This window comes from Photobacterium piscicola (assembly GCF_046058925.1).
Classification (GTDB): domain Bacteria; phylum Pseudomonadota; class Gammaproteobacteria; order Enterobacterales; family Vibrionaceae; genus Photobacterium; species Photobacterium piscicola.
Genome location: NZ_CP175534.1, coordinates 1,441,790 through 1,499,460, shown reverse-complemented (window position 1 = coordinate 1,499,460; position 57,671 = coordinate 1,441,790). Strand labels below are relative to the sequence as shown.

General features: G+C 38.2%; 47 protein-coding genes and 4 tRNA genes (2 of these 51 running past the window's edge). 24 read left to right on the top strand and 27 right to left on the bottom strand.

Annotation, left to right across the window (positions count from 1 at the left end; all coding sequences use genetic code 11):
• On the bottom strand, positions 1 to 4,188 hold the start of the coding sequence (locus ACJZU6_RS07260) for a retention module-containing protein (protein ID WP_408900884.1). The gene continues 12,951 nt to the left of window position 1, outside the view; only the first 4,188 of its 17,139 coding nucleotides appear in the window; its start codon is at positions 4,186 to 4,188; the stop codon falls past the left edge of the window.
• A gap of 392 nt (positions 4,189 to 4,580) precedes the next feature.
• Between ACJZU6_RS07260 and ACJZU6_RS07255 the strand changes: the two genes are divergently transcribed.
• The 7 genes from ACJZU6_RS07255 to ACJZU6_RS07225 all read left to right on the top strand — a co-directional run bounded on the left by ACJZU6_RS07255 (position 4,581) and on the right by ACJZU6_RS07225 (position 13,209).
• Entirely contained in the window at positions 4,581 to 5,975 is a 1,395-nt protein-coding gene (locus ACJZU6_RS07255) for an HlyD family type I secretion periplasmic adaptor subunit (protein WP_408900883.1), read from the top strand.
• Positions 5,976 to 5,979: 4 nt separating this feature from the next.
• Complete coding sequence (locus ACJZU6_RS07250; protein ID WP_408900882.1) at positions 5,980 to 7,290, top strand: TolC family outer membrane protein; 1,311 nt, start codon at positions 5,980 to 5,982, stop codon at positions 7,288 to 7,290.
• A gap of 11 nt (positions 7,291 to 7,301) precedes the next feature.
• Positions 7,302 to 7,892: an OmpA family protein gene (locus ACJZU6_RS07245; protein ID WP_408900881.1), complete on the top strand. Its 591-nt coding sequence runs from the start codon at positions 7,302 to 7,304 to the stop codon at positions 7,890 to 7,892.
• Between the two features lie 44 nt (positions 7,893 to 7,936).
• A complete protein-coding gene (locus tag ACJZU6_RS07240) occupies positions 7,937 to 8,560 on the top strand; it encodes a transglutaminase-like cysteine peptidase (RefSeq protein WP_107275725.1) in 624 nt (207 codons plus the stop codon).
• Positions 8,561 to 8,573: 13 nt separating this feature from the next.
• Positions 8,574 to 10,502, top strand: coding sequence for an EAL domain-containing protein (locus ACJZU6_RS07235; RefSeq protein ID WP_408900880.1), 1,929 nt, complete (start codon positions 8,574 to 8,576; stop codon positions 10,500 to 10,502).
• A 1-nt stretch (position 10,503) separates the two neighbouring features.
• On the top strand, positions 10,504 to 12,627 hold the full coding sequence (locus ACJZU6_RS07230; RefSeq protein ID WP_408900879.1) for a type I secretion system permease/ATPase: 2,124 nt from the start codon (positions 10,504 to 10,506) through the stop codon (positions 12,625 to 12,627).
• A gap of 102 nt (positions 12,628 to 12,729) precedes the next feature.
• Positions 12,730 to 13,209, top strand: a complete 480-nt coding sequence (locus ACJZU6_RS07225; protein ID WP_080157787.1) for an NYN domain-containing protein — start codon at positions 12,730 to 12,732, stop codon at positions 13,207 to 13,209.
• A 50-nt stretch (positions 13,210 to 13,259) separates the two neighbouring features.
• On the opposite strand, the gene ACJZU6_RS07220 is transcribed toward ACJZU6_RS07225, so the two are convergent.
• The gene (locus ACJZU6_RS07220) at positions 13,260 to 13,946 is read right to left on the bottom strand and encodes a cation transporter (protein ID WP_080157788.1); all 687 of its coding nucleotides are present in this window, start codon (positions 13,944 to 13,946) and stop codon (positions 13,260 to 13,262) included.
• 169 nt (positions 13,947 to 14,115) lie between these two features.
• Between ACJZU6_RS07220 and ACJZU6_RS07215 the strand changes: the two genes are divergently transcribed.
• Together ACJZU6_RS07215 and aqpZ are read left to right on the top strand one after the other, a co-directional pair.
• The gene (locus ACJZU6_RS07215; protein ID WP_080157789.1) at positions 14,116 to 15,000 is read left to right on the top strand and encodes a LysR family transcriptional regulator; all 885 of its coding nucleotides are present in this window, start codon (positions 14,116 to 14,118) and stop codon (positions 14,998 to 15,000) included.
• Between the two features lie 487 nt (positions 15,001 to 15,487).
• Positions 15,488 to 16,192, top strand: coding sequence for an aquaporin Z (aqpZ, locus tag ACJZU6_RS07210; protein ID WP_199190742.1), 705 nt, complete (start codon positions 15,488 to 15,490; stop codon positions 16,190 to 16,192).
• 89 nt (positions 16,193 to 16,281) lie between these two features.
• On the opposite strand, the gene ACJZU6_RS07205 is transcribed toward aqpZ, so the two are convergent.
• Positions 16,282 to 19,341 (bottom strand): FAD-binding and (Fe-S)-binding domain-containing protein, encoded by a 3,060-nt coding sequence (locus ACJZU6_RS07205; protein WP_408900878.1) that lies wholly within the window; start codon positions 19,339 to 19,341, stop codon positions 16,282 to 16,284.
• A 241-nt stretch (positions 19,342 to 19,582) separates the two neighbouring features.
• The gene (locus ACJZU6_RS07200) at positions 19,583 to 21,031 is read right to left on the bottom strand and encodes an NAD-dependent succinate-semialdehyde dehydrogenase (protein WP_408900877.1); all 1,449 of its coding nucleotides are present in this window, start codon (positions 21,029 to 21,031) and stop codon (positions 19,583 to 19,585) included.
• A gap of 282 nt (positions 21,032 to 21,313) precedes the next feature.
• Here ACJZU6_RS07200 and ACJZU6_RS07195 point away from each other — a divergent pair, with 282 nt between their 5' ends.
• A complete protein-coding gene (locus tag ACJZU6_RS07195; protein ID WP_080157793.1) occupies positions 21,314 to 22,153 on the top strand; it encodes a pirin family protein in 840 nt (279 codons plus the stop codon).
• Between the two features lie 181 nt (positions 22,154 to 22,334).
• Entirely contained in the window at positions 22,335 to 23,639 is a 1,305-nt protein-coding gene (locus ACJZU6_RS07190; protein WP_408900876.1) for a diguanylate cyclase domain-containing protein, read from the top strand.
• Positions 23,640 to 23,691: 52 nt separating this feature from the next.
• Here the strand turns inward: ACJZU6_RS07190 and ACJZU6_RS07185 are convergent, their stop codons facing one another.
• Positions 23,692 to 24,165, bottom strand: coding sequence for a DUF2947 domain-containing protein (locus ACJZU6_RS07185; protein WP_080157795.1), 474 nt, complete (start codon positions 24,163 to 24,165; stop codon positions 23,692 to 23,694).
• A gap of 151 nt (positions 24,166 to 24,316) precedes the next feature.
• Positions 24,317 to 24,535: a hypothetical protein gene (locus ACJZU6_RS07180; RefSeq protein ID WP_080157796.1), complete on the bottom strand. Its 219-nt coding sequence runs from the start codon at positions 24,533 to 24,535 to the stop codon at positions 24,317 to 24,319.
• 375 nt (positions 24,536 to 24,910) lie between these two features.
• Between ACJZU6_RS07180 and ACJZU6_RS07175 the strand changes: the two genes are divergently transcribed.
• Positions 24,911 to 25,741, top strand: coding sequence for a DUF3108 domain-containing protein (locus ACJZU6_RS07175; protein WP_080157797.1), 831 nt, complete (start codon positions 24,911 to 24,913; stop codon positions 25,739 to 25,741).
• Positions 25,742 to 25,793: 52 nt separating this feature from the next.
• On the opposite strand, the gene ACJZU6_RS07170 is transcribed toward ACJZU6_RS07175, so the two are convergent.
• The 5 genes from ACJZU6_RS07170 to ACJZU6_RS07150 are packed head-to-tail and all read right to left on the bottom strand — an operon-like array spanning position 25,794 to position 29,059.
• Positions 25,794 to 26,045, bottom strand: coding sequence for a hypothetical protein (locus tag ACJZU6_RS07170; RefSeq protein ID WP_080157798.1), 252 nt, complete (start codon positions 26,043 to 26,045; stop codon positions 25,794 to 25,796).
• A gap of 16 nt (positions 26,046 to 26,061) precedes the next feature.
• On the bottom strand, positions 26,062 to 26,637 hold the full coding sequence (locus ACJZU6_RS07165; RefSeq protein ID WP_080157799.1) for a gamma-glutamylcyclotransferase family protein: 576 nt from the start codon (positions 26,635 to 26,637) through the stop codon (positions 26,062 to 26,064).
• A gap of 36 nt (positions 26,638 to 26,673) precedes the next feature.
• Positions 26,674 to 27,612 carry a biotin-dependent carboxyltransferase family protein gene (locus ACJZU6_RS07160; protein ID WP_408900875.1) on the bottom strand — a complete coding sequence of 313 codons (939 nt, stop codon included), beginning with the start codon at positions 27,610 to 27,612 and terminating at the stop codon, positions 26,674 to 26,676.
• Entirely contained in the window at positions 27,594 to 28,289 is a 696-nt protein-coding gene (locus ACJZU6_RS07155) for an allophanate hydrolase subunit 1 (RefSeq protein WP_080157801.1), read from the bottom strand. Before ACJZU6_RS07155 ends, ACJZU6_RS07160 begins: the two co-directional genes overlap by 19 nt.
• Before the next feature lie 26 nt (positions 28,290 to 28,315).
• A complete protein-coding gene (locus ACJZU6_RS07150; RefSeq protein WP_080157802.1) occupies positions 28,316 to 29,059 on the bottom strand; it encodes a 5-oxoprolinase subunit PxpA in 744 nt (247 codons plus the stop codon).
• A 156-nt stretch (positions 29,060 to 29,215) separates the two neighbouring features.
• Between ACJZU6_RS07150 and ACJZU6_RS07145 the strand changes: the two genes are divergently transcribed.
• Positions 29,216 to 29,395, top strand: coding sequence for a DUF3012 domain-containing protein (locus ACJZU6_RS07145; protein WP_080157803.1), 180 nt, complete (start codon positions 29,216 to 29,218; stop codon positions 29,393 to 29,395).
• 55 nt (positions 29,396 to 29,450) lie between these two features.
• Here ACJZU6_RS07145 and ACJZU6_RS07140 read toward each other — a convergent pair.
• From ACJZU6_RS07140 to ACJZU6_RS07120, 5 genes are all read right to left on the bottom strand, one after another.
• Positions 29,451 to 29,537: transfer RNA gene (locus ACJZU6_RS07140), tRNA-Leu, on the bottom strand.
• 108 nt (positions 29,538 to 29,645) lie between these two features.
• Positions 29,646 to 29,732, bottom strand: a tRNA-Leu gene (locus tag ACJZU6_RS07135).
• A gap of 173 nt (positions 29,733 to 29,905) precedes the next feature.
• Positions 29,906 to 29,981 (bottom strand) — tRNA-Gly (locus ACJZU6_RS07130).
• 11 nt (positions 29,982 to 29,992) lie between these two features.
• Positions 29,993 to 30,066, bottom strand: a tRNA-Cys gene (locus ACJZU6_RS07125).
• A gap of 160 nt (positions 30,067 to 30,226) precedes the next feature.
• Complete coding sequence (locus tag ACJZU6_RS07120; RefSeq protein ID WP_080157804.1) at positions 30,227 to 31,150, bottom strand: PfkB family carbohydrate kinase; 924 nt, start codon at positions 31,148 to 31,150, stop codon at positions 30,227 to 30,229.
• 465 nt (positions 31,151 to 31,615) lie between these two features.
• Here ACJZU6_RS07120 and ACJZU6_RS07115 point away from each other — a divergent pair, with 465 nt between their 5' ends.
• Together ACJZU6_RS07115 and ACJZU6_RS07110 are read left to right on the top strand one after the other, a co-directional pair.
• Positions 31,616 to 33,493, top strand: a complete 1,878-nt coding sequence (locus ACJZU6_RS07115) for a DUF294 nucleotidyltransferase-like domain-containing protein (RefSeq protein WP_080157805.1) — start codon at positions 31,616 to 31,618, stop codon at positions 33,491 to 33,493.
• A gap of 15 nt (positions 33,494 to 33,508) precedes the next feature.
• On the top strand, positions 33,509 to 34,258 hold the full coding sequence (locus ACJZU6_RS07110; RefSeq protein WP_080157806.1) for a 3'-5' exonuclease: 750 nt from the start codon (positions 33,509 to 33,511) through the stop codon (positions 34,256 to 34,258).
• A 109-nt stretch (positions 34,259 to 34,367) separates the two neighbouring features.
• On the opposite strand, the gene ACJZU6_RS07105 is transcribed toward ACJZU6_RS07110, so the two are convergent.
• The 3 genes from ACJZU6_RS07105 to ACJZU6_RS07095 all read right to left on the bottom strand — a co-directional run bounded on the left by ACJZU6_RS07105 (position 34,368) and on the right by ACJZU6_RS07095 (position 37,104).
• Positions 34,368 to 35,939 (bottom strand): BCCT family transporter, encoded by a 1,572-nt coding sequence (locus tag ACJZU6_RS07105; protein WP_080157807.1) that lies wholly within the window; start codon positions 35,937 to 35,939, stop codon positions 34,368 to 34,370.
• A gap of 567 nt (positions 35,940 to 36,506) precedes the next feature.
• Positions 36,507 to 36,713: a hypothetical protein gene (locus ACJZU6_RS07100; protein ID WP_080157808.1), complete on the bottom strand. Its 207-nt coding sequence runs from the start codon at positions 36,711 to 36,713 to the stop codon at positions 36,507 to 36,509.
• A gap of 73 nt (positions 36,714 to 36,786) precedes the next feature.
• Entirely contained in the window at positions 36,787 to 37,104 is a 318-nt protein-coding gene (locus tag ACJZU6_RS07095) for a glutaredoxin domain-containing protein (protein WP_080157809.1), read from the bottom strand.
• 371 nt (positions 37,105 to 37,475) lie between these two features.
• Between ACJZU6_RS07095 and amrA the strand changes: the two genes are divergently transcribed.
• Both amrA and ACJZU6_RS07085 read left to right on the top strand, forming a co-directional pair.
• A complete protein-coding gene (amrA, locus tag ACJZU6_RS07090) occupies positions 37,476 to 38,096 on the top strand; it encodes an AmmeMemoRadiSam system protein A (protein ID WP_080157810.1) in 621 nt (206 codons plus the stop codon).
• A gap of 157 nt (positions 38,097 to 38,253) precedes the next feature.
• Positions 38,254 to 38,709: a hypothetical protein gene (locus tag ACJZU6_RS07085; RefSeq protein ID WP_080157811.1), complete on the top strand. Its 456-nt coding sequence runs from the start codon at positions 38,254 to 38,256 to the stop codon at positions 38,707 to 38,709.
• A 41-nt stretch (positions 38,710 to 38,750) separates the two neighbouring features.
• Here ACJZU6_RS07085 and ACJZU6_RS07080 read toward each other — a convergent pair whose 3' ends face one another.
• Complete coding sequence (locus ACJZU6_RS07080) at positions 38,751 to 39,887, bottom strand: endonuclease/exonuclease/phosphatase family protein (RefSeq protein WP_306341424.1); 1,137 nt, start codon at positions 39,885 to 39,887, stop codon at positions 38,751 to 38,753.
• A gap of 103 nt (positions 39,888 to 39,990) precedes the next feature.
• Positions 39,991 to 40,482 (bottom strand): hypothetical protein, encoded by a 492-nt coding sequence (locus ACJZU6_RS07075; protein ID WP_080157812.1) that lies wholly within the window; start codon positions 40,480 to 40,482, stop codon positions 39,991 to 39,993.
• Positions 40,483 to 40,749: 267 nt separating this feature from the next.
• Here ACJZU6_RS07075 and mobB point away from each other — a divergent pair, with 267 nt between their 5' ends.
• Positions 40,750 to 41,274: a molybdopterin-guanine dinucleotide biosynthesis protein B gene (gene mobB / locus ACJZU6_RS07070; protein WP_408900874.1), complete on the top strand. Its 525-nt coding sequence runs from the start codon at positions 40,750 to 40,752 to the stop codon at positions 41,272 to 41,274.
• Positions 41,275 to 41,354: 80 nt separating this feature from the next.
• Here the strand turns inward: mobB and ACJZU6_RS07065 are convergent, their stop codons facing one another.
• On the bottom strand, positions 41,355 to 42,374 hold the full coding sequence (locus tag ACJZU6_RS07065) for an META domain-containing protein (RefSeq protein ID WP_408900873.1): 1,020 nt from the start codon (positions 42,372 to 42,374) through the stop codon (positions 41,355 to 41,357).
• A 232-nt stretch (positions 42,375 to 42,606) separates the two neighbouring features.
• Between ACJZU6_RS07065 and ACJZU6_RS07060 the strand changes: the two genes are divergently transcribed.
• A complete protein-coding gene (locus tag ACJZU6_RS07060) occupies positions 42,607 to 43,935 on the top strand; it encodes a rhodanese-like domain-containing protein (protein ID WP_107275738.1) in 1,329 nt (442 codons plus the stop codon).
• A gap of 66 nt (positions 43,936 to 44,001) precedes the next feature.
• Here the strand turns inward: ACJZU6_RS07060 and ACJZU6_RS07055 are convergent, their stop codons facing one another.
• The 3 genes from ACJZU6_RS07055 to ACJZU6_RS07045 all read right to left on the bottom strand — a co-directional run bounded on the left by ACJZU6_RS07055 (position 44,002) and on the right by ACJZU6_RS07045 (position 46,509).
• Positions 44,002 to 44,910, bottom strand: coding sequence for an aldo/keto reductase family oxidoreductase (locus ACJZU6_RS07055; RefSeq protein WP_080157816.1), 909 nt, complete (start codon positions 44,908 to 44,910; stop codon positions 44,002 to 44,004).
• 144 nt (positions 44,911 to 45,054) lie between these two features.
• Positions 45,055 to 45,981: a M15 family metallopeptidase gene (locus ACJZU6_RS07050; protein WP_408900872.1), complete on the bottom strand. Its 927-nt coding sequence runs from the start codon at positions 45,979 to 45,981 to the stop codon at positions 45,055 to 45,057.
• Between the two features lie 75 nt (positions 45,982 to 46,056).
• A complete protein-coding gene (locus tag ACJZU6_RS07045; protein WP_080157817.1) occupies positions 46,057 to 46,509 on the bottom strand; it encodes an RNA-binding S4 domain-containing protein in 453 nt (150 codons plus the stop codon).
• A gap of 408 nt (positions 46,510 to 46,917) precedes the next feature.
• Here ACJZU6_RS07045 and fusA point away from each other — a divergent pair, with 408 nt between their 5' ends.
• Together fusA and ACJZU6_RS07035 are read left to right on the top strand one after the other, a co-directional pair.
• Complete coding sequence (gene fusA / locus ACJZU6_RS07040) at positions 46,918 to 49,005, top strand: elongation factor G (protein WP_080157818.1); 2,088 nt, start codon at positions 46,918 to 46,920, stop codon at positions 49,003 to 49,005.
• A 189-nt stretch (positions 49,006 to 49,194) separates the two neighbouring features.
• Positions 49,195 to 49,650, top strand: a complete 456-nt coding sequence (locus ACJZU6_RS07035) for a GNAT family N-acetyltransferase (protein ID WP_408900871.1) — start codon at positions 49,195 to 49,197, stop codon at positions 49,648 to 49,650.
• A gap of 58 nt (positions 49,651 to 49,708) precedes the next feature.
• Here ACJZU6_RS07035 and torS read toward each other — a convergent pair whose 3' ends face one another.
• Positions 49,709 to 52,624, bottom strand: a complete 2,916-nt coding sequence (torS, locus tag ACJZU6_RS07030; RefSeq protein ID WP_408900870.1) for a TMAO reductase system sensor histidine kinase/response regulator TorS — start codon at positions 52,622 to 52,624, stop codon at positions 49,709 to 49,711.
• 148 nt (positions 52,625 to 52,772) lie between these two features.
• On the opposite strand from torS, the gene torT reads away from it, so the two are divergent.
• The 3 genes from torT (at position 52,773) to ACJZU6_RS07015 (ending at position 55,574) form a co-directional block, all read left to right on the top strand.
• Positions 52,773 to 53,843: a TMAO reductase system periplasmic protein TorT gene (torT, locus tag ACJZU6_RS07025; protein ID WP_408900869.1), complete on the top strand. Its 1,071-nt coding sequence runs from the start codon at positions 52,773 to 52,775 to the stop codon at positions 53,841 to 53,843.
• 158 nt (positions 53,844 to 54,001) lie between these two features.
• A complete protein-coding gene (locus tag ACJZU6_RS07020; RefSeq protein WP_408900868.1) occupies positions 54,002 to 54,460 on the top strand; it encodes a methylglyoxal synthase in 459 nt (152 codons plus the stop codon).
• A 133-nt stretch (positions 54,461 to 54,593) separates the two neighbouring features.
• Positions 54,594 to 55,574 (top strand): alcohol dehydrogenase catalytic domain-containing protein, encoded by a 981-nt coding sequence (locus ACJZU6_RS07015; protein WP_408900867.1) that lies wholly within the window; start codon positions 54,594 to 54,596, stop codon positions 55,572 to 55,574.
• 89 nt (positions 55,575 to 55,663) lie between these two features.
• Here the strand turns inward: ACJZU6_RS07015 and helD are convergent, their stop codons facing one another.
• Positions 55,664 to 57,671: the 3' portion of a DNA helicase IV gene (gene helD, locus ACJZU6_RS07010; protein WP_408900866.1), read on the bottom strand. It continues 74 nt past the right edge of the window; only the last 2,008 of its 2,082 coding nucleotides appear in the window; its start codon lies off the right edge, out of view; its stop codon occupies positions 55,664 to 55,666.

The following is a 57,671-nucleotide window of genomic DNA, read 5'->3' as shown; positions in this document are numbered from 1 at the left end:
GATTTCACCGTGCTCATTACCACCGGCGTCTACGCCATCGGTGATATCAATCACCACTTGACCGTTGGTGGTATCGCCATCGTTATCAGTCGCCATCACACCCAAGTTCAGATTAACAACATCACTCGCTGATTGATCTATCGGGCCTGTGACTTCAACGGTGTACGAACCATCCGTTGCGATAGTCACCACCATCACTGGCTTATTCTCACTATCAACAACAGTCAGAACATTACCTGAAACCGTAAATGTGGTCGCGGCACCATTACTGGTTAGGTTGGCTAAGTCCGGCTGGTCAGCATTGAGATCAATGTGATGAATAGCATCAGAGCCAACATCAAGAGGCACATCGCCATGAATGACTTGTCCTTGTTGAGTCGTTTCATCAATAGTGGTACCGCTATCGATACCAAATTCTGGGTTTGCACCGTCTTTAATCGTGATATCAACATTGGCTGGCTTTTGTAACCAGTCGCCATCAGTGTCTTGCGCCTGAATCGGTACATCAATGGTGATCTGATCATTAACGCTATCGACTAAACCATCCACACCACTGTCGGTGTGATTTAATGGTTTGTCTTGAGTGATGGTCACTTTTACATCGATATCGTGACCATTAGCCGCTTGTACCGCATCCAATGATACCGTCACAACCGGCTCACCTGCTTCAGTGCTACCAATTAATACGCCTGTTGCAACGTCATAATGGAAGCTGATCGCTTCATTATTGCCCGTGGTTAACTCTGATTCTAATTCGCTAATTAACGTGGTTAATTGTTTTGGATCGATGGTTACTTTACTTGGATCAAGACGGTCTGCACCCGCCTCAATCACAACCGTAGTGTTACCCGATACTGGATAGCCTTGTTCGCTGCCTTGTGGGGTTAAATCACCTTCAGTGATTGTGATTTCACCGTGCTCATTACCACCCGCGTCCGCGCCATCGGTGATGTCAATCACCACTTGACCGTTGGTGGTATCGCCATCGTTATCGGTGGCCGTCACACCCAAGTTCAGATTAACAACATCATTCGTTGATTGATCAATTGGGCCTGTGACTTCAACGGTGTACGAACCATCCGTTGCGATAGTCACCACCATTACTGGCTTATTATCACTATCAATAACCGTTAATACGTTGCCATTCACGCTGAAGCTCGTCGCCTCACCGTTACTGGTGATTATATTTAAACTCGGTTGGTCGGCATTGAAATCAATATGATGGATAGCATCAGAGCCCACATCAAGCGGCACGTCACCATGAATAACTTGCCCTTGTTGAGTCGTTTCATCAATTGTGGTGCCGCTATCGGTACCAAATTCTGGGTTAGCGCCGTCTTTAATCGTGATATCAACATTAGCAGGCTTTTGTAACCAGTCGCCATCAGTGTCTTGCGCCTGAATCGGCACATCAATGGTGATCTTATCGTTAATGCTATCAACTAAACCATCCACACCACTGTCGGTATGATTTAATGGTTTTTCTTGAGTGATAGTCACTTTTACATCTATATCGTGACCATTAGCCGCTTGTACCGCATCCAATGATACCGTCACAACCGGCTCACCTGCCGCCGTGCTACCGATTAATACGCCTGTTGCAGCGTCATAATGGAAGCTGATCGCTTCATTATTGCCCGTGGTTAACTCTGATTCTAATTCGCTAATTAACGTGGTTAATTGTTTTGGATCGATAGTGACCTTGGTGGGATCTAAACGGTCAGCCCCGGCTTCAATTACTACTGTTGTAGAGCCTGAAACAGGATAGCCTTGCTCACCCGTTTGAGGGGTTAAATCGCCTTCAGTAATGGTGATTTCACCGTGCTCATTACCCCCCGCGTCTGCGCCATCAGTAATATCAATCACCACTTGACCGTTGGTGGTATCGCCATCGTTATCAGTGGCCGTCACACCCAAGTTCAGATTAACAACATCACTCGCTGATTGATCAATCGGGCCTGTGACTTCAACGGTGTACGAACCATCCGTTGCGATAGTCACTACCATCACTGGCTTATTATCACTATCAACAACCGTTAATACGTTGCCATTCACGCTGAAGCTCGTCGCCTCACCATTACTAGTAATACCTTGAAGACTTGGTTGTTCGGCATTGAAATCAATGTGGTGAATAGCATCAGAGCCAACATCAAGTGGCACATCGCCATGAATGACTTGCCCTTGCTGAGTCGTTTCATCAATGGTGGTGCCGCTATCGGTACCAAATTCTGGGTTAGCGCCATCCTTGATAGTGATATCAACATTAGCAGGCTTTTGTAGCCAGTCACCATCAGTGTCTTGCGCCTGAATAGGTACATCAATGGTGATCTGATCGTTAATGCTATCAACTAAACCATCCACACCACTGTCGGTATGATTTAATGGTTTTTCTTGACTGATAGTCACTTTTACATCGATATCGTGACCATTAGCCGCTTGTACCGCATCCAATGATACCGTCACAACCGGCTCACCTGTGGCTGTGCTACCAATTAATACGCCTGTTGCAGCATCATAATGGAAGCTAATCGCTTCATTATTGCCCGTAGTTAACTCTGATTCTAATTCGCTAATTAACGTGGTTAATTGTTTTGGATCGATGGTTACTTTACTTGGATCAAGACGGTCTGCACCCGCTTCAATCACAACCGTAGTGTTACCTGAGACCGGATAGCCTTGTTCGCTGCCTTGTGGGGTTAAATCACCTTCAGTAATGGTGATTTCACCGTACTCATTACCACCCGCGTCTGCGCCATCAGTGATATTAATCACCACCTGACCGTTGGTAGTATCGCCATCGTTATCCGTCGCCGTCACGCCTAGGTTAATGTTGGCAATGTCAGCATCGTTTTGATCAATTGGGCCTGTGACTTCAACCGTGTATGAGCCATCTTTCGCAATCGTCACCACCATCACTGGCTTATTATCACTATCAACAACCGTTAATACGTTGCCATTCACGCTGAAGCTCGTCGCCTCACCGTTACTAGTGATTGTATTTAAACTTGGTTGGTAGACATTAAAATCCATATGGTGAATAGCATCAGAGCCAATATCAAGAGGCACATCGCCATGAATGACTTGCCCTTGTTGAGTCGTTTCATCAATGGTAGTGCCGCTATCGGTACCAAATTCGGGGTTGGCGCCATCCTTGATAGTAATATCAACATTAATAGGTTTATCAAGTAGATTTCCGTTTGAATCTGTACCCTGAATTGATACATCTACAGTAATTATATCGCCATCATGCGTGACCAATCCGTCATCATTACTTCCGATATGATCAATCGGCTGATTAATAGTTGTAGTAACCTTTACATTAACATCACGCCCATTTTCAGACACTGCACTCAAAGAAATTGACATGATAGTTTCGCCATTAAGCGAGCCAACAATTGAATTTGATTGAGTGTCATAAATAAAACTAACCGCTTCACCACCAGCCGTAATTTCATTATTAAGTTCAGAAAGTAGAGAATTAATAATAAGAGGGTCAAAAACAAAAGAAGCAGTATCAAGAGGAAGAGTTGCTGCTTCAACAGCAATAGATATTGAGGTCTGAACAGGGTACCCTTGTTCGCCTGCTAATGGAGACAAATCACCCTCCACAACAGTCATCGCACCAACTTCACCGCCATCAGCAGCTAAAATAGCATTTGGATCGATAGCTTGGATATTACGCTGAGGATCATACGCTGTATCAAAACCAGCTTTAGCTAATACAGCATCATTATCGTAATTGATTGTAATAAAACTGGAGGTTGCTGATGAACCATTTAATCCCACATTACCAGCGGCACTCTCGTTACCCGCAGCTGGTGCTTCAAACAATTCTGTCGGATCTTGCCCTGCTAAAATAGCATTTTGTAATGCTGTAATATCATCAACAGAAAATGATGCACCTTCTTTCGCCTCTCCATTAAAAGTTAGACTATTATCTAATTCAACGGTTTCAACACCCTTTGGCGTTAATACAGTACAAGTAGGACAAGGAAAGTTAACAACTTGTTCTATACCATCTTTAATTAAAATAAATTTGGCGTCACGATTAGTGACAATAACTTCATTGGCTTGAAGAGTATGTGAATCAACAATAGGGATAGGCTGTTGATTTGGCTGAAGAACAAAACCGTCTCCATCAACAAGTTTAAACTCTTCAACTTTATTATTATTATCATTTTTAGTCATGAAAACGCCCAACCTTTAGAATTCCTGATGGCATAACAATCAAACTGCATAATTTGAAATCAACATTAATATGTTTAAATTATCGTTAATTATTCATATAACTAAAGCAATCATACAGTTATTGTATACTTGGACATAAAAAACAACTTTACGTCAATACTTTGGCAGCTTATCATTAGTCTTAATTATAAACAAACAACACGTTAACATATAGATATTAGTTATATATATCGCTGAAATTATTTATACTTAAAGCGTTAAATACTACGGCAAATATATCTATCTTTATTTGCTGTAATTATAGCAATGTGGCCGTTCGCTGAGCCAAATCAACGCTGTTTTTAAGCTAATGTCATTTATCAGCCGTTCTTTCTAGGTATATAGGTTTTTATATGAGTAAAAAAGCCATCTCGATATCAACCAATGATCTCGATTTTATTGATGATAAATCAGCCGCATTACTACTAAATACTCCTAGAAATGCCAGAATAATTTTATGGGTAATGGTGTTATTCTTCTTTATTGCTATCTTTTGGGCTTCTTTGGCAAAGTTAGATAAGGTGACTACAGGCTCGGGTAAGGTTATTCCGTCATCACAACTACAGGTTGTACAAAATCTTGAAGGCGGAATTGTTAAACAAATTTTAGTTAAAGAAGGCCAAGCAGTAAAAAAAGGTCAAACTTTATTACTCATTGATGACACTCAGTTTAAATCTGATTTTGAAGAAAAAACACAGAGTCTTGCAGCAACGCATGCGGATTCATTACGTCTTAACGCCTTACTTGCCAGTGTTACCATCAATAAAAACACGAAGAATACCCAATGGAGAAAAAGTGTTAGTGTCACTAGATTACCTCCAGTTTTCAGTGCTGAGTTTAAGAAAAAACATACTCAATTAGTACAGCGACAACTTAACCAATTTTCAGGCAAATTAAATAATCTAGAAAACCAACTATCTGTTGCCTCACAACAAGCATCACAGAAAGAGCGAGAACTTACCGAAACGCGTTCTCGAGTCACTAATCTTCGAGATAGTTATAATATCGCCTTAAAAGAATACAACATCACTAAGCCATTAGCTGATGAAGGTGTAGTACCTCGCATTGAATTATTAAAGCTACAACGCTCCCTGAATGACACCAAACGAGATTTGAATTCAGCTAAACTACAAATCCCCGTGACCCAAGCCGCTATTCAAGAAGCTGGATTTAAATATATAGATATTGCTTTGCAATTCCGCTCAGAAATTCAAGCTAAACTGAATGAAACCAGTGATAAATTATCGAGTATGACAGAAACGCAAGTGGGTCTAAAAGATCGCGTGAAGCGTACCACCGTCATCTCTCCAGTTAATGGCACTATTCAAAAAATATACGTCAATACCGTTGGCGGCGTTATTCAACCGGGGATGCCATTAGTAGAAATTGTCCCCACAGAAGACACATTATTGATTGAAGCAAAAATAGCCCCACAAGACATTGGTTTTTTAAGACCAGGGCTACCAACAATCATAAAATTTAGTGCCTATGATTTTACTAATTATGGGGGGCTAAAAGGAACATTAGAAACAATCAGTGCCGATACGATCCAAGATAAAGAAGGCAATAGCTTTTATCAGGTAAAAATTCGCACTGATGCAAGCAGCCTTAAAGGTCCTAATGGCGAAACATTACCTATCATTCCGGGAATGACAGCATCAGCAGATATCATTACAGGCAAACGGTCAGTACTTGATTACCTATTGAAACCTGTCCTTAGAGCGAGTCAAACGGCGTTAAGAGAATAATTAAATGAAAAAAATATACCTTTTAAGAAATATTGCTTTATTAATCGGCGCTCAATGGTTGGCGGTGCCCGCAATGGCGCAGTCATTAGAACAGGCTATTGCCGAGACACTTTCAACCAACCCTGATATAAAAAGCGCTTACAATGAATTTCAAAGTAAGCATCAATTAATTAATGCCGCTAAAGGAGATTATTTGCCCTCAGTAGATCTAGAGGCAGGTATTGGACGCGACGATTACAAAGCTAAAAGTCCATCAGGGGAATACAATCCTCAAAGTGCTCAAATAAATATTCGCCAATTAATTTGGGATGGTTCTATTACGTATAACGATATTCAACGTAATAAAGCAGAAACAGAAGCTCAACGTTATCAACTATTATCCGATGCGCAAGATAAAGCACTTAAAGCAACAGAAGCTTACCTCAATGTTCTTCATGCTCAAGATGTCTTAACCTTGTCACAATCTAATCTCAAAGTGCATCAAAAAATGTACGTTGATATAAAAAAACGTGCAGATGCAGGGATTGGTTCGACGGCAGATTTGGCGCAAGTTGATGGCCGTTTAGCAAGTTCTAATACCAATTTATTAGCCGCAGAAAGTAATCTTCAAGATAAGATTACTGCTTTTGTGCGTATTGTTGGCGCCTATCCTGTCAATCTAGTAAAACCTGAAGTTGATAGTAACTATTTACCAACATCTTTAGATGATGCTCTTGCAAAAGCACAAAAAAGTAATCCTGTCGTATATATCGCATCAAATGATATTAATGCTGCCGAATATCAATATAAACAAGCACAAGGTACTTTTTACCCTTCATTTAGCATTGAAGCCTCACAAGAGTGGGGACAAGATCTTAATGGCTCAGCCGGTGATACCGATGAATTAAAAGCAATGCTAAAAATGCGTTATAACCTTTTTAACGGTGGGAGTGACGTCGCAAAATCACGCAGAGCAGCTTATCAAATCAATAAATCTAAAGATGTTCGAGATCGTGCTCACCGTATGTTAGAGGAAGGAACACGCCTTTCATGGAGTGCATTAACGCTATCAAAAAAACAAAAAATATTCTTACAAGAACATGTTGATGCCTCTGCCCGTACCGTTATTGCTTATGAAAAACAATTTAAGATTGGTCAACGTTCTTTATTAGATGTACTGAATACTGAAAACGAATTATTTGAAGCACGCAAAGCCTATTTAAGTGCCGAGTACGATGGTATTTTGGCAAAATACCGCGTGTTAAATGCAACAGGGTTAATTCTTAGTGAGATGCGAGTTGAAATACCTCAGTCTTGGGTACAATCAGCTAAATAAAGGAACAAAACATGAAATACACAATTATTGGGTTACTCGCACTATCATTATTTGGCTGCTCACTTTCAGTGCCTCACCCTCCCATTGCTAAGCAAACTAAAAATTTATTTGATAACGACAGTGATGGTGTTATTAACCAACGAGACCACTGCCCTAAAACGCCTATTGATGCAGTCGTCGATAATGATGGTTGCCCAAGCTATATTGATAGCTCAGAAGAAAATAAGATTCATGTCTTATTTGCAAATGACTCTTCAGAAATTCCTGAAAATTATATGCAAAACATCAATAAAATGAGCGAATTTTTGGTGAAATATCCCAAAACACATATCGAACTTAAAGGATATGCTAGCCCTGTGGGTAATGCTGATTACAATATTGCCTTATCAAAGCGTCGCGCAAGTGTTATCCGCCAAGCATTAATTAATCATGGTATTACATCATCGCGAATTAAAACGATCGGGTTTGGTGACAGTGATCCCGTTATGGCTTATGACATAGAAGAAAGCAACACCCTAAGTCGCCGTGTTGTAGCGCAAGTTGTTGGCTATCAAGAAAATGTTGTGAAAGAATGGACCGTCTATACCGTCCGTGAAAACTAAACAGATAACAACTATTGAAAAAAACAATATTATGGCTAGTTTGCATGTTATTAGCAGTAAATGTATCTGCTGCTAATAACATGTACCAAATAGAAAAAATAAAACAATTTTATGGTGAACGTGCGGGGAAACGTGCAATCGCTTGGCGTAAGCTTATCCAAAAATCACAGCATTTAACTGAGCGTCAAAAACTTAGTACTGTTAATGATTTTTTTAATCAATTTGTTTTTATTAGCGATCAAAAGCTATGGGGTAAAGATGATTATTGGGCAACGCCTTATGAATTTGTTGGCATTGGTGCTGGGGATTGTGAAGATTTTAGTATCGCGAAATACCAAGCACTACTTGAACTTGGCATTGATGATAATAAGCTTAGATTAGTGTATGTAAAAGCGCTTGAACTTAACCAATTTCACATGGTTGTGACTTATTATCCAACACCATCAGCTATACCACTAATTTTAGATAATCTCAAAGGGGATATTCTATCCGCCTCTCAGCGTAACGATCTATTACCAATATACAGTTTTAACGGTAGTAAGTTATGGCTAATGAAACAAAAAGGACAAGGAAAAATAGCAGGTAATGCTTCACGTCTAAGTCTTTGGAATGATTTACGTAACCGTTCACAAAATATAAAACTCAATCACCCACGAAACATTTTTTAATGAGTAAATAACAATGACTCTTTACCGACAACTTCTACTGTGGATGCTAGTTATATTATTTTCACTAACTAGTGCTGTGTTTGCGATTCAATTTAAGACTACAAAAAATTATTTAATAGAGCAACAATCAACAGAACTTAATAATGTTGTCAGCTCAATTGGATTTGCATTATCGCCATACATCAAAGCAAAAGATTTTGTTGCTGCAGAGTCCGTTATCAATGCAACTTTTGACTCTGGCTATTACAACCAAGTAAAACTAACGTTATTAGACTCTAACAAAGAGATTATTCGTCATTATCCGCAAATCACGAATAATGTTCCTTATTGGTTTCAATCTTTAGTGCATATTGAAAGCATATCTCAAACAAGAACCTTAACCAGTGGTTGGTTACAACTTGCCAACATTTCAGTTACTAGCAGCCCTATATCAGCCTATATCCAATTATGGAATGCAACTATTCAATTAGTGCTTGGATTTATAGCTTGCCTATTATTCGGTGCAATTGTGCTGGCATTCGTTCTCAATAAAGTACTAAAGCCTCTAAAACAAATTCAAAAAAGTGCACAAGAAATGGCACTTAACCATTTCACAGATCCGCTACCAGAACCTCACACTCGTGAATTAATTGATCTGGTTACCGCTTTTAATTCAATGAATGTTCAGTTGCAGCAGCATTTTGAACAACAAGCCCAAGAAGCCGATTCATTACGAGTTCGTGCCTATCAAGATCCTGTTTCTGGATTAGCTAACCGTAGCTATTTAATCACTAAACTTCAATCATGGTTACTTGGTAAGCCAAGTGGTGGCATCATTTTATTAAAGTCCGACACCATAGAAAATAGTTACCAACAATCAGGTTATGAGTCAGGTGATCTGCTCGTATTAAAACTTGCAGAACGCTTAAAAGAATTGTCAGCGGATGATGTTACGATCGCCCGTTTAAATCAATCTGAGTTTATCCTTATTGCCCCTAATGCTTCTGAAGATGACCTTATGGAAACGGGGCGATGCATGCTCTATATGACATCAGAACTAAACTCAGATCCTCTGGGTATTGTGCCGCTTCAAGCTGCCGTTGGTATTGTCGTTTGCTCTGCTACATTAACTATTACCGCATTACTTGCTCATGCTGACAACGCCCTAAATAAAGCACGCCAACAAGTTAAAGAGCCGATTGCGCTATTAGATAGTAATAAGAACAAAACAATACCAGCAATGGGTAAACAACAATGGAAAACATTAGTTGAAGAAGCGATTGCAAATAACCTACTTCATTTTACGTTCCAAAAAGCTGTTGATAGCAATAATAATGTCATTCATAAAGAGATGTTTGCTTACATTAAAAAAGGCCAGCACCGTTTTAATGCCGGGCAATTTTTATCTGCAATAGAAAAACTCAATGAAGGCACCAAATTTGATTGCTATGTCATTGATACTATTTTTAACCAATTAACCAAACAAACAAAATCAGTTCCTGTCGCCATTAATATAACTCAAAGTAGTATTAATGATACGGGCTTTATTCGTTGGCTTAACAGTAAACTTCAATCTAACCCTCAAATGAAAAAAAACATTTTATTTGAATTACCTGAAATTTGTTTTATTAAAAATATCGATAACACCAGTTTACTTTGTGAAATCATTCGCCAAAACGGGTTCCAATTTGGTATTGATAATTATGGTCACAATTTTAGCTCTCTAGGTTATCTGAATAAACTGCGACCTAGCTATGTAAAATTGGATTTTGCTTATACATCACAATTAGATGATCAAGTAAAAACCGATGTTTTAGAGTCAATAACACGTAGTGCCAATAACTTATCAATACTGACAATTGCTTCTCGTGTAGAAACGATTGAACAAAAAGAAAAGTTAACACAACTAAAGATCCAAGGTTTCCAAGGTTATATCACAGCTCAGTTAGTTAATGGGAAATAACATGAAAGATCCATTACTTCAATCACTTGTTTATATTAGTCGTTTCTACGGCCAAGCAAATTCACCAGATGCATTAATTGCAGATCTGCCTCTCACTGACGGATTACTTACTCCATTTTTATTACCTCGAGCAGCAGAAAAAGCCGGTCTTCAAGCCAAACAAACACGGCTAGATCTTACTCAACTATCACCATTACTCTTTCCTATCATTGCATTACTAAAAGGTGGAGATGCTTGTGTCATCCTCAGTATTGATAAAGAAAAAAGAGAAGCTGAAGTTGTATTGCCACAAAATGATGGCTCAGAACAATGGCTTAATATTGATGAATTAAATGCGCAATACAGTGGCCATTTATTCTTAATAAAAAAACGTTTTCGTTACGATGAACGCTCACCCGAGATTCTAAAAACACGTCAAGGCCATTGGTTTTGGAGCACCTTGTGGGAATCACGCAGTATTTATCGTGATGTCTTTATTGCCTCTATTTTAATTAACATGTTCGCCATTGCTGCACCATTATTTACTCGTTTGGTTTATGACAAAATCGTACCCAATCTTGCATTTGATTCTTTATGGGTGCTTGCTATTGGTATTACCATTATTTTTATTTTTGATTTCGTTTTAAAAATATTAAGAAGTTATTTTATTGATTTGGCAGGAAAAAAATCAGATCTTTTAATTTCAGCAAAAATATATAGCAAAGTAATGGGCATCCGTATGGAAGCAAAGCCAGCTTCCGTTGGTGCTTTTGCTCGTCATTTACAAGAATTTGAATCTATTCGTGAATTTTTCACCTCGGCGACGGTTTCATCATTAATCGATTTACCATTTGCACTACTGTTCTTATTTATAATCTATGTTATGGCTGGACCCCTAGCATTAGTTCCACTTATTGCAGTCTTAATCTTGGTTATCTATAGTTATCTTATTCAACGTCCATTACGACGTACAATTGAGGAAGGATCGCGTTTAGCTTCCCAAAAACACGCTAACTTAATTGAAAGTTTATCTGGTTTAGAAACCATCAAAATGTTTGGGGCACAAAGCCAGTTTCAATATCGATGGGAAGAAGCCGTTACCCATATTTCAAACTGGGGACTAAAATCTCGTCGTTTAACAGATTCAGTTCAAAATACCGCAGGATTTTTACAACAATTTGTATCAGTCGCAATGATTGTTGTTGGTGTGTATTTAATCGCTAACGGTGATCTAACCATGGGTGGATTAATAGCATCAACGATGCTAAGTGGTCGTGCTGTTGGTCCGATGGTACAACTCGCACTACTATCAACCCGTTATAATCAAGCTAAATCAGCCATGACCATTATTGAGCAATTAATGGCAATGCCACTAGAGCAAGAAGAAGGTAAACGCTATATTCATCGTCCAATTATTCGAGGAAAAATAGAATTTGATAACGTCACATTTAGTTATCCAAATGCAACCCAAGCGGCATTAAAAAATATCAGTTTCACAATCAACCCTGGTGAAAAAGTGGCCATTATCGGTCGTATTGGTTCAGGAAAAACCAGTCTTGAACGTATATTAATGGGACTATATCAACCTCAACAAGGATCTGTTCGCGTTGATGATACGGATATAAACCAATTACATCATATTGATATTCGACGTAATATTGGTTGTGTGCCACAAGATATTACTCTCTTTTTTGGTTCAATTCGCGATAACATTATACTTGGACGGCCATTAGCAACAGATAAAGAAATTTTACTTGCGGCAGAACGTGCAGGAGTAACCGCATTCACTCAGCATGATGCTGCGGGTTTAGAAAAACAAGTGGGTGAAGGTGGTCATGCCCTTTCCGGCGGCCAACGTCAAGCCATCGCTATAGCGCGTGCATTTCTTAGCCAGCCCCCAGTACTTATTATGGATGAACCAACAAGTAGTATGGATAATCGTTCAGAAATGTACATTAAACAGCAGTTACGTCAAATGAAGCAAGATGAGACATTAATCCTGATCACCCATAAGACAGGAATGCTGGATGTAGTGGATCGATTAATCGTTATGGAACATGGTCATATTGTTGCTGACGGACCGAAAGAACAGGTATTACAAACATTACGCAATGGCAATATTAATCAATCATCAGCCAATAAATAGTGAGAATAGTCATACATATGATTATTTAATTAATAATAGTTGTAATGTATAGCCAGTTTGTCCACCATAACAAACTGGTTATTTAAACTCTTTAGGATTCTCGTGGAAAAAGTTGCTATTTTTGTCGATGTCCAAAACATCTATTACACCGTTAAAGAAAAGTACCACTGTAATTTTGATTACAATGCTTTTTGGGCAGAAGTATCACAAGGCCGCGAAATTATTGCAGCTTATGCTTACGCTATTCATAAAGGTGATGAAAAACAGCGCCAATTCCAAAATATCCTACGGGGAATTGGTTTTGACGTTAAATTAAAGCCATTTATTCAACGCAGTGATGGCTCAGCGAAAGGTGACTGGGATGTTGGAATCACTATCGATGTGCTAGAACATGCTGCAGATGTTGATCGTATTATTTTATTATCTGGCGATGGTGATTTTGATTTATTGGTTGATAAAGTACAGACCAAATACAATACCATCGTAGAAATATATGGAGTGCCTGGTTTAACTGCAACCTCATTAATTAATACAGCACAACATTATCGAGAAATAGAAAATACTCTATTACTGGGACGTTAATATTATAAAAAAGGCCAACAATTATGTTGGCCTTTTTTATTCATCAAATTTTATTTAATATGCTGAGCATGAACAAGATCTGGATGACTATAAATATCCATGAGTTCACTGGTTGCTTGACGTACCATTTTCACAGGAACAATAATGAAATAAATAGACGCTAAAATCACCATTGTAGGATCTGCATAAACAGCTAAATGTGCATATTGAGTCATCATTAAAATTTTCGCGACCACAAAACCCATTAATACAGCAGCACTGATCACGGTATCCATGACCCACTGTTTAGCTTCGGCATCAGCTAATACTGATGAGATATTTTTACTTTTGATTTTGATATAACGATATGTGCCATAACAACCCACAACACTGATCATACCAAAAGCTAAAGCAACACCCGCATTAATATCACGACCACCAGCCAAAATAGCTTCAACAGCTGAATAGAAAGACCAAATACACATTAAAGCAATAACTGAGCCTTTAATCGCAATAACAGCTGGTGCTATCATTGCTACTTGCGAACTATCTTTATTTATTTCAGGTTTATGAAGATAATGCGCGGCACCCAGAGATAACATGGTTAACGCCAAGCTTACTAAAGAATATGCACCATCAAAAATAATCACTAAAGAACCAACAAGTGACCCAAGCACAATCCCTAAAATAGCAAAAGTAAACGATGACACGGTAGACAACAGGAGTAAACCGCGCTCTTGTTGCATTGAACTAGACATATAGACCTCAATCGACAAATTTTTCGTCGTTTTTTGTTTAATTGTGAAACTAATAAGATGATACAACCACTTCTATTAATACTATAATCACTGAGCGTCGAATTTATCGTCGCTAATAAGCGTTATTATACTTCCCTATATCACAACATTTATTACATTGGTGCCATCAATGAAAATAGCTCAGATTGAAATGTTTTTATCAACGATAAAAACAGGCTCAATTGCCGAAGCCGCTCGTCGACATGGAAAAAGTCGAACCACAGTCAGTGCAGCATTAAGTTCATTAGAAGATAGTTTAGGCGTTGAATTGTTAAACCGCAGTGGTAACCGCATTACTCCAACCGTTATTGGCGAAGCGACTGTTAATGATTTTGAACGTATTATCTTAATCGCTAGAGATATTCATACACGATGTGAACAATATAATGTAGGAGTAGAAGCCAGTATTCGTATTGCACGCGATGATTCATTACCAGAATCATTATGGCGTCAATTATTACGCCAAATACGCACTCAATTTCCACAAACAAGTGTGTCAATTTATAGTGCGCCAACACAAGAATTAGAAGAGATGGTGGCGCAAAATCTTGTTGATGTTGCTTATGGTTTATTACCTAATACACATCTTTTTTCACGACTACAACAAACAGATCTTGGCCAAATACGGATGATGTCTGTCGCTCACAAAGACCACCCTCTAAGCCAACTTCGAAAAGTAAATGATGCAGATCTCGAGCGTTACACTGAAATTGCTGTCGCTTATTTTGATGAAGAAAGCTTACGTATTGTAACCCCTAAGGCTGGGAAATATATCGCTTTATCTTTTTACGAACACTTACGTGATGCCGTACTTGATCAAACGGGTTGGTCATCTTTACCTGCAATTCTCATTAAGCAACACCTACGAGAAGGCACCCTTCAAGTGATTAAGTATAATAAAGCCATGAATTGGCAATCATATGGTGAAGTTGTTGAAAATGAGTCTCGACGCGGAACAGTTGTAAAATGGTTATCCGAACAATTAGAAAGCTATTTATTTGATGAAGGCGATTAATTTTGAATATTCACATTTATAGCAGCAGAATTAATCACATAAATACAACTTAAGCATAGATCTATAAAATACTCACATTTTAAGCGTAATATCTAAAATAATGGTAAATATACCTGACAAACAGCCATTTATTGCTAGACTTATTCCCATCTATAAATAAATTTTCAGAAAAAAACCAACACCTATGAGAATAAATTATCATTTAATAAAATAATTTATAGTTAAATCTTCAACTACAGGCTAGATTGCACAGCGTTTTTAATTCAATATGTGCGCCGCAAATAAGGTCGTCTAACACCAGTGTCATTAATGATACTAAATAACGATTAAAAACGACCTAGCATATATGTAATAACGTAACAATAGCAGTGACGGACTAAGTATAAGCATTCAGCCGTTACAAGAGTAAAGAAGAAAGTTATACCATTCGTTGTTTATCTTTTCTAACGTACCCTTAATCGTAATTTAAAAGGAAATAAGCTTTATGATGAGAAAATTAGTTGCTGAATTTATTGGCACCGGTTGGTTAGTACTCGGTGGCTGTGGTAGTGCAGTATTAGCTGCAGCATACCCTGATTTAGGTATTGGATTTTTAGGTGTTGCTCTAGCATTTGGTTTAACCGTCGTGACAATGGCATACGCAATTGGTCATATCTCAGGTTGTCACTTAAACCCTGCCGTTACTGTTGGTCTATGGGCTGGCGGTCGTTTCCCTTCTGGTGACGTTATTCCTTACATTGCATCACAAGTACTTGGTGGTATTGCTGGTGCTGGTGTGCTTTATATTATTGCAAGTGGTCAAGCTGGTTTTGATCTTGCCAATGGTTTTGCTTCTAACGGTTACGGTGCCCATTCTCCTGGCCATTACTCTTTACTATCAGCATTTGTTACTGAAGTAGTAATGACATTCATGTTCTTATTCGTAATTTTAGGTGCTACACATAAACTTGCTTCACCACAAATGGCTGGCCTTGCTATTGGTCTAGCACTAACACTGATTCACTTAATCAGTATTCCAGTAACAAATACTTCAGTTAACCCTGCTCGTAGTACTGGCCCTGCATTATTTGTTGGTGATTGGGCAACATCACAGCTATGGATGTTCTGGGTAGCTCCTCTTATTGGTGCGGCAATTGCGGGTGTTGTATACCGTTGGTTATGTCCTGACAACGAATACCGTTCAGTAAGCTAAGTTTTTCACACTAATATTGAAGATAAAAAAGCGAGCTCATCATTAGCTCGCTTTTTTTATTATTTATACGGTGCTCATCAGCGTCACATTTAGAGATCAACCAACTGTAACAACACTTGTACTGGATGTTTAAATTGAATATGTTCTAGTCGCTTAACTTGACTGCGGCATGAATAACCAGTCGCCATACAGCGAGTAGGATCATACTGATCAATCTTCTCTTTCCAACTTAAATTAAACACGCTCTTTGACGCTTCTAATTTATCGCTTTCATGACCGAATGTACCCGCCATTCCACAGCATCCCACTGGCACCGATTCCATGACACCACCAAAATGTGTGAAAATAGCCCCCCACTGCTTTTCCGCATTAGGTAGTTTAGTTTTTTCCGTACAATGGGCAAACAGGTACCAGGGCTTATCATTTAATGCTGGTCTTTGAGGTACTTGTTGTAATAATGGCAATAACCATTCATGTGCGGTTAAAACTGTAAATTTACCTCGGCCTTGCTGTAGCACTTCAGTGTATTCATCGCGATAACACAGCACTAAAGCAGGATCGACACCTACCATAGGTATATTTAATACCGTTAATTGATTTAAAAAATCAGCCGTTGATGTCGCCGTTTTTGCAAACGCTTTTAAGAACCCTTTTACGTGTTGTGCTTTTCCATTGGGTTTAAATGGCAATAAAATCGGCTTTTTACCCAACTTTTCAATTAAATGGATGAAATCACGTACAACTTGCGCATCATAAAAGCTAGTAAAAGGATCTTGAACTACCAGAACGTAATTTTCTCGCTCATGATCTGATAAAGCTTGTAACCATAACATGTCAAAACATAACACATGATGACCACTTAAACTTTCAGCTAAAGTTGGCACTGACAATAAAGGCATATCAACATAACCAATAGTCTTTAAGGTTAACTTTTTCGACCATTGTGGCCTGATCACACTGTTTACGATGACTGGTGCTTTCGCCATTAGTGGTAAAATATTTTCAACATATGCCACTAAATAATCTTTTACCGGACGTTGATAACGGCTGTAATAGATATTCATAAATCGTGAGCGAAAGCTTGGTACATCAACTTTAATCGGACATTGACTAGCACACGCTTTACACGCTAAACAACCATTCATCGCTTCCATGACTTCATGAGAAAAATCATAGCGATGACGATTAGAACCATAGGTATTTTTTAAACGATCAATAATCTGTTTGATTATTGGAGATGTGGTTAATAACTGTTGTTCTAGTTCATCAGCATTGATTCCCTGCTCAGCTAATTGCCTTAGCCATTCACGTACTAACCCCGCTCGTCCTTTAGGTGAATGGCGACGATCAGCTGAAATCTTCATTGAAGGACACATTGGTGAACTGGTGTCATAGTTAAAACACAAACCATTACCGTTACATTCCATAGCTTGTTTAAAACTATCTCGTGTTGTGACCGCTATTTGACGATCATAAAAACCCCGTTTCACACTATCAACTTTTACTAATTCACTGTCGTTACCAAGTGGTGTACAAATTTTACCTGGGTTCATACGATTATGGGGATCAAACGCCGCTTTAATTCGACGTAGCTCGGTAAATAATTCTTCACCAAAAAAAGCAGGACCATATTCAGAACGGAATCCTTTACCGTGTTCACCCCACATTAGACCACCATATTTAGCGACCAATGTAACCACCTGATCTGATACTTCTTTCATTAACAATTCTTGTTGAGGATCGCACATATCCAATGCAGGACGGACATGTAAGACGCCTGCATCAACATGACCAAACATGCCGTAATTAAGCCCTTTCTCATCCAATAACTGTCTAAACTCAGCAATAAAATCGGCTAAGTTTTCAGGCGGTACACAAGTATCCTCAGCAAATGCTATCGGCTTTTTAGTGCCTTTTGCAGCACCTAATAGACCCACGGCTTTTTTTCGCATGGTATACATTTTTTGAATACTGGCTAAATCATCACAAACTTGATAACCAATAACACCTGCTTGTTGATTTGCTATTAGTTGGTCAAGTCGCTGACACAATGCCGCAACGTGTTGCTGGTTCTCAACAATGTCATTGCTTGCATATTCCACCATGTTAATACCTAACATGGTTTTTCCTTCAACATCGGTTAATAAACTTTCAACAGTATTCCAAACAATATCTTGTTTCGCTAAATTCAAAACTTTGGAATCAATGGTTTCAACAGACAATGCAAGAGCATCTACCATCATAGAAGCATTACGTAATGCCGAATCAAAACTATCATATTTAATATTCACTAAAGTACGAGACTTTGGAATCGGTGTAATATTTAATTTTGCTTCTGCTATAAAAGCTAAAGATCCTTCAGCGCCACATAATAACCGTGCAATATCAAATTTTTGAAGTTGGTCATCATAAACATTTTTCAAATCATAGCCGGTAAGAAACCGATTAAGTTGTGGAAATTTATCAACTACTTGTTGGCGTTTATTTCGACAAATTTGAGCTGTTGTCTGAATCGCATGATCAACCAATGCAGAATTGTCCAATGCTTGTATTTGTTCATCATTCAATGGCTCAGTATTGAGTACAGAGCCATCAACTAATACCGCGGTCAATGCCAAGACATGATCAGACGTTTTGCCATATTTCAATGAGCCTTGACCAGAAGCATCAGTATTAATCATGCCTCCAATAGTGGCACGATTACTGGTTGAAAGATCGGGAGAGAAGAAATAGCCATGTGGCCGTAAAGCATCATTAAGTTGATCTTTAATGACACCACTTTGAACACGTACCCAACCTTCCGTAATATTAATCTCTAATATTTGATTTAAATAACGGGAAAGATCAACCACAATTCCTGATGTTAGTGATTGTCCATTTGTACCCGTGCCGCCACCGCGAGGAGAAAATGTAACACTCTGATAATCATCATGACAACCAACCTTCCCAATAAGAATAAGATCATCAATATTACGAGGTAATACCACAGCTTGAGGTAACTTCTGGTAGACACTATTATCAGTTGCAACCGCTAACCGACTAGCATAACTTTGTTCAATATCACCTTGAAAACCAGCATCGAATAATGCGGTTAAATACGATAGTACGCTATTATCAATACTACTTTGATAGGTTAATGCAGGTAACATATTTTTTACTCTCCCTTTTCCAGTGATTACGCATTCATGCGTTGCCATATCCAATAGCACTGGATTTACTCTTCATTATTAGTAACTTTAACAATACGTTAAATGTATATAGTTGCACTTTACTCTACCTAGAAACTAAACAAAACAATTTATAACGTGTATATTACTTATACTACGAGTTAATAAAATAAAGCCCTAATAATAGAGCTTTATTTTAATAGGACTTAATGTACAAAGATCCCTAAATGCCGCCCATCAACGTATATTTCATTTCAGTGTATTCTTCTAGCCCTTGGTGTGCGCCTTCACGTCCTAACCCAGACTCTTTAACGCCACCAAAAGGAGCTAATTCTGTAGAAATAAGGCCTTCATTCACACCAACCATGCCATATTCTAATGCTTCACTAACGTTAAATGCGCGCGATAGTGATTGTGTATAAATGTAAGCTGCCAAACCTGAATCAGTATTATTAGCACGCTCAATCACATCTTGATCGTCGTCAAAGCTAAAAATAGCCGCTAATGGTCCGAAAGTTTCTTCCGTCGCAACTAACATGTCATCTCGAACATCACGAATAATCGTCGGCGTAATAAAGCAATCACTTGATGCTTGTTGACTACCTAGCACTAAATGAGCACCTTTTAACATCGCATCATGAATATGACGTTCAACTTTTTCAACCGCCGCTCGATTAATCAATGGACCAATAGTCACACCATCATCAAGTCCATTACCGACCTTTAATAAAGCGACTTGTTGACGTAGCCGATCAATAAATTGATCGTAAATACTATGATGTACATAAATACGATTAGCACAGACACACGTTTGGCCTGCGTTACGAAATTTAGCAATCATCACACCTTCAATGGCGCGATCAATATCAGCATCATCAAAAATAATAAAGGGTGCATTACCGCCTAATTCTAATGACACTTTTTTCACACTTGCCGCAGCTTGCGCCATCAACAATTTACCAATCGCTGTAGAGCCAGTGAAGGAAATCTTCTTAACCTTCTTATTACCCGTAAGCTCTGCACCAATTTTAACCGCATCCCCAGTTACAACACTGAATAAGCCATCAGGAATACCAGCTTCTTGCGCTAATGCTGCAAATGCCAATGCTGTAAAGGGAGTATCAGGTGCAGGTTTCAATACCACGGCACAACCTGCGGCAAATGCAGGGCCACATTTACGCGTGATCATTGCCGCGGGGAAATTCCATGGGGTAATAGCAGCCACAACCCCAACAGGTTGGCGTGAAACCAAAATTCTTGCGTCAGCTTTATGGCTTGGAATTATTTCACCATTCATCCGCTTAGCTTCTTCGGCATACCATTCAACAAAGCTTGCCGCATAAGCTATTTCACCTTTAGCTTCATTCAGTGGTTTACCTTGCTCTAAGGTCAAAATAGTCGCTAATTCAACAGAATGATTGATAATAAGCTCATACCATTGACGTAATACGGTCGCTTTATATTTAGCCGTTGTTTTTGACCAACGTCGATATGCATTATCAGCACAATCTATTGCTACACGTGTTTCTTCAACTCCCATTAAAGGAACATTTCCAATAACCTCACCGGTAGCAGGATTAGTGATAACCGTGTGTTTTCCTGAATATGCGTTTACCCATTCGCCGTTAATAAACGCTTGTTGCTTAAACAAACCACCTAAAGATAATGTCATTACGATACCTTGCTTTATTTTTTCAATGCACGAATAGCCAGAAGAACCCCCGTTAAACTGTACATTGAAATAAATAACTGACTGATTACATTATTATATTACAACCTTACCAATATAACAGCTTAGGAAGCTATTCAGTAACATGTTATCGATAGAAATAAAATCGCAAAAATTAGGCTATTCATCTGCAAATAATTATTATCGCGACTACGCTTTAAATAACATAGATATTAAGAATGAACGATAGCTTTACTTTTATTTTAAAGTGGACATAAATATCTTATGCAGAAAAGTAGACAACTTACTCATATTCGTCATGGCATTAAAAAAGGCATTACTACTTCTTTCATCCATGAACAACATTTTCCTACCACAAATCCATTCGTTTTATGGGAACATTTCACGTCAAAATCCCCCACGAACCATGGTTTGAGTTTTCATGGCCACTCAGGAATAGAAGCTATTAGCTACCCCCTCACTGGCACTATTTTACATCATGATTCAACACAACAGCATCATATCGTGAAAAGTGGTGATATCCATATGATGACGAGCGGTCAAGGTATTATTCATAAATCAACCACATTACCTCAGCAATCAACAACAGAATCATTCCAGTTATGGATGGCATTACCAGCAGCAAATAATAATGAAATGTGCCAACCAAAAAGCCAACTATTTAAGAAACACCACCTTCCCTTAGTAGAAGATAATCATTCAACAACAAAAGTATTGGTTGGTGATTACCAGCAACACACCAGCCCAATTAAAAGTCATTGTGAGTTAATATTGCTCGATATTATTATGACATCTTACAGTACATGGTGCTTTACCCCGCCCCAAGATTATCACTCCTGCTTTATTTACTTAAAATCTGGTATTTCTTATAGTGCTAATAATAAATTAATGCCGTTTCAAATGGGATTTTTCGAATCATCATCAGCACCAATAATAATAACCACAACAGATCATAGTTCACGTTTTTTCATTGCTTGTGCCGTTCCATTAAAACAGCCATTAATAACAAATCAACATTCCGTTCACTCTTGTGAGAATAATATGAGTAAAAGTGAGGTAACAATTAAAAATTTAATGGAAACTATTAAAAATAAAAATGAATAGTTAACTATGATTATATATATATCAATAAAAAATACTTATAAGTTTAATATGCATGATTGCGCTCATACCATGATATTATTTAAAACTATTCCTATACTAAAAATAATGCATTAATGCGTAATAAATAACATGGCTAGTGTTGTAATTGCGCCATCATAATTAATGTCACAAGGTATTTTTTATGCTAACCTTCAAAAGGTTTTCTTCAAATTACTCAATATATATAAAAATAGCATTGCAGTTGCTCCTGTTCCTTGCTTCAATTTACATTATTTTTCAAGCACTTATTAAGATTGGCTTCTTTGATAAAGATACTTTGAATGTCATTCACAACCATCATGTAAAATTAAATATCTTACTAATCTGTACTCTTTTTTTTGTTTTTTTCTATATTTTAAACCGTATTAACAAATGGTTTATTAAACCATTACATCAATTAAAAAACACAACCAATAACCAATACAGTATATATAACAATGAAAATATTCATGAGAGTGATATTTTTAAATGTTATCAAGTAATGATTCGTAACGCTACCGAGAAAGATACTAATATAGATTTAGAGATCTCAACTCTGACCAAAGAAAAACAAACAGATATACATCAGCAACAATTAACATCAAGTATATTTAATAACAGCCAAGATGTAATTATCTTTCTTGATAGCAATGGTATCATTACTCGTGTTAACCCTATCTTCTGCCGCCTTATTGGTCTTAATTATGAAAATATCATTCACCAACCTTTGATTAATTTCATTCATACTCCAGCATATGAAAAAATTAAAGCATCCCTTTCTCATGGGCTTAATAACTCACATCAATGGCAGGGTGAATTTAATATTCAACACATGGTAAGCAAAAAGAACATTCCTTTATATGTAAAGGTAAATAAATTAATTGATATTAAAAACAATCATATACAATATTCAATTATCGCAACTGACCTTACAACCATAAAAGAAATTGATCGCTTAGTATATATCAATCACCATGACCCATTAACAGAGCTACCCAATAGAATAGCACTGACTAATCGTTTAAATGATGAACTAAAAAATCAACTTACTACCCATCATATATTCGCTGTCCTTTTTATTGATTTAGATAGTTTTAAAATCATTAATGATAATTATGGCCACCAAATAGGTGATAAAGTGTTAAAAATCACAGCCAATAAATTACGTAATGCTGTAAAAAAAAGTGATATGGTTGCGCGTCTTTCTGGTGATGAGTTTATCGCAATAATTAATCCCGCCACAAAACATACCGATGTCATCAACACATGCAAACGTATACTAAAAATACTTCAACAACCGATAATTATAAATCAACATCATTTAGCCATTAACGCAAGTATCGGATGTTATTATGTGCATCCAAATATGCAACAGACTATTGATGATATTTTATTCCAAGCAGATATTGCGATGTATCAAGCCAAAATGGCCGGCAAGGGATGCCTTGTAGAATGTAATTCGTTTTGATGAAAATGCCGTATCTGCCAGAACAGATACGGCATTTAAAATGAATATCAATTTATGGGCGTGTCGCTAATTGAAAAGTACCATTTGATTGGAACCAAATGGCTTGTTTTTGTTTGCGTCCAAGTAATAAAGGACCGTCATCAAAAAACAAAAAATTCTTCCAGTTGCGTTTAAATACACCCCATTTAGTTTCGATAATATTGTATTTTTCATAACAGAAAAAAATGGTTGTGTTATCTTCCCACTTTATATCAGCCAACAGCTCTGCTGGTAACTCAGGTTCATCACTGTCCCAAGCTTGCTGCCAGTCTATTGCATCCGACCAAATTTTTTTATCAAAGGCCCAATCACCTTTTTCAAAATGATCTGCATCAGGACTCTGACTACTCACGTGTTCACACCACAATTGCGCCGAACGAGCTTGAGTAAATGGTTTTATTTGTACTAAATCAGCTTCAGCCACAGGCATTGAAGCATGAGTGAAAATCCATTTACGCGCGTAACTATCAAATTCGGTATAATTCATTTGTCAGCCTAAAAAAATAAAGACGACGCAATGTACATCAGTGATGATATTTGTTCCAGTATCTCACCCATAATTTTTATATCTATTCTTTCTGATATAAAAAGGTACAACAAAAAATTGCACCCATTTATGGTATTAGAAATGTGTTTATTTACTTATTCTGTCCCCATAAATCACTGACCCAACCACCGATATGATCATCATAATGATTATCTGAAAAAGTCGGCGATGCTTTTATAGGGCCATCATGATGACATTCAAGAAGTTCAGATATATGCCTCGCCATCGGATCATCGGTGGACTGCATTTGCCTTTTTTGGGCAATTTCCTTAATAATCTGTAATCGATATGACGAGTTCATCTTTTTCATCTTTAACTCCTCTAAGTAAAATACACAAATAACAACCAAATAAAAATAGGCTTCTCCAAGGATTACGTCAAATAACCAATATCAAATCGTCATATCACTAGCGCAGAAAAGTTAACTTTAATTACTTAAAAAACAATACCTTAATATTAATCACATTATTTTTAAAAAGGCCCTCACCTGATAATTAATTTAACCATATGATTCTCATGAACTTTTAAATAAATATTTTTTTCTTAATTCTTAATTATTCATACGCTAATCTCATTATTACATCACAATTAGCTACGTTAATTTTATGACACATCTGTTAGACTATTAAACAGCTATAATTAACATCAAGTAACACGGTTATTTGTAATTATTCCAGGAGTATTCGTGCGTTTATTACCTATTATGACTTTTTCTTTAGTGGGCTTACTCAGTATCACTATTAATGCTAACGCAGACACATTGGCACCCTCTTCTACTATTAGCAGTGTGCCAATTCAAAAAAATAATACTCCAACAAATATAGAGAGTAATTTAGAGCAATCATTACCGAGAAAAAACAACCAATGCAACAAGACATTGAACTATAAGGTTTTTTTTGAAGGGCATGATATCGGCAATTATCAACGTAATTTGGTATGGAATGGTACTCAAGCAGATATTTATACAAAGAGTACTGTTAATGTATTAATCACTACAGCAAAATTAAACCAACATTCAAAGCTGCATTGGTCACCACCACGTCATAGTTTTGTGACAGATTCTTTTGAACGTAATATAAAAGGATTAATGACAGGCAACGTTTCTGCTACTTTTACTGATAACGGTGCAAAATCTACCGTGATTGAAGATGGTAAATCACATCAATTTAGTGAAAATTTATTACCAATTCTTGATGGCGATACGATTGGTGCGCAGATGCGATTAGATATTATGCAAGGTAAGAAGAGTTTTGACTTTATACTGCAAAATAGTGACGACACTAGCCATTACTACTTTAAGGTTATCGGAGAAGAAACAATCGCAACTAATTTTGGTGATATAAAAGCAATTAGAGTTGATCAAATAAAGAAAAAAGATCGTAAACTCTCATTGTGGTTTGCACCTTCAATTGACTATCAACTCGTACGAGCAACTTACAAACGTAAATTACTCGATCTAAAAGCAGTATTAGTCAGTAAAAAAATAATCTGTCCTAACCCTGTTCTAATAAAATAACACGACTATTACGGTATTAAACAGTTATGTAATCACTAGCTGTTTATTGCCGTTATTTTGCTACCGCTTTACTGCCAATAATTTTATAGGCTGGTGTGCCACGAACCAATGTTTCACGGCCAAATACCATCTGACATTCAGGACAAACACAGGCTTGCAGAGTAAAATCTTTACTTATTCTCTCTTTAAAACATTTTACTAATGCGCCCTTTCCACCTTTGCGATATTTAAATAATAACGTTTTACAACGGCCACATATTACATCAACCGTTTTAACCGGCCCTTTTTTATTGGGTTTTGCCATTATATTTATATTCTTATTACGATTGATGAGAACGTATTATTGCAAACTTCACCAATTGATCAATAATTAGCCTGTCCTGTTTAAAAACATGTGCTAGATTACCATATTTAGGTTGGTGGCGATCATTTTCATAAGCATGTTGCCACCCCTTTGTCGTTGATATAAATAACTCAGCAAACTGTGGTGAAATCATTAAACACCCAGCAAGCACTGTATCAACATAAGTTTGAATAATCGGTTTTTTAGGACAGGGTGTACAAAAATTATTATTTGTATACACCCAAACAGTACCTTCTCTTTTGAGTGATTGATCGTCGATAAATGTAATATCTTGCCATGCAATCTCTACTCGTTGATAACCATGCTCACGTTTATCAAACTCAACTAATGCCACAGCATCAATTTCAACTAACACACCGTTACATTGGCCTTGTTCTTGAACAACGACTAATGGCGAAATAGGGTAACTCCCTTCTATCTTACCCCAATATCGCTGTAATCCTTCAACTAACACTGGTATTGCAGCACCGGTGTTTCCCGTTCGTTGTCGTGAAAAGGTATTAATTAAACTACCATAACCAAAAATATACATAACACTCCATATTATAATGACGTTATTGATTAAGAGCTAAAACGGTAACGAAAAAAAATCACTAAAATCCATCCACTGCTGTTGATACCACATTAACGATTTATCATCCATAACTCTAAATTGAATCCCATCATTAGGCTTTACTTGAGCAAGACGGCATAAATCCATTCGCGCAATACATCCTAAAATAGGGTACCCCCCTAATGTTTGACGATCATTTAACAATATAATAGGTAATCCATTCGCTGGAATTTGAATCGCGCCAATAGCAATAGGCTGTGAAATCACTCCTGCGATTACACCCTCAATTTTTGTCCCTTGCAAATGACAGCCCATACGATCAGATGCCGGTGTTACTTGATATTGCTGTTGATAAAAAATATTTTTTTGCGAGAGTGAAAAGCATTCAGCTTGATAACCTTCAATAACATGCAATACAACCTCTGTACTGTAATCTGGAATATAGAGACAAGGTACCGTTGAATATGTCGGTAATAATGGTGCAGCATAAGCCTCAAGAATATCGTCTTTAGCCACAGATTGACCAAATTGTAATCCTCCTAAATGCTCTCGCATAACCGTTGATACACTGCCAAGTACTACCGGAACTTTAAAACCGCCACGAATAGCAAGATAAGTGCGTAACCCATATTTAGCCACACCAAATTGTAATCTTTGCCCTTTATGAAGTAGAAAACTTTGCCATGGTGAAATAGGCTGGCCATCAATCGTTGCTGCCATATCCGCTCCGGTTAATGCACACTGGCAATCTTCTAACGCTTCAAAACAAGCTAAACCAACCGTCAATTCTAATTGGGCGGCATTACTATCATTAGCTAATAAATAGTTTGCCCAACAAAATGCATGCAAATCCATTGCTCCACCTTGAGTAATACCTTGTTGAGCAACACCATAACGACCAAGATCTTGTATTAAGGATAATATGCCTGAATTTATTACGACCAAGCCGAGCATATTACACCTCCAAGATCCAAAAATTGCGAGCGCTCAATTGGATCAAATTTCACTTTATCGCCGATCTTAAAACAAGATTGTGGATAAGTGTCGGCTTCAAATACCGACTGTGGGCAATTACCAATAATTTGCCACCCACCAGGACTACATTGTGGATAAATAGCGGTTTGTTGATCAGCTATCCCCACACTACCAGCAGGAATACATTGCCGCGGTGTAGCATGACGAGAAATAGCGATCTTAGGTTCAACAAGAGATAAAAAAGCAAAGCCCGGTGTAAATCCTATCGCCCCAACATCATAAATTTGGCGACTATGTACTTCAATGACAGCCTCTATCGACAAATGTTTTAATGCCGCTAATACAGGTAAATCAGGACCAACTTCAATATCATAATACACCGATAAATGGTGAACCGTTGCAATAGAAGATCGCTGTTGATACTCATAATCTTGAGACCATATCAAAATAGTTTGTTGTAATTGTTCAAAATCACAGGTACCCAATTTATATTGCAACAACACCTTGGTATATGACGGAATAATCTCAATAATATAAGGAGCATATTGCTGCTGAATATAGACAATAAAATCAGCAATACATTGAGTGATTTCTGGTGCAATAACGGCGCTAAATTCAACCATTAGCGTCCCTTCTGAAATCGGGGTAATTTCCATATGTTTCCCCATTATATTAATGATAATTAATTGATTTTTATGAGTGCTGCTAATTTCTTAATGAGCCTCATTGCTTGCGGATTATCGCCATGTACACACACAGTATCAACATCTAATATTAACCATTCTCCAGTATGTGTTTGTACTTTCCCTTGCAGTAATTGTTGCATCTGTTGTTGAACCTCTGCCACCGAACTTAATACTGCCTGTGGTTGATCTCGTGGCATGAGCATACCCGATGCCAAATATGTTCGATCAGCAAAAGCTTCATAGATTAATGTCACGTTATAACGTTTAGCTATCATTTTATAACGGTGATTATCTTTTCGAGAAAGTACCACCAAAGCCAATGGATGAAGACGATTACAATTGAGTTGACTTAATGTCTCTACAATAACAGTAAAGATCTGGTCATCCTTCATCATATCGTGATAAAGCGCACCATGAGGTTTTACGTAATATAAACAAGAATGATGTAATTGACATAAACTGTCTAGCGCACCAATCTGGTATGCAACCAAATTAGCAATTGAGGTTAAAGAGTGAACAATATGGCGTCGACCAAAACCTAACTTATCATCATAGCTAGGATGAGCACCTAACATAACATCATATAAGTTAGCTAAGTGGATAGTTTCAGCCATCGTATCAGGATCGGATGCATGAAACCCACAAGCAATATTTGCCATTGAAATCATAGCCATTACATCACTATCATTGCCCTTTTTCCATGCACCAAAACTTTCTCCCATATCACAATTTAATTTCATTCGCCCTCCTAGCGCCAACACTATAGCTGTAAATATAATGTCGTTATTCCCTACTGAGTGTAGTATTAAATAACACGAATAATGATTTAAATTATCTACGCTATAACCATGATCAAATAATAAAAAGATAAAAATTCACATGAAGAAGGGCTACCAATGAAAACAATGTTAGTTTTAATCAGTATGGTATTTTTATTATCAGCATGCTCACCCACTATAGGTAGTGAAAAATGGTGTAACCAGCTAAAAGAAAAAGCGAAAGGAGAATGGAGTGCGAATGAAGCCGTACAATTCACCCAAAACTGTATTCTTCGTTCAGATGATGATAAGAATTAAGGCAAATATAATAGGCGAAAAAAAAGCTCATCAAATGATGAGCTTTTTTAAAAGATGGTGCCCCGGGCCGGACTTGAACCGGCACAGCGCGAACGCCGAGGGATTTTAAATCCCTTGTGTCTACCAATTCCACCACCAGGGCACGCAATTCAATGCGATGGGTAAGACACCATCTATAGATACCGCTATCTTAGCCATATCTTTTAATTCTGTTGTTACTATTTCATTTGCAAATAAGCAAATAAAAAGATGGTGCCCCGGGCCGGACTTGAACCGGCACAGCGCGAACGCCGAGGGATTTTAAATCCCTTGTGTCTACCAATTCCACCACCAGGGCACGCAATTTAATGCGATGGGTAAGACACCATCTATAAATATCGCTCTTAAGCCATATTTTTTAATTTTTAGCGATACATGAGGTTCCTGATCTTGTAAAATCAGGCGTGACCTCAACCTTGTTGAGTCACCTCTTGTATTGCTGAACACTGACAATGTCAATATTCTTAAAATTGGAGCGACACACGAGGTTCGAACTCGTGACCTCAACCTTGGCAAGGTTGCGCTCTACCAGCTGAGCTAGTGTCGCAAGAGGAAGTATGGAGGCGCGTCCCGGAGTCGAACCGAGGTACACGGATTTGCAATCCGCTGCATAGCCACTCTGCCAACGCGCCATATTTCCTAACCGATGAAACGTTGTTGTTTCGCGGTATGGGGTGCATTCTACGGATTACTGTAGATGAGTCAACTGCATTTTTTGATTTTACGATCGTTTGATTATTTTACATACAAAACAAGCCATTCCGATCACATGCTGCACAATGAGTTATCTATCTACATAATATCGCGCATTGAATCAGACGGAATAATCGCATCAGAACATGTTGTTACTCGATGACTGAGTTTTTGTGCCAACAATAATGACTGTGAAATCGATTGTTGGTTAATTCGAGCAGCAAGGTAACCAGCAACAAAAGCATTATCTACTATCTGATCGCCATACTGCACCGCTAGCTTGATACTTGCGACCCGTAATAGTGCATCAGAACGAATCACTAAACTGCACACCGTACATTCTGTTCTATTCGCTTGTTTAAATACAACCTCGCGACAACCCCATTTGATATAACGCTGAGTTAAATAACGTGAGCTTCCCCAAATTCTCATTTCATCATTTAAATCAACAAACGCGATATCAGCATAAGAAAATAGTTTTTCATACCAATACTGTGCTTGTTTCGTTGACCAAAGATCAGCACGGAAACTATTATCTAAGTAAACTTTACCGCCTTCTCTCTTATGTATTTCAAGTAAGCTTAATAGCAATGTTTTATCATCATCAGTCAAAGCCGCAATGCTACTACCACTTATATAAATCGCTCCATAATCATTATTCGTCAGGGCTCGATTTAATAATGCTGGGCCATAAGTAAAATAATATCGCATCGCATTATCTTTATTCCAATAATGATGATGTTGCAGACCATGGCTATCTGTTTCAATAAAACATAAATTAGGAAATTTTGTTGCTAAACATTTTACTAAGCTGGTATCAATATTTTCTCGTTGCCAACATTGCAGCATGCTCATTGATATTTTTTCAATACCAATACATGTCGCATAACTAACACTAATAGCACGCGAACCGCCTAATCGAGCCAAATATAAAGCTCGATTAACCACATTACCACCATATGTTTGATATCGAGGTGAATGGTTAAGCTCAACTAATGCTTCCCCAAAAAAAACAATCTTCATATTTTCCCTCGCTAGAGATAGCGATAAATAATAATACGCCGATTAACATTGACTCATTAAAAGCGTAATACATTCCGTTTTATCTCTACCCTCACAATACTCTAGATTTAAGTTTTTTTTAGATGATAATAGGGCTTATTTAATAATAACAAAATATCCCTAATTATTAATATTTTGGCACTATTTTATGCTACTCATTAATGTTTATATTTATGATCAGTATCTCTTAAATCACTAGGGGCTATTGATTGACAATATCAAATAATCATCAATGCTTACTTATCAATAAATATTAGTATTAACAATTACAGCTGTAATCGTTAATACTAACAATATGTGATTTCCACTCTGGCATAGGTTACAATTCCAAGAGTGATAGGCTATTTAAGTACCAATAAGATCTATCGCTCTCTAATTATTATCTGCGGAGCCTTGCTCCTGTTTTTTATTGATATGGACTGAGATATGGAAGCAGAACAAACAGAAATACTTAATTTTATCAGCCAATACCCACCTTTCGACTTGCTACCAGAAGAACAATTGAATGAAATAGCAATCGAAATTGAAGTGGCTTATCACCGCGCAGACAGTATGATTTTAAATCTCGGTGATAGCATTAATGATTTATTTCTTATTCGTAGTGGCGCTGTTGAAGTTTATCGCCGTAAAGGGGAATTATATAACCGTCTAGATGAAGGTGATATTTTTGGGCAAATGGGATTATTAATGAATAATCGCGTAAGAATGCCAGCCAAAGCATTAGAAGACACCCTACTCTATTGCGTGCCAGGTACTCTTTTTACCAAACTCTGTGACGATTATGATAGTTTTGCCGACTTTGTTGAAGTCGATGATGGCTCTCGTCTACGACATGCAGTATCACGTCAAAATGATGAAAATGACTTAACCACATCAAAAGTGCGCACCCTACTCACACGTGATGCGGTGATCCTTGATCAAAATGCAACCATTCAAGTTGCCGCTCAAACAATGGCAGAAGAAGGGATCTCTGCCCTGCTCATCTGTGATGAAAATATCACTGACGATGATGATGATAATGACTTAATCGTTGGCATTATTACTGATCGTGATTTGTGTACCCGCGTTTTAGCGCTTGGTGTCTCAACCGCCGAGCCTGTTTCGACAGTAATGTCAGCAGAACCAATTACTCTTGATCATAATGCTTATGTGTTTGAAGCCATGTTAACCATGCTACGCTCTAACATCCATCACTTACCCGTCATGCGCAATAAACATCCAGTGGGTATTATTAGTGTCTCTGACATTGTGCGCTATGAATCACAAAATAGCTTATTACTCGTCAGCAGCATTTATCAGCAACAATCAGTAGAAGAATTAGCTGTTCTCTCAACTCAAGTTAAAGATTGTTTTGTACGAATGGTCAATGAAGATGCTAACTCTCATATGATTGGTAGCGCGATGGCTGAAATCGGGCGTAGCTTTAAACAACGTCTACTTGAACTTGCAGAAGAAAAATATGGCCCCCCCCCTGTGCCTTATTGTTTTCTTGCTCTCGGTTCAATGGCACGTGATGAACAACTGATTGTGACCGATCAAGATAACGCTATCATTCTTGATAACAACTTCAATTATGACAAACATAATGCTTATTTTGAGCAACTATCTAAATTTGTTTGTGATGGATTAGCTGAATGTGGCTATACCTATTGTACTGGCGATATTATGGCAACCAACCCAGAATGGCGTAAAACGCGTCAACAATGGGAAGATTGTTTCGCTGAATGGATTGATAACCCTAAGCCAGTCGCATTACTTAACAGCTCAATCTTTTTTGATCTTGGTGGTGTATGGGGCAAAACTAAATGGGCCAAACAATTAAATGGCTTCATTGTTCGTCGAGCACGAAATAGCTCTCGTTTCTTGTCCTGTCTTGCACGTAACGCTTTAAACCGCACCCCTCCATTGGGATTTTTTAAAGATTTTGTTATGGAAAAAGATGGTCGACATAATAACTCAATCAACCTAAAGCGCCGTGGTACGGCACCATTAGCTGATTTAATTCGTGTCCATGCACTTGCGGTCGGTTCTCGTTCACAAAACTCACTTGAACGTCTTGATGATATTATCGATAGCGGTATTTTACCGCCAGGTCGAGCACAAGACTTACGTGATGCAATGGAATACATTTCTTTAGTGCGTATTCGCCACCAAGCATTAGATATTGAAGCAGGTATTGAGCCAGATAACAGCATTGAGCCTGAAAATATGTCTGATTTTGAACGTAGAAATTTAAAAGACGCATTCCAGATATTGAGTAAAGCGCAAAACTTTGTGAAGTTTCGCTATCAATCAGCCCGATAATAAAAAGAGCCGTTCATGTTTCATCACGGATCAAAACAACCTACTTCTGCACACTTTACACGTAATATGCCAGTACCAGACTGGCATTTACGTTTTAAAACATTAGCGCAAGAAGCACAAGATAGCCGCATTAAATCTTATTATGAGACAGGTATTGTCTCTGAAGATACGCCACTGAGTGAGGTGCCTTTTGTTGCTCTCGACTTTGAAACAACAGGACTCAACTCAGAAATCGATGACATTGTTAGTATAGGATTAGTCCCTTTTGACTTACACCGTATTTATTGCCGCCAATCGCAACACTGGGTGGTAAAACCTAAGGTAAAATTAGAAGAAGACTCGGTTGTTATTCATGGTATTACCCACTCTGATGTGCAACAAGCACCTGACTTACGCCGTATCCTTGAATCAGTGCTAGACGCTTTGGCTGGAAAAGTGGTTGTCGTTCATTATAAAAATATTGAACGCCAATTTATGGATCGCGCCTTAGACATTCGTTTAGGCGAAGGAATTCAATTTCCAGTTGTTGATACTTTAGCTATTGAAGCAACCATTCAGCAGCAACAAATTAGTGGTTTGTGGAATAAATTAAAAGGTAAACGCCCAGGTTCAGTACGACTAGGTAAATGCCGTTCCCGTTATGGCCTTCCAGCCTATCAGCCACATCATGCGCTAACCGATTCTTTAGCGACTGCTGAATTACTTCAAGCACAAATCGCTTATCATTTTACACCTGAGACACCTATTGGATACCTTTGGGAATAAACAACACCTTTTCTATTCTCTTTCCATAAAAAAGCAGCCATTCAGTAAATATTCTGAATGGCTGCTTTTTTTATAACATTAACTTTATTACAACGAATGAACGAAAAGGCTATTTACGCTCAGTCCTAAAGCCCATCAATAAACTGACACACATAAGTAATAAAATAAATGTAAACGGTAATGCTGTCGAAATCGTACCGGCTTGTAATGCTTCAATAGCTTGAGTACCACCGACCCATAATAAAGCAATAGCAATAACACCTTCAACGGCTGCCCAGAAAATACGTTGAGCAACAGGGTTATCAACTTTACCACCAGCGGTAATACTATCGATTACCAATGAACCTGAATCTGATGATGTTACAAAGAACACCAGAATTAGAATCACTGAAATGAACGATAAAATAGTACCAAATGGTAATGCGTCGTACATTTCAAACATCGCTAATGGTACTTGAGTAATACCTTTAGTACCTAATGTACCAATATGATCCATAATTTGGTGAATAGCTTGGCCACCAAATACTGACATCCAAACAATCGTTACTACTGTTGGAATAATCAATACTGCAATTAAAAATTCACGAACAGTACGACCTTTTGAGATACGCGCAATGAATGAGCCTACAAATGGTGACCATGAAATCCACCAAGCCCAGTAAACAACCGTCCAAGCATGCATCCATTTTTCATCAGTACGATCATAAGGGTTACTTAGCGGAATAAAGTTTTCAATATAGCCCATTACTGTTTTTGGAATCGTATCAATAGAAATAGCAAAACCAACCAGTGCAACAAATATTAATAAGACAACAGCAACCATCATATTAATGTTACTGAGTAATTTAACACCTGAATCGATACCTTTCGCTACAGAAAAAATAGCGACACAAGTAACTACAATGATAATACCAATTTGCAGTTCTAAACCGCCATGAGTACCAAATACATGATTAATACCACTTGCCGCTTGTTGTGCGCCTAAGCCTAATGACGTAGCTAAACCAAATAGTGTTGCCAATACAGCAAGAATATCGATGATGTGGCCAGCCCAACCCCAAGTGCGATCACCAAGAATAGGATAAAACACAGAGCGAATAGAAAGTGGTAATCCCTTATTGTAAGCAAAATATGCCATTGATAAGGCAACAACACCATAAATAGCCCAAGGGTGGAGACCCCAATGGTACATGGTTGCACCCATCGCGACTTTAAATGCTTCAGGTGTTTCAGGGGTAACGTTCAAAGGTGTTGAACCGCCCCAACCTGTGAAATATGCAGCAGGTTCAGCCACACTCCAAAACATCAAGCCAATACCCATACCTGCGGCAAATAGCATTGATAGCCATGATAATGTTGTATGCTCAGCTTCAGCATCTTTACCGCCGAGACGGATACGTCCATACGGTGAAACAATTAATGCTAAACAAAAGAAGACAAAGAAATTACCAGCCCAAATAAATAAAGAGGCGAATTGGTTAACAATGGCACCTTTTACACTGTCTAATGTTGCTTTTGCGGTGGCTGGATCTGAAATTAAAATCGCAACTAAAAAAATGACTATTAATCCAGCGCTCACACCAAAAACGGCGTTATGTACATCGAATCCCCACTTTTGGACATTATCTTGGCCAATCGTGTAATCCGTATTATTTATACTATATTTATCGTGTTTACTCATTATTACGTCCTGTTAGATATCGCCCCAATCATAATATTTAGTCATGTAAATAAAAATTAAAGCGCCATTATATAACCACTAGTAGACAAGAACTGTCAATAGAGAGACAAAACAACCAAATAGCCTAAAATGGCTGATTTTCAGCCTAAAATAAAGCAATTACATTGACTATTTTTAGTCGCAACAATAGTTTTTTCTTTCGTACTCTAACCATCTATTGCTACAACTTTAGTTCATTTGAAATTTTTAACTACTTTTTATAAGTGATTATAGTAAATTACATTAGGTTTTATTATTTTTAATCAATGAATTAGAAATAATATTTACCAAAAGTAAAAGAAACCATTATCAATACAAAGAAACAAAGAATATGGGTGTTAACTTACTATTTTATAAAAATGAAGAAGCCGATAATTGACTAATCGCTTTTGCAGTAAATAATAAAGCTTATTGATAGAAGAAGACGACCTAAAAACAACATATATTTAATTAGTAAGTTTTCAAAAATCAATTAATTTCGGTTGTTTTTTAACCAAAAAAGACATGAATCACGACGAATATTAGCGATTAAGCAAACTCAAGTGAGATAAAAGTACACCCTTTTAAACAACCAATACCTGGTTTTTCACTCTGTTCAGGTGTAATAAGTACCAATGGTTGTCTGCATTGTTCACAAGCCACAACTTTACCCTGCATCACTTTTTTTATCACCGCATGTTGGTCACTAAATGACTGTTTAGTTTGTTTATTTAATTGCGAAAAATCTAATTTCATCGTCTATTACTCTAAGATTAATATAAAAAGGGGAAGCTTTCTCCCCCTCTTTGATAACTATATGATGGTAATTTTATAACTCAAAATCATCAAAACTAGTCTTATCTACCTGACGCTCAAGAAAGGCAACCAAATCGTCATGCCCGCCAATGTAATGACCATCTAAAATAATTTGTGGCACTGTACGTACGCTAACATTCGCAATATGTTGAATAAAATCCACCATAACGGTTTTTGTTAACTCTTGACCTAATACTAATGTTGAATACTCAGTACCTTGCTGATCCAATAGTAGTTTTGCTTTTACACAATATGGGCAATTAGGCTGAGTAATGATTACATTTTTGTATTCACTTAATTGTTCAATCGTCAAACCGTGGTCGCTATTCATAGACTTATCTATCTTCAGTATTAAAAATGGCATTAACGATAAAACAATCTACGTTACGAGTAAAATCTATAAACAGCACAACCCCAAAAACAATCAAAAAAGTACAAATATCACTCAATTATTGCAATTTAATAACACTCAGATAGAAAACTTACAAACAGCATAAGTTTGACAAACAAGTTAACACTTTTTACTTAAGCACATATTGAATAATCAATGAAAATAGATGATATTAATCAGATATAGAAATAAGTTATTGCCTATAAAACATTTTTTATCACTGCCAATATTTTATAAATACACGTTTTCGACATTCATTATTTATATACGGACGTATTGATAATTCATAAGATTCAAAAAGGAGAACACTGGTGGATATTTCAGCTGTCACACATCAAACATACAATAAAGGTGAACTTACGCAGCTATTGGATATTGCCCGTGACGCCATTCGAGGTCATTTTTCAGAAAAAGCAATTTCAACATCAGCACCTAAACTTGAGCACTATACGCGTAAAATGCTGCAACCTGCAGCATGCTTTGTAACATTAGAAGTCAAAGGTCAACTGCAAGGCTGTATTGGCTCTACAATTGCGACTAAACCTTTAATATTAGAAATGCACAATAAAGCCATTGGCAGTGCTTATGAAGATCGCCGCTTTATGCCTCTAGCAGAAGATCAACTTGATGATTTAAGCATTGAGGTAGAGGTACTATCGCCGTTAGTTATACAGCCATTCACTACTGAAGCTGAATTAGCCGAGTATTTATCTCATAACAAGCAAGGTGTACTGCTGACAGATCGACATGTACAAACAATTGTATTACCTAGTGCTTGGCGTCGAGGGTTATCAACCCCTCAATTTATACAATTACTCAAACAAAAAGCCGGTTGGTCTGCTAATTATTGGTCTGACACTATGGTAATTAAAACATTTACTACCTGCGCACTTAAAGAGAATTTCAACACTATCCGCGGTAAATATTTTTAAGCAATCATGTAAAATAGTATCAATATAAAATGACTAAAATATTTAGTCATTTTATCATTGCCATAACATTACACTCATAAAATATGGCATACTTTACGTAAATTCAACTTTAATTAAAAATACACGCTGTATTTTATTATGACTTTAATGGGGTTTTATGCGTAAATTTTTATATCCATTTTTAACCGGATTTATTCTATTAATAACACTAAGTGGCTGTAATAGTACTCCCAAAGAAACCACTAATGGTTGGGTTAAGCTAGCAACTAAAACAGCTAACTTTCAAACAGATACTGATAAAATAACAATCAATTCACTATTTAATTCAAACCATTATGATTCTCTTAAATTAACCTGCACTCAAGGTTCGGTACAAATAGATTCTATTCAAGTTAATTATGCCGATGGCCATGTTCAAAAACTATCGACATTAGGATTACTCACGAGTAATAGTTCTACACGCGCAATGTCTCTTGATCGCGATCAAAATAAAATAAAATCGATTGAATTGACATATAACAGTATCGGTAATGCAACGCTAAATTTAGCGGGTGTAACAAAAAAAGCCAAGCTTGAAATTTGGGCAAAAAAATCGACTGAAACCAATAAATAAAACAGATATAAAGTGGAACAATCGTTATTGTTCCGCTTTTATTATAATGCTGGTTTAGTCAGTTTTATATCTACCCAAACAAGTCGATGGTCAGACCCGGCGGTAGGTTTTTCTCGCCCTTTCTCATCGAGCATTAATTGTCGTAATGGGTGATCTTTTTCAGGCCAAAATACACCGCTTTTAACTACCGTTAAATTAGATGATGGCAAAACATAATCTAAACGCATGCCACCTAAATGCGTCCATTCATTATTACGCCCTTTACGTCGCTGCCATGGGCGATGTTCACATCCACCGACACTTTTAGGTGTCAATGGTCCATGGCTTACCTGTTGATGGATCCGTGGGTGATTAAGCAAGTATTTAATGGGTGTTTTTAAACCATCGCCATCAATAACATCAGCATTTAAATCACCTAACACTACAAACGGCTGCTCAGAATGTAGCCCACCAGCCATGCCTATATCATCTTTTAAATAATCAGCGTCATCAATAATATCGCAAATTAATTGGATCTCATCATGGTTACGTTTAGCATTACGACGTTCAGGTCCATCAAAAACAGGGGGCGTCGGATGACAACATACAAGGTTTATTACTTGTTGCTCGATTTGTATTGGTACACAAAGGTGATTTTTAGACGATAACCGCAATATACTTACCGCTTCAGGACTGTAAAAATCACGCGGAATCAATGCGTTTGGCATAGTGTTCCACAGCAGATGTTGCCATGAACGGACATTATTATCTTGAATAGGGTATTTAGATAATAATACAAAACCAAAATTACCGTGAAAATGACCAAATCCCATTCCATCAGCTGGCAATGAAATCATACCGTCCTGATTAAGATCAAGCTCTGTTAATAAACCTGTATTGGTTGCTGGGCACAAATGGTATGGGTACTCAATAGGCTCCTGCCCATATTGAGAAACCGCTAAATAATTATCACAGAAGTGAGCCAAAGCACCATCGTCTCCCCCTTCTCCGAGATGATCAAACTCACACAGCAATATCACATCAGGTGCGACATGTTGAATAGTGGCTGCGAGACGCTGTAAACGAGTAATATTAGGATTTGCTGTTAATGCTAATATTTTTCCCGGTTCACTGTCTGACATCGAAATATTAAACATTGCCACACGCAGTGATTGATTACGATTAGACGCAGATTTCACTCAAAATTCTCATATACATATGCTTTTATGCCGAGCATTGTAATCGTTATTAACTATACCGCCAATAATAAACACCAAATTTATAAATAAAGCAGATTACCTATTACCTATTACCTATTACCGTATTCAATGCTAACCGAATCTGTTTAGCATCATAACTTGCTCGATGTTTAACGGAACCTTGGCGATCAAGAGCTAATTGAAAACACGCACGATCAATACCATTATGTTGTTTTAACCAACAACAAATTTCTGTCAGCATAAATGACGGCCGCATATGAGCGGCATGATATAGCCGACCTAACCAAAATAAATCCCACTCACTATCACAAAACACCAATTCATACTGCCCTAAAACAGCATTAAGATGCTGGCAAACATCGACAACTTGTTTGCCATCTCGCTCTAGTTCATCGCGTGTAATGCCATGAATGTGTGATTCTGAAAAGGTATCCCAATGCACCCACTCATCACTCGCTGATAATGGATTAATTAATAAACTATTATCAACACCACTTGGTAATGAATAACCTACCTCTATTGGATAAGAAAATTCGGAGAGTCCTGATGCTTCAAAATCTAACGTCGCCCACATTACACACTCCCGCTTAGGAAAGATTATATTAATTGTCGCATTTATGATTTTTGTAGCACTTATTAATGACAATAAACTCAATACAAATTAAATGTAGACAGTTACATAATAATTACCAAAAAATAGGAGTTTTGTTTTTATGCAACTAAGAAAGAATTAAGTTTATTTAAATAAATCCCTTATATATCAATAAATACACTCTGTAGATAGGTGTTCACTTTTGTTAGGTATATAATAGCAAAAGAATCAATATCAACGGGTCTCATAATGATTACATCACCTACACCTATACTTGGTTTCGCTGGTTTTAGTGGTTCAGGAAAGACGACACTTCTTGAACAACTGATCCCTCTTCTTAAACAACACAACTTACAAATAGGGTTACTCAAACACAGCCATCATGATATTGATCCAGACACACCAGGAAAAGATAGCTACCGCTTACGTCATGCGGGTTGTAGCCAAACCTTACTTGCCACTAAATCTCGCCACATGCTGTATTTTGAATACCCACAAGCAGAACGCCAAGATCCTGAATTAAATCATTGTCTAAGCCAACTTAATCATGATCTATTAGATCTTGTTTTAATTGAAGGCTTTCGTGACCAACCATTTCCAAAAATAGAGATTCATCGCCCAAGTTACGGTAAACCTCTGCTCTATCCTACAGACAATACAATTTTAGCCTTTGCCAGTGATCAGCCAGCACCTGCAAACTGTGCATTACCACAGCTAGATTTAAATAACCCTCAAGATATTTGCCAATTTATTATTGAATGGTTGGCACTATAACTATCAACAAATAATATCGATATAAAAATACCGCCACTGAGATATGCTAAATGGCGGTATTTTTGTATTTAATTTATTTTCTAACTGATATTACGACTGTATTTTTTAGCAGCAAAGATCATCACTCCAACATGGTTATCATGCCGATAAGTGAGCGCCAATTTCCCTGCAAAATACGTAAACTGAGTCACATTAGCTAACTGTTCAAAATAACGCTTTTGACGATGTACTGATAAAGGATCATCACATTTACGATTCGTAATTGCGGCATGTTGTTCTAATACATCAATAAAACCTGGTCGTAATAGTGCGTTCACCGTAACGGTATAATTATTACAATCGACCATACCAACAAAATGGCCATTAATATAACGCAAGCTAATTTTACTGTCGTCAGTGACAGGATCACCATAGCGCCAACTTTCAAGACGCCAATCCGTATTAGCTAATATTGCTGGAGTTAATCTAACAATGGCTTGATTACTCGGAACCTCAACCAATTTATTATGATTTAAATGCCAAATTCGCCGCGCAATATCCCCAGGACAACACGCAGGATCTTGTTTTCCAGCTTGAATAACATCTAAAATTAGAGCGTTATTTTTAATCGTTAAATCTTTAACGCGTACCCTATCGCCCACATATTGAGTTGCAATGTTAACTAATTTACCATGCTGATAAGCCATTATAGCTAAATATAAAAATTGACCACTTCCACCAGGAGAATAATTTAACAGTACTACCGCCATAGGATCTTTATGAGCATCCAATTGACCGATTGCACTTAAATCACCTAATAACATCACTTGTGGCATGACGTTTCCCCCTGGTTGATAAGGATCGCCAGCCCATAAGCCCTGCTGCAAATGAATAGTACTATCAATACCATCTATTCCACGATAATAGGCCTGTTGTAATGCTGATAATGAATAATCGAATGAATGAGCCGTTACCGTTAAAGAAGATGTTTTTGAAGTTAATATCAAGCTAGAGAAGGCAGGTGAACTTGCATCAGGGGTTATTGTTGTCATCTCTGCTGCCATTAACGTTGAACTATAAATCGTTAATAAGCTTATAAATGCAGAGAGCAAACGTTTCATATGTGTTCCTCATTAATGCTTCAAATCAATGTCTAATGATAAGATCATGTCGTAATACTTTTCTGACATAAAACCTGCGTAATAGTTCCTCACAAATACGGATATAGCACTTCTTTAGCGAGTATTAATCATTAAGTCGCTTAAAAATTAGTGAACTCCAATTGTATTACATTTTGAAGCAGTTAGAATGCACGCTTGTTTTTAACTATCACTGAGGTGATTTGATTTAATTATGCTCATTAAAACAACAGCTATGGTTACACTATTATTGACCTCTGGCTCTCTCTTTGCCGCGCCCTCGATATCATCGCCAACCACAGCAACATTTGAGCAATTAGCTCAACAGCAAGCACATAACACACCATTACAAATTATTGATTGCCGTGACAGTAATTTTTATAACGGCTGGCCTGAACCCCAACAACAGCAAGGTGGCCATATTGTAGGTGCCGTTAATATTGACGCTAGCTGGCTAAAAACATTAGATACCTCTGCATTGCAAGCTCTGCTGCATGAAAAGCACCTTAAATCGACGTTACCGACTTATTTATATTGCGCGACAGATAAAGCCCAACAACTCACGACTGCTTTACAAGCTCAAGGCTATCACTCAATAACAACGATTGATCAGTCACTTAATCACTACCATGGTAAACTTAGTGCTTTACCTAATTTTCAACAATTAGTACCTGCATCATGGCTATATGCGCTAATCAATAATAAACATCCTCGTTATGCACCAAAACATGGTTATAAAGTGGTTGAAGTTGAGTGGGGTCCACCTGCAAAATATTTACTCGATCATATTCCAGGTTCGCTATACGTTAATACCAATACTATTGAATCAGAACCTTGGTGGAATAAAGTCAGTAATACGGCATTAGCCAAAGTCATTGCAAATCTTGGTATTCGTTATGACACCACGGTTATTCTGTATGCACGCAACAATATGTCGGCAGCACGTTTTGCTAACTTCTTAATGTATGCTGGCGTTAAAGACGTACGGTTATTAAATGGCGGTTGGACAGCATGGAGTAATGCGAATTACCCCACAGAGAACTTACCTAATTACAATAAAAAACCAGTGGCATTTGGTAAGCCTATTCCGAGTAACCCTCAATATATAATCGATACGGCCCAAGTAAAATCGTTATTAAAAATGCCAGCAGATCAACAATCTGTTGTCAGTATTCGCACTTGGCCTGAATATATAGGTGAAACCAGTGGCTATGATTACATTAAGCCCAAAGGACGTATTGAGGGTGCAAAATGGGGACACGCGGGCTCTGATTCTTACCATATGCAAGATTTTCTTAACCCAGATCAAACAATGAAAAGCGGTAATGAAATTGCAGCACAATGGGCTAAATGGAATATTAAGCCTCATCAAGATGTCACTTTTTTCTGTGGTACTGGCTGGCGAGCATCAGAAGCCTTCTTTTTCGCGCATGTTCTCGGTTGGAAAAATATCAGCGTATACGATGGTGGTTGGTACCAATGGAGTGCCAATAAAAATAACCCTATCGCGGATGGGACGATAACTCCCGCTAACGTGCACTAACAACACCAATGGCAGCAAGCTATCACGATCCTAATTCACGATAGCAGCTGCCATTCTTAAATTCCGTTATGGCACACCGTGACCTTTTGCAGCTACCCATACTCGGTAAAACTGCTCTCGTGACAATGAAAAATCAAGGGCAGCAACAGCCGATCTTACACGTTCAATATTTCCCGAACCTATAATCGCTAACGGCTTTGATGGTAGGCATCTGATCCAAGCATAAATCACTTGATCAAGACTATCAGCACCGATTTCAGCGGCTATTTCACTTAAGGTTTCACGTACACGAACATGTTGCTCAGAGCTACCAGAGAAAATACTCCCTCCAGCTAAGCATGACCATGCCATTGGATGAATGCGCTTCATTTGTAATTGATCAAGCGTACCATCATGTGCTACTTCAAAATTAAGTGGATTAATTTCAACTTGATTGGTAACCAGAGGCTGCTCTAAACGAGATTGCAATAACTCAAATTGAGCAGGTGAAAAATTCGACACTCCAAAATGATTCACTTTTCCTTGTTGTTTTAACTCAGCAAAAGCGAAAGCAACCTCATCAGCATCCATCAGTAGATCTGGGCGATGAATTAATAACACGTCAATATTGTCAACGCGCAAGTTTGCCAATGAATTATTTACAGACTCAACAATATGCTGCTTACTGGTATCGTAATGATTAATACGGCGTTGAGGGTATTTAGCATTACACAGATTAATATCACACTTCGTCACCAACTGTAGCTGCTGACGTAGACTAGGTTTTAATGCTAAAGCTTCACCAAATAACGTCTCGCATTGATAGCCACCATAAATATCAGCGTGATCAACTGTTGTGATCCCTAATTCAAGATGCTGCTCTATAAAGGATAATCGTTGTTGCGCAGTCATACCCCACTCAGCTAAACGCCAATAGCCTTGCACTAACTCTGAAAAATGTAATTGTTGTGCAACCATTGTGACCTGACGAACCATTGAACCATCCTTTGTAAGAGTAAAACGAATTACTCACTATCCTAAGAGCCTCAAATCATTGCCGCAAATGAATTAATTAAAAACAAAGTATGCAGACTAAAAACTATGACTTAGATTGCAACTTATCAATAAACCCCTTGCCAACTAACGCTTTACACAAATAGCTGAACGTACAGGCTGAAGTTTAATTGCATCCATTACCCGTTGAGGATTAGCACTATAGGCTATATGCAATGACTTAACAGATAACAGATGCTTGAGGTATTCGGCGTAATCGTTAAACTTATAGTGGCTATATGCTGTTGGGTACATCTTGTTACAGCTGTCATACCAAGCAACATAACGTTGAAAAAACAATGTTGCTTGAGCTGGCGTCATTTTACTCATGGTTAACGCCATATCTTTGGTCAATTGAAAATGCTGATAATCAATCGGTGAATCCCAAAAGCCACCCCAATATTGAAAACCATGACGAGCAAAGATTGCAATCACAGTTTCAGCCATACCTCGACTGTCAGGTTTACCAAACCGATATTGAGCTCGATTTGCATAACGCGTCCCTTGTACTGGGCTAAATTTAACATTGCCATTACTACCAAAAGTCACAAATGGATTTTGTAATGGATTAATATCGATTGCCGCTCCATAGGCATGCAACGATAAACTATTGCTACCGGCGACCGGGCGGTAATTGAATGCTGAAGTATTATTAGCCGTCATCGAACGGGTATCATCACCATCATACATTTCAATGGGTACCGCTTTATGAATAGGAAACCCTTCTTTATATAATTCATCAAAAATTTTCCCCACATAAGGTGCTACGGCATCCATTACCACTAATTTTCCATTGGTATGTGCTTTACCTACAAAATCACGGTAATTAAAGGTAACTTTTCTCAATCGTTGACATGGCACAGGCGCGGTTACCGAAATAACGCCAGCCTTAGTCATTAATTGGCACTCTCCCATTGATAACGTACTAATTTGAGCAGCATTAACGGGTAATGTCACCGCACCAGCAGAAAACAAAAATAACGAAACCCACATATTACGAGAAGCAGTTATCATCCTAATTCGTCCTATCTCAAAAAATAGTAATAAAAAAGACGTGCAATCGCACGCCTCTGTCATTTAATTCATCATCTAAAAGCTTATTGGCTTACGTCCAGTTGCAGTGTCTGCTTTATTCTCTGTTTTTAGTGCTTCTTTTTTGGTTACAGAGCGGTTTTTACTGGTCGCTGGTGCCGATTTATTTTTCTTTGCTTTTGCTGTTGGTACTTTTTTATCTTTTTTAGGCGCTTTTGCTGCAGGGGTTACTTTGGTTGCTTGCTGATCGCGGGGGACGGCTTCTTGTACTGGTTGGTCACAAATAACCACAAAATACTCACCGTTAAACTCAATCACGTCACCATCATAGATTTTACAGCGCTTACGTAATTCAATTTCACCATTAACAGCAACATAACCATCAGAAATGGCATACTTTGCTTCACCACCACCACTTACTAAATTGGCAATCTTTAGCACTTTATACAGTTCAATCGGTTGAACTGATACTTCCACTTCCAGTGCTTCTACTTCTATTTCTTCAGACATCTTGCACACTCAAATAACAAAACAGGACTTAGTTGAATTCTACCTCACTAACAAACAGAAAGTGAAACAAATGACAAATTCCAACTGACTTACTATTTTTTAACGCCTAACCCGCTAAAAAATCAGTTTTGTCCATTTTTATGGACACCTCATAACAACACATATTCAACATTGTGACCTTAAAATATCACTAAAATATCCTTTAATGGACTTACAATAATAACTAACCTCGACTAATCTTGGTTTTTATCACCGTTATTTGCTCGGATCTTCGTCAACAGGTATGCTACCTAGGGCAAAAAGCAAGCGAATAACTATTTTATTACACATGACTATGTTCTGATTAGCACAAGTAGTGCTATAATCCGCGACCTCACATGTGACAGTAATTGTTTATAGAGAAAAACAATGACAGATTTATCTAAATACAGAAACATTGGTATTTTCGCGCACGTTGATGCGGGCAAAACTACTACAACAGAGCGTATCCTTAAGCTAACTGGCCAAATCCACAAGATTGGTGAAGTTCATGACGGTGAGTCAACAACTGACTTCATGGAACAGGAAGCTGAGCGCGGTATTACTATCCAGTCTGCAGCAGTAAGCTGTTTCTGGAAAGATCACCGTTTCAACGTTATCGATACTCCGGGACACGTTGACTTCACAGTTGAAGTTTACCGTTCTCTTAAAGTACTTGATGGCGGCATCGGTGTATTCTGTGGTTCTGGTGGTGTTGAACCACAATCAGAAACTAACTGGCGTTACGCGAACGAATCAGAAGTTGCTCGTATCATCTTCGTTAACAAACTAGACCGTATGGGCGCAGATTTCTTCCGCGTTACAGATCAAGTTAAGAAGGTACTAGGCGCTACTCCACTAATCATGACACTTCCAATCGGTCGTGAAGATGATTTCGTTGGTGTTGTTGACGTTCTAAACCGTCAAGCATTCGTATGGGATGACTCAGGTCTTCCAGAGAACTTCGAAGTTCTACCTGTTCCTGAAGACATGGTTGACGACGTTGAAGCTTACCGTGAAGAAATGATCGAAACTGCTCTTGAGCAAGACGATGATCTTCTAGAAGCTTACATGGAAGGTGAAGAGCCTTCTATCGAAGATATCAAGCGTTGTATCCGTGCTGGTACTCGTACTTGTACTTTCTTCCCAACGTTCTGTGGTTCAGCATTCAAAAACAAGGGTATGCAACTTGTTCTTGATGCGGTAATTGATTACCTACCTTCTCCAACAGAAGTAGACCCACAGCCGTTAACTGATCCAGAAACTGGTGAACCAACTGGCGAAGTTGCAACTGTATCTGTTGACGAACCATTCAAAGCGCTAGCATTCAAAATCATGGATGACCGTTTTGGTGCTCTAACATTCGTTCGTATTTACTCTGGTAAGCTAAACAAGGGTGACACCATCCTTAACTCTGCTACAGGTAAAACTGAGCGTATCGGCCGTATGGTTGAGATGCAAGCGAACGACCGTAACGAACTTACTTCAGCACAAGCTGGTGATATCATCGCTATCGTTGGTATGAAGAACGTTCAAACTGGTCACACTCTTTGTGATGTTAAGCACGAGTGTACTCTTGAGCCAATGATCTTCCCAACTCCAGTAATCTCGATTGCTGTAACGCCTAAAGATAAAGGCGGTTCTGAGAAAATGGGTATCGCGATCGGTAAAATGGTTGCAGAAGATCCATCTTTCCAAGTTGAAACTGACGAAGAAACTGGCGAAACAATCCTTAAAGGTATGGGTGAACTTCACCTAGACATTAAGGTTGATATCCTTAAGCGTACATACGGCGTAGACCTAATTGTTGGTCAACCTCAAGTAGCTTACCGTGAAACAATCACGAAGCCAGTTGAAGATAGCTACACGCATAAGAAGCAATCTGGTGGTTCTGGTCAGTTCGGTAAGATCGACTACATCATGAAACCAGGCGAAGTAGGTTCAGGCTTTACGTTCACATCATCAGTAATTGGTGGTAACGTTCCTAAAGAATTCTGGCCTGCAATCGAGAAAGGCTTCAAGGGCATGATGGATACTGGTGTTCTAGCTGGTTTCCCTGTTCTTGACGTTGAAATCGAGCTTCTTGATGGTGCATTCCACGCAGTCGATTCATCTGCAGTAGCATTTGAAATCGCAGCGAAAGGCGCATTCCGTCAATCTATGCCTAAAGCTGGTGCGCAACTTCTTGAGCCAATCATGAACGTTGACGTATTTACTCCAGAAGATCACGTTGGTGATGTTATCGGTGACCTTAACCGTCGTCGTGGCATGATCAAAGACCAGATCGCTGGCGTAACTGGTTCTCGTATTAAAGCTGACGTACCACTTTCAGAAATGTTTGGTTACATCGGTACTCTACGTACTATGACTTCTGGTCGTGGTCAGTTCTCTATGGAGTTCTCACACTACGCACCATGTCCTGCTAACGTTTCTGAAAAAGTTATCGCTGAGCAGAAAGAACGTAACGCTAAGAAGTAATTTTTAAATTACTCTAAGTGATACATTAACCCCGAGGACTTTGTTCTCGGGGTTATTTTTTATCTGTCCTCTGCTCTACTACACCAGCAACATACTTTTTTGCATTATAACGATCGTAATTACTGCTAAAATAACTAGATCAACCCCCTATTTGAACGTAAAGTGATGCTTTTATTAATGACAATATATATGAATATTATTATTGATGACTTGCAAGGACACGCCATACAAGCTTTATTACAAGCACACTTGATAGATATGAATTCTACCGCTCCAGCAGAGAGCGTTCATGCCTTAGATCTAACCGAACTTCAACAACAGAGTGTGACTTTGTGGTCTATATGGCATCAAAATCAATTGGCAGGATGCGGCGCAATAAAGTGCTTAGATACAACCACAGCTGAAATAAAATCAATGCGAACCGCTGATACATTTCGCGGCCAAGGTGTGGCATCACAATTACTCCAACATATTATTTCTTATGCCAAAACACAGGGCTATCAACAATTAAGTTTAGAAACAGGATCTATGGACTTCTTTGCTGCGTCACGCGCTCTTTATGCAAAGCATGGGTTTATCGAATGTCCACCCTTTGCTGATTATCAACCCGATCCTCATAGCACTTTTATGACATTGGATCTGTAGGCATAAAAAAAGAACGTCGAAGCGTTCTTTTTTATTATAACGATTACATTACTAACCATTAATCATTAAGAAAAGTCGTTGCTAACGCCGCGACAGAATCATCAAACACTTGCTGTAATGGTGCAACCTCAAGCCCCTCAATAGAGCCTTCTTGGGCTGCTTTCTCAAACGTTAAACATAATTGATGTAACTGCATTAACCCCATCGTACCAGCAGCACCTTTCAATGTATGGGCTTGCTTAGCGACATCCGGCAAATCATTATCAGCAATTGCTTGGTGCAACATGGCAAGTGTCTTACTGGCAGAATCACCAAATAGGCTGATGAGTTGTTTTACTTGCGCTTCGCCTAGTACTTGTAAATCACTGCCTAAAACAGATTCTTTCACTAATGGAAATAATTCATCATTCTCAACAAATTGCGGTTTTTCCTCACCCGCACCTTTCTCAATAACCACGCGTTTATCTCCTTTTAAAATACTGCTTATCGTATCAATTAATTGTTGCTCAACTAAAGGCTTCGGTAAGAAACCAGCAAACCCTGCATTTAAGTAAATTTCAACTTCTTCTCTAAATACATGCGCAGAAAAAGCGACCATCGGCGTTGGTTCTTGCCATGTATCTTTACGATGACTATCAATACGGCGTAATTGATGTAATAGCGTTACACCATCGGTATCGGGTAAATTAATATCAAGTAACGCTAAATCAAACTGTTCATTTTGATAAAGCCGTTCAGCTTGAGCCCCATCTTCTGCAATAACAACACTATGCCCTAGCCGTTTAAGGAACCCTTCCGCAACCATGCTATTTACAGGATTATCTTCAACTAATAGAATGTGCGCCGCAGGAACTAGCACTTGGTCAATATCTGTATTTAAAACAACTTGGCCACGCTCTAATGGTAACGAGAACCAAAAACAACTCCCAGTGCCAACAACTGAATCAACGCCAATTTCACCATCCATTGCAGCAACAATATGCTTACTAATAGCCAAGCCTAAACCTGTACCTTCAATTGATTTACGGCCAGCTTCCGCTTGTTGGAAGGCACTAAATAGCAGTGACTGTTCGTTGTCATCAATGCCAATCCCCGTATCTTGCACTGAAAATAGTATTTCATCAGGCATATCAGGATGAAGTTGAACATTAATAGTGACTTTACCTTTATCAGTAAATTTAATCGCATTCCCAACCAAGTTGACTAACACTTGTCGAATACGGCTTTCATCGCCAAACCAAATCGCATCCGCATTAGGTTCAATATAATATTCAAACCCGATCCGTTTCGCCATAGCACGACCTTGAAGCATATTAAATACATCAACAACCATACGTTTTAAAGCAAAGTCATTCGGTCTTATATCTAAATGTCCGGCTTCTATTTTAGAGTAATCTAGAATGTCATTTAAAATATCCAATAATGTTTCACCACTGCGATTAATCACATCTAAATAGCGTTTTTGTTGTGTACTTAACGCAGTATCAGCCAATAATGACGCCGTACCTAACACGCCATTCATTGGGGTTCTAATCTCATGACTCATGGTTGCTAAGAATGCAGACTTCGCACGGTTTGCTTTTTCTGCTTCATCGCGTGCTTTATAGTGGTTATAGACTTCTTCATTGAGGCGACTATTGATACTCTCTAGCTCACCCGTTCGTTTGGCAACCAACCGTTCTAAACTTGCTTTGTGTTGCTGTAATTCCTGGCGAATTTTAGCTTCAGCTTGTGCTAATCGATGCCGTTCACTCGCGGTATCACGTGCCACTAAAATAGCCCGACCCATTTGTGCTAATTCATCATCACCATCAACATCTAATTGAATACATAAGTCACCACGCGCCAGTGATAACAAAGCACGACTGTAGTGATTAATACGGCAAATAACGCGAACATAAACAATACGCCACATAATTAACACTAAGGCGAGTAATCCAATACCTGAAATCACAATCAGTGTATTACGCGCAACAGTCAATGTTTGATCGACCTGCTTAACGGCTTGTTGAGTATTGGCATTAGCCGCTGCAATAATATTATCTACCGTGCTGTTTAACTCTTGAAATAAGACCAAGTTCTGTTGATCTAATCGCTGTACATCTTGTTTTGCATAAATGAGCTGTTCACTAACACCAAACAATACATTGCCGCGCTCAAGTTTCGCCGTTTGTTTCATTAATTGTGCTGAACGACTCGGATCTTCAACAGACTTTACACGATGACTAATAATATTAACCGCATTATTAAACCGTTTTTTTAGCGCCACCAGCGATTTAATATCCATGATACGTTCAGAATCATCGAGCATATTAATCACTTGTAATGATAGAAAACGTAACTCAAATAAACGCTCGGATAAGTCCATATCAACTTCAACCAAGCTATCTAACGCGTTATAGACCGCAGGTTTATTATTTTCAGCTACAAGATCATAAATGCGAGACACGTTTGCGACGGCAATGGTATTCGCATTCGCCACTTGAGATTGTGACAAACTGTCAATTTGATGTGTGGCTTTGGTCATCGCTGCAATTATTTCATCGAGTTGACTTTGCAAATCGATTTGTCGACCAACAAGTAATCCAAGTAGGGCTAAATTATCAACAATACGTTTTACATCATCTTCTAATTTCAACATTAGCGGTTGATCAAATGAATATTGCTCAAGTGCATGCAGGCTACGGGTTAAAGCCTCAATATGCACAGTCAATGCTCGCCCTTGCTGCATTCGTTCTGATTCAAGTTTCGATTTAGCAAGAACTTGAGCATTAAAGATAATACGTGAGCTTAAATCTGATAATTTTCGCGCTTCAGCTAATGAAGGTACCGCAGAATTAATAACAGTACGCTCGGTTTTAGCAACTAACGAAAAGCCTGCTACACCAATCATCACCGCAATGATCATCAAACCAGCCATGGCAGAAAAGGCTAATAACAGTTTGGCTCCGATACCTTTTCGGGTAAACGTCATAAATAGTCTCTATCTCAAAAATCTTGTTTAGAACAGTTCATAATCAGCATAAATATGCCTTGTTCGATACTGGCTATTTCACCAGACACAATAAAACGGTACTATTTTGCCAGCGATATGGCTTTAGACCTAAATAATGTTGGTAACAATGCGCATTTTATTTTTTATATTAATGATTTTCTCTGCTCAATCCGCGTTTGCGCTTGAGGTGATTTCATATCAACCCCCTTTTCAAACGGATAAAAAACCGACAAAAATTCAATATTCTTTTTTAACCTCGGTTTCTAAACCGTGGAAAGTATGTGCAGTGTACCCACATTTAAAAGATTCTTATTGGTTATCGATCAATTATGGAATGGTTGAACAAGCAAAAAAGCTGGGTATTACATTAAAAGTGCTTGAAGCAGGTGGTTATAGCAACCTTGATAAACAACAAAGCCAACTCGTTGCTTGCCGTGATTGGGGAGCTGATGCCATCATTTTAGGCACCGTCGATGCTCAAGCTTATAACGGTAAACTATCTAAATTAATCGGTAATATTCCCGTCTTTTTGATGACCAATGACATCGATTTTTCTGATCCTGATATTCGTCAACATGTAAAAGCAAAAGTTGGTGTCGATTGGTATGAAATGGGCAAAGCTACGGGAACCTACCTCGCAAAACACCATCCTAAAGGCTCTGGTAAAGTACGTATTGCTTGGCTACCAGGGCCACAGTTACGTGGTGGAACTAAACCTGTAACTAAAGGTTTTAAAGCTGCTATTGCCAATAGTGATGTCGAAATTATAACGACCTTATGGGGCGATAACAGTAAAGAACTCCAACGTAACCTATTACAACAATTATTTACCGACTATAAAAACATTGATTATATTGTCGGTGGCGCAGTCGCAGCTGAAGTTGCCATCAGTGAATTACGCACCAACCATATTACCGACATAAAGATAATCTCGACCTATCTTAGTCATGGTGTTTATCGTGGTTTACGCCGCAATAAAATTTTATTTGCACCAACCGATAAAATGGCAGAACAAGCACGACTTTCAATAGATCAAACTGTACGTTATCTAGAGAAGAAACCTGTTATCCTGGATATTTCGCCATTAATTGTTGATTTAACACCACAGCATTTACCAGCAGTAGTTATTGGTAACTCGTTATCACCAGCAGAATTTAGACCTTCATTCTACGTTAATAATCATCATATCAGTAGATAAGTCATACTTAAATGGTGCCTATAAAGATGAATGTCAATAATTTATGGGCTACCACAAAGTTTTAGTCTAATTTGATTTACACTATGCCCAGTCTTTGTTACTTATAAACATCGTCACCATGTTTATCAAGATGAATTTGAGAGATAAAAAGGAAGAGCATGATCACTACAACACGCAAAATGGCAGCTAAGAAAAATATCGCTTTAGTTGCTCATGATAATTGCAAAACAGCTTTACTGCGTTGGGTGAAAGAACACCAACATAAGTTAGCAAATCATGTACTCTATGCAACCGGTACTACTGGGCACCTACTCACCAAAGAAACTGGCTTACCCATCACTTGTTTAATCAGTGGCCCTATGGGTGGCGATCAACAATTGGGCGCTTTAATTTCAGAAAGCAAAATTGATATCATGATCTTCTTTTGGGATCCACTTAATGCGGTACCACATGACCCTGATGTAAAAGCATTATTGCGTATATCTGCTGTTTGGAATATTCCCGTTGCGACTAACCGTGCAAGTGCTAACTTTATTGTTACGTCACCATTACTTGATAAAGAAATTGATATTGAAATTCCAGACTATGATGCTTACCTTAAAGAACGTCTTGATTAAGCATCAATAGCTTTTGTTATTTCAATCATAAGCCTTCGTCATTATCGAAGGCTTTTTATTATTTAGACATAATATTTAAGGCAAAAAAAATAATTCATTATATGGTTATAAGTAGTACCTCAAGGAGTCGCCTATGCAAGCGTGGATTTTACAACAGCCAGATGGGCTTCAAGCCTTATCACTCACAACTACCAATAAACCAGTACCAACTGCAGATGAAATGTGCGTCAAAGTTGCCGCCGTTGGATTAAACCCTATTGATTACAAACTAACCGACTGGGGGTATGCAACATGGAATTATCCACAGATTATCGGATTAGATGTTACCGGTAGCATTGAAAGTGTTGGTGAAAATGTTCACCACTTTAATATAAACGATAGAGTTATGTTTTTTGCCGATCCCCGCACAGCAGGTGGATTTGCAGAATATATATGTGTAAAAGCTATTGCTGTTAGCCGTATTCCCGTTACATTATCGTTTACCGATGCCGCAGCTCTGCCCTGTGCTGGGTACAGTGCATGGATAGCAGTACATGATAAGTTACAGGTTACAGCAGGACAGCACATTGCAATCACAGGAGCAGGAGGTGGCGTTGGTGGATTTGCGGCACAATTAGCCAAGCTTGCAGGCGCGCATGTCTATGCCATTGCTGAACGACAACACCATGCTCGATTACTCAGCTATGGTATTGATGCGGTTATTTGCCCGCAACAAAATGTGGCACTTGAGCTTATAAACCTGACAGAAGATAGATTATTGCATGGTGTGATTGATTGTATCTCAGCCAAATCAGGTAGCATAATGAGTGCATTGATTCGTTATAATGGCCATATTGTTATGGTTGCGAATCAGTTTGACCAAGTACCGATGCTTGCCACAACTAAAGCCCTCAGTATTCACGAAGTCGCCCTTCATGGCACCTATGCCCATGGCGCTCCTGAACACATTTCTCATCTAGCCGATATTGGAAACAACCTCAGCGAGTGGGTCGCTAATGGTCGTTTACACAGCATGGTCGAAAAAATCGTTCCCTTTGATAAACTTGCCGTTGCCCTAGCAGAACTAAAAAACAATACCCATTCAGGTAAAATCGTCGTTCACGTCGGCTCATAAGGTGAAAATTGAGCAACAAAAAGCCCTGTACTATTTATTGCTATAATAACAAGCAATCATAATAACAGGGCTTCAATAACTAATAATATTTACTTAGTCCGTTTGATTTTATTATTGACGGGGTATTTATCTTCAATTAATTCATTAATAAACGGTGAAGTTTTATCAGGATCAGCACATACCCACACATGCTTTTTAGCACGCGTTAATGCAACATAGAATAAACGGCGTTCTTCTGCGTCATTATATGTTTCAGTACGCGATTGCATGATAGCGGCTAACCCTGTTTCACGATCGGGTGATGGGAAAATACCTTTATTCACATCAACGATAAACACATAGTCAGCCTCACGGCCCTTACTTGAATGACACGTCATGTATTCCAAGTTAAGCTGCGGCCACTGATTTTTCCACGTTTCAAATTTTTCAGGTTTTTGCTTATTATTACGCCCAAGAATAAGTACTTTTGTCGCCTTTTTCTCGTAATGTTTGCTCAACCGAATTAACTCTTGTGGTAACAAATCTGTCGCCAATAAGGTAACTGCTTTTTTACTCTGCTTAGTAAAACTGGTTAATTGCTTTTTAACTTGGAATGGATTTTGTTGTATAAATACATTCGCCACTTCACCAATCATACTATTAAAGCGGTATGTGGTTGAAAGCTCAGTAATATGACTATTACTAAAGCGGCTTTCAAAATCAGTCGTTAAATTAACATCAGCACCAGCAAAATGGTAAATGGCTTGCCAATCATCGCCAACAGCAAATAATGTCGGTGTTGCATGTCCGGCAATTTTTTGATGACATAAGGCTTCAATCAATGCTAATCGTTGTGGCGAAATATCTTGGTATTCATCGACCATAACATAACGCCATGGTGAGATAAATTTACCCGTTTTAACATACTCAGTGGCCACTTCAATCATACTGTTGAAGTCAATTTGCTTCTTCACTTTTAAGTGCTGCAAATAGGCCTGATAACAAGGCCATAACAATGTTAACTCACTTTTCATACGTGGTCGCATTGCGGGATTATTATTATTTTGAATGGCCTCAAGCAGCGATTCTTTATTCATCCCTGATTGACCTAACAACTCAATATGACGCCATACCCAAGCTTGTAATTGTTCATTTTCAGCTTGTTGTTCCATTGAGTTTTCTTTACTAAAACCAGGAACTCGCCACTGTGTAAGATGACGCTGCCACTTATTTGCTGATGTTGAATTATTCCATTGCTCAATTAACATACGAGCAAGCCATGCACTACGGGCACGCGTGTCTAAGGTAATCGAAGCCACATTGGGTTTATCAAGTTCAACATCACGAATAATCTGCGAACCCAAGCTATGGAACGTCGCTACTTTGACGCGATCACTGACTTTAGCTTTCAGTCTATCAGACATCTCATCGGCTGCTTTACGTCCAAACGATAGCATAAGAATATCTTCAGGTACCGCCGCTTGACTCGCAATTAAGTAACCTGCACGTGCGATTAAGACACTAGTTTTACCCGTACCCGCCCCGGCAAGAACCAAATTATAATCTTGGTTAATTAAGCTAGCTAAACGTTGTGATTCGTTTAACGGTGATTTTTCAAAACTATCAAACCACGAACCCCATTTTTGGGTTTGTTGTGTTAACCATTGCTGATTATGCTCTTCAACCCAGGCTTGATGCTCACCAAGCCAAGGTGATATTTTTTCAAAGCTACGCGGTCTAAATGTCGCTGCAAATTCTGGTGTTAAGTCTGAATCAGTTAAACCATCATTAAGAAACTGATGTAATTCATGATGTTCAGAATGACGTAAGTACCCGGATTTATTAGAAAACAAAGCGATACGTTGCAACATTTCTGGTAACATCAAATCTAGTTTATCAACACGGCTTTGTGCCCAATCTTGATAACTACGAACTAAAAATGCCGCGAAAGACTTACATTCGTGCCAAGGTAAACCGTGAACTGTCCAACAGTATTGTTGGTTTGAAGACGTAAGCTCAAGCGCACCCCATAATACACCGCGATGGATTTCAATCGAACCATCCCAATCATCAAAGGAGATAACATCAGAAGAAGTCTGACTATCTAATACCAAGCTA

Excerpts from the sequence above, each read along its gene's own strand:
- ACJZU6_RS07060 (WP_107275738.1), top strand. The coding sequence starts at position 42,607 with ATGCTCATTAAAACAACAGCTATGGTTACACTATTATTGACCTCTGGC.
- mobB (WP_408900874.1), top strand. The coding sequence starts at position 40,750 with ATGATTACATCACCTACACCTATACTTGGTTTCGCTGGTTTTAGTGGT.
- ACJZU6_RS07150 (WP_080157802.1), bottom strand. The coding sequence starts at position 29,059 with ATGAAATTAAATTGTGATATGGGAGAAAGTTTTGGTGCATGGAAAAAG.
- fusA (WP_080157818.1), top strand. The coding sequence starts at position 46,918 with ATGACAGATTTATCTAAATACAGAAACATTGGTATTTTCGCGCACGTT.
- ACJZU6_RS07170 (WP_080157798.1), bottom strand. The coding sequence starts at position 26,045 with ATGGCAAAACCCAATAAAAAAGGGCCGGTTAAAACGGTTGATGTAATA.
- ACJZU6_RS07205 (WP_408900878.1), bottom strand. The coding sequence starts at position 19,341 with ATGTTACCTGCATTAACCTATCAAAGTAGTATTGATAATAGCGTACTA.
- ACJZU6_RS07015 (WP_408900867.1), top strand. The coding sequence starts at position 54,594 with ATGCAAGCGTGGATTTTACAACAGCCAGATGGGCTTCAAGCCTTATCA.
- ACJZU6_RS07065 (WP_408900873.1), bottom strand. The coding sequence starts at position 42,374 with ATGAAACGTTTGCTCTCTGCATTTATAAGCTTATTAACGATTTATAGT.
- ACJZU6_RS07085 (WP_080157811.1), top strand. The coding sequence starts at position 38,254 with ATGCGTAAATTTTTATATCCATTTTTAACCGGATTTATTCTATTAATA.
- ACJZU6_RS07120 (WP_080157804.1), bottom strand. The coding sequence starts at position 31,150 with ATGAAGATTGTTTTTTTTGGGGAAGCATTAGTTGAGCTTAACCATTCA.
- ACJZU6_RS07230 (WP_408900879.1), top strand. The coding sequence starts at position 10,504 with ATGAAAGATCCATTACTTCAATCACTTGTTTATATTAGTCGTTTCTAC.
- ACJZU6_RS07050 (WP_408900872.1), bottom strand. The coding sequence starts at position 45,981 with ATGATAACTGCTTCTCGTAATATGTGGGTTTCGTTATTTTTGTTTTCT.
- ACJZU6_RS07180 (WP_080157796.1), bottom strand. The coding sequence starts at position 24,535 with ATGAAAAAGATGAACTCGTCATATCGATTACAGATTATTAAGGAAATT.
- ACJZU6_RS07100 (WP_080157808.1), bottom strand. The coding sequence starts at position 36,713 with ATGAAATTAGATTTTTCGCAATTAAATAAACAAACTAAACAGTCATTT.
- ACJZU6_RS07190 (WP_408900876.1), top strand. The coding sequence starts at position 22,335 with ATGCTAACCTTCAAAAGGTTTTCTTCAAATTACTCAATATATATAAAA.
- ACJZU6_RS07075 (WP_080157812.1), bottom strand. The coding sequence starts at position 40,482 with ATGTGGGCGACGTTAGATTTTGAAGCATCAGGACTCTCCGAATTTTCT.
- torS (WP_408900870.1), bottom strand. The coding sequence starts at position 52,624 with ATGACGTTTACCCGAAAAGGTATCGGAGCCAAACTGTTATTAGCCTTT.
- ACJZU6_RS07115 (WP_080157805.1), top strand. The coding sequence starts at position 31,616 with ATGGAAGCAGAACAAACAGAAATACTTAATTTTATCAGCCAATACCCA.
- ACJZU6_RS07235 (WP_408900880.1), top strand. The coding sequence starts at position 8,574 with ATGACTCTTTACCGACAACTTCTACTGTGGATGCTAGTTATATTATTT.
- ACJZU6_RS07160 (WP_408900875.1), bottom strand. The coding sequence starts at position 27,612 with ATGCTCGGCTTGGTCGTAATAAATTCAGGCATATTATCCTTAATACAA.
- ACJZU6_RS07200 (WP_408900877.1), bottom strand. The coding sequence starts at position 21,031 with ATGACATTATCTTTAGGTGGTTTGTTTAAGCAACAAGCGTTTATTAAC.
- ACJZU6_RS07035 (WP_408900871.1), top strand. The coding sequence starts at position 49,195 with ATGAATATTATTATTGATGACTTGCAAGGACACGCCATACAAGCTTTA.
- ACJZU6_RS07165 (WP_080157799.1), bottom strand. The coding sequence starts at position 26,637 with ATGTATATTTTTGGTTATGGTAGTTTAATTAATACCTTTTCACGACAA.
- ACJZU6_RS07095 (WP_080157809.1), bottom strand. The coding sequence starts at position 37,104 with ATGAATAGCGACCACGGTTTGACGATTGAACAATTAAGTGAATACAAA.
- ACJZU6_RS07255 (WP_408900883.1), top strand. The coding sequence starts at position 4,581 with ATGAGTAAAAAAGCCATCTCGATATCAACCAATGATCTCGATTTTATT.
- ACJZU6_RS07195 (WP_080157793.1), top strand. The coding sequence starts at position 21,314 with ATGCAGAAAAGTAGACAACTTACTCATATTCGTCATGGCATTAAAAAA.
- aqpZ (WP_199190742.1), top strand. The coding sequence starts at position 15,488 with ATGAGAAAATTAGTTGCTGAATTTATTGGCACCGGTTGGTTAGTACTC.
- ACJZU6_RS07240 (WP_107275725.1), top strand. The coding sequence starts at position 7,937 with ATGTTATTAGCAGTAAATGTATCTGCTGCTAATAACATGTACCAAATA.
- ACJZU6_RS07105 (WP_080157807.1), bottom strand. The coding sequence starts at position 35,939 with ATGAGTAAACACGATAAATATAGTATAAATAATACGGATTACACGATT.
- ACJZU6_RS07215 (WP_080157789.1), top strand. The coding sequence starts at position 14,116 with ATGAAAATAGCTCAGATTGAAATGTTTTTATCAACGATAAAAACAGGC.
- ACJZU6_RS07145 (WP_080157803.1), top strand. The coding sequence starts at position 29,216 with ATGAAAACAATGTTAGTTTTAATCAGTATGGTATTTTTATTATCAGCA.
- ACJZU6_RS07155 (WP_080157801.1), bottom strand. The coding sequence starts at position 28,289 with ATGGAAATTACCCCGATTTCAGAAGGGACGCTAATGGTTGAATTTAGC.
- ACJZU6_RS07250 (WP_408900882.1), top strand. The coding sequence starts at position 5,980 with ATGAAAAAAATATACCTTTTAAGAAATATTGCTTTATTAATCGGCGCT.
- torT (WP_408900869.1), top strand. The coding sequence starts at position 52,773 with ATGCGCATTTTATTTTTTATATTAATGATTTTCTCTGCTCAATCCGCG.
- ACJZU6_RS07110 (WP_080157806.1), top strand. The coding sequence starts at position 33,509 with ATGTTTCATCACGGATCAAAACAACCTACTTCTGCACACTTTACACGT.
- ACJZU6_RS07020 (WP_408900868.1), top strand. The coding sequence starts at position 54,002 with ATGATCACTACAACACGCAAAATGGCAGCTAAGAAAAATATCGCTTTA.
- ACJZU6_RS07045 (WP_080157817.1), bottom strand. The coding sequence starts at position 46,509 with ATGTCTGAAGAAATAGAAGTAGAAGCACTGGAAGTGGAAGTATCAGTT.
- ACJZU6_RS07245 (WP_408900881.1), top strand. The coding sequence starts at position 7,302 with ATGAAATACACAATTATTGGGTTACTCGCACTATCATTATTTGGCTGC.
- ACJZU6_RS07185 (WP_080157795.1), bottom strand. The coding sequence starts at position 24,165 with ATGAATTATACCGAATTTGATAGTTACGCGCGTAAATGGATTTTCACT.
- ACJZU6_RS07220 (WP_080157788.1), bottom strand. The coding sequence starts at position 13,946 with ATGTCTAGTTCAATGCAACAAGAGCGCGGTTTACTCCTGTTGTCTACC.
- ACJZU6_RS07055 (WP_080157816.1), bottom strand. The coding sequence starts at position 44,910 with ATGGTTCGTCAGGTCACAATGGTTGCACAACAATTACATTTTTCAGAG.